Origin of the sequence: Blastococcus sp. HT6-4 (genome assembly GCF_039679125.1) — a bacterium.
Taxonomy (GTDB): domain Bacteria; phylum Actinomycetota; class Actinomycetes; order Mycobacteriales; family Geodermatophilaceae; genus Blastococcus; species Blastococcus montanus.
Genome location: NZ_CP155551.1, coordinates 2212669 through 2270339 on the forward strand (window position 1 = coordinate 2212669; position 57671 = coordinate 2270339).

Genomic DNA, 57671 nt, shown 5'->3' on the forward strand with positions numbered 1-57671 from the left:
GCATGACGGCGAACAACAGCCCCAGGACCACCTTCAGCGCGGACGTGAGGACGCCGTAGATCAGGCTGTTCTTGAGGCCGGTCACCAACGCCCGCTCGCGGAAGAACTGGACGAAGTTGTCGAAGCCGATGAACTCCTGGGAGAACAGGCCCCACCGGGTGAGGCTGAAGTAGAAGGCGATGACCGTCGGCACCAGGAACAGGACGCCGTAGACGACGCCGGCAGGGAGGTAGAACCAGTACGGGTACTGGCTCTTCGCCCGCCTGCGTGGTCGTTCCGGAGCCGGCGGTGCCGAGGCCTGCCCGGCCGGTGCGCTGTGGATCACTGTGGCCATGTCGGCTCCCCCGAGCACCCGACCGCGGCCCGGCCCACGGAAGCCGGGCCGGACCGCGATCGAGCGTTCATCGTCGGATTACCAGCCCTCGATACCGAGCTGCTGGGCCTGCTTCTTGGCGTCCTCGTCGTAGAGGGCCGCAGCGTCCTGCGCCGAGCGGATGCCCGACCCCACCTCGACGGTGATCTGCTCCAGGGAGGTGCCCTTCACCGGGGAGACGAACTCCAGGGCCGGCGTCGTGCGACCGTCCTCCTCGAAGTAGCTCTGCAGGTCCTGCACCGCCTGCGGGACGTCCTCGGGCAGGGTGCAGCCCTCGACCAGGTACGGGCCGGCCGGCGAGGCCACCTCCGTCATGGCGTCGCAGCCCTCGGGGCTGGCGATGAAGCCGAGGAAGTCCATGGCCAGCTCGCGCTTGTCCCCCTCGGTGGTCACCGGGACGTACACGCCGGCCGGCGCCCACACGGTCAGACCGTTGGTGGCCGCATCGTCGCCCGGCAGCGCGAAGAAGCCGACGTCCTGCGCCTGGTCGGGGAACTGCGCGACGATCTCCGGCACCGCGAAGGTCAGCATCGGGTAGTGGGCGCCCTCCCCGGAGGCCAGCATCTCGAGCCCGTCGCTGTACCCGGCCGAGGCGAAGTCCTCGTTCTGGTAGCCGGCCTCGTGGATCTCCTGCAGGTGCTCGAAGCCGGCCGCCGCCGCCGGGGTCGAGGCGAACTTGGCCTCACCCGCCGTCCACTGCTCGGCGAAGTCGGGCTCCTCGGCCGCCACGTTGTGGAAGTCGCCGAGGACCGGCAGCTGCGAGGTCCAGGTGGCGTCCGGGCCGTAGGTCTGGATGACCGGCGTGATCCCGGCCTCCTCGATCGCGGCGTTGTTGGCCATGAACTCGTCCCAGGTCTGCGGCACCTCCAGGCCGAGCTGCTCGTAGACCGCCCGGTTGTAGAGCACGCCGCCGCCCATCGCGGTGCCGAACGGCGCGCCGTAGACCTCGCCGTCGATGGTGACGGCCTGCCGGAAGACGTCCTCCAGGTTGTCCACGAACGGCTGGTCGGTCACCGGCACCAGCGTCTCCGCCGGGTTCAGCGCCTGCAGCAGCGACCCGGAGTTGTACTGGAACACGTCGGCCATGTCGCCGGTGGAGAGCCGTGTCTTGACCACGTTGTCGCCCTCCCCGCCCTGCGGACGGGTCTCGACCTGGACGTCGACGCCCTCGTTCTGCGCCTCGAATGCGCTGGCCAGCGCCTCCGCGAGGTCCACCGACAGCTCGGTGTTGTCGACCAGGAACGTCAGCGTGTTCGCGTCCTCGGCGGAGTCGCCACTGCTGCCGCACGCGGCCAGCACGAGCGTGCTCACCGCGACTCCGGCGACCACGGCCGCCGGCCGGCGCCTGTTTCGGATCATCCATCTCTCCTTCGGGAGGCCACCGCGGTGTCGCGGCGGCGTGATCGGGGTGCCGAGGACTCGGGGGCACCCGTTGCACCGGCCGGCCGCTCGCCGTCGCGGAGCGGGCGGCGACCGACCCGAGCACGCCGGGTGCGGGATCAGCCAGCGCCTTCGACGCAGGCTGTGCGTGAAACGTTCCAAGGAAACAGGGAGCACTGTATGTGGCGCAGACCACGGTCGGCAAGGGACAGTTATCGACTTGTGTTCTGACTACTCGAAGTCAGGATCTTCTTGCTGAGTGTCACCGGCAGGCGGCACGGCGGGGCCCGTGCGGGCAGCTCCCCACTGTCGGTGAGCATCACCCCGGAGGGAAGAGCAAGGTCCTGATGCACGCCATCAGTGGCGGTTATGGCGTTTCGGCGGCGAGGTTCCCACCGGCCGGGCCCCCTGGGACACCTCTCGAGGCCGGGGCGCCATCCGTCACCGTGCGCCGTCCGGGTTCTCCGGCTCAGGCCCCCCTCGGCGGCCTCAGCGCCTAGCCTCGGATCCGTGGGCTTCACCGTTCCCGACGCACACCTGCTCGCACTCGACGCCCACGACGGGCAGGTGGACGAGCACGGGCGCGACCACTACCTCGCCCACCTGCGGCCCGTCGCCGAGCTGCTGCGGCCGCACGGCCCGCTCGCCGAGATGGCCGGCCTGCTCCGCGACATCGTCGAGACCACCCGCGAGCACCCCGACCCCGCCCGCCGCTACGACCTCGACCGGCTGCGCGCCCTGGGGGTCCCGGAGGTCGTCGTGGAGGCGGTCGACGCGGTGACCCGACGGCCGGGTGAGCCGTACATGTCGGGCCTGATCAGCCGCGCGGCCGCGCACCCGCTCGGCCGCCTGGTCGAGCTCGCCGTCAACAGCCACCACCTCGCCGCCAGTGCCGCACTGGCCGAGACCGACCCCGAGAAGGCGCGCCGGCTGCGCGAGGGCCGCTACCGCCCGGCCCGCCGGATGCTGCTCGCCGCCGAGGCCGCCGACCGCCTCCACGGCTGCCGCGTCCTGGTCTGACCGGCGCCGGCGCCGGCGGCTGGGTCGGCCGTACGGCTACGGGCCACGGACGGTCCCGACGGTGGGCACGGCGGGGCTCCAGAGGTCGGTCTCAGCGGACGGTCTGCCAGTCGGTCTGCTCGCGCAGCGGGGGCTTGAGCACCTTGCCGCCGGGGTTGCGCGGCAGCGGGTCGGTGCGCACGGCGAGGAACTGCGGCACCTTGAAGTCGGCGAGGCGCTCCCGGGCGAAGGCCAGCAGCTCCCCGGCGTCCAGCCCGTGCCCGGGGAGGGGGACGACGACGGCGCCGACCTTCTCCCCCATCATCGGGTCGCAGCACACCGACGACCGCCACCTCGCCCATCGCCGGGTGCCCAGCCGCCACCATGCGCATATCGGCGAGCCGGGCGGGTGCGGTCAGCCCGGCAGCACGTCCAGGCGGATGGTCTCGGGCAGGCCGCGCAGCTGCTCCACCACGGCGTCCACGAGAGTCCCCCGGACGTCGGTCACCGCGTACCCGACGCTGCCCGCCGTGGTGAGCAGCTGCTGCTCGACGTTCAGCCCGCCGTCGGCGAGCACTCCGGCCAGGTGCGCCAGGGCACCCGGCTGGTTCCGGTGCAGGAGCAGCAGCCGGATGGCGCCGTCGAGCCGGGGCAGCTGCACCTCGGGCAGGTTCACCGACAGCCCGGTGACCCCGGCGCGCAGGTAGCCCACCAGCTTGGTGGCGACGAAGTCACCGATGTCCTGCTGCGCCTCCTCGGTGGAGCCGCCGACGTGCGGCGTGAGGATGACGTTGGGCAGCCCGCGCAGCTCCGACTCGAACGGATCACCAGGTCCGGCCGGCTCCTTCGGGAAGACGTCGACGGCCGCACCCGCCAGGTGACCGCTGACGATGCGCTCCCGCAGGGCGCCGTGGTCGACGAGGAACCCGCGCGAGAGGTTGAGGAAGATCGCGCCCCGGGGCATCCGCCCGAACTGCGCGTCGCCGAACATGCCGCTGTTGCCCGGGCGCCCGTCGACGTGCAGCGAGACGACGTCGGAGTCCTCCAGCAGCTCCTCGAGCGTGGCGCACCGGCGGGCGTTGCCCAGCGCCAGCCGGTCGGCGGTGTCGAAGAAGCGCACGTGCATCCCGAGCGCCTCGGCGAGCACGGACAGCTGGCTGCCGATCTTGCCGTAGCCGACGATCCCGAGCCGCCGGCCGCGCAGCTCGTGGCTGCCCTTCGCCGACTTCCGCCACTGCCCGGCATGCATGGCGTCGTCCTGGACGGTGAGCCGGCGGGTCAGCGCGATGATCTCGGCGATGGCCAGCTCGACCACGCTGCGGGTGTTCGAGAAGGGGGCGTTGAACACCGCGACGCCGCGCTCGGTGGCCGCGCGCAGGTCGATCTGGTTCGTGCCGATGCAGAAGGCGCCGATCACGCGCAGGTCGGGCAGCTGCTCGAGCACCTCGGCGGTCACGTGCGTGCCCGAGCGCAGGCCCAGGACCTGGACCCCCGCCAGCCGGTCGACCAGCTCCGCGCCGCCGAGAGCGCGGTCCTCCCGGGTGACGTCGATCCCCGAGGCGGTCAGCACCTCGGCCGCCACCGGGTGGATCCCCTCGACCAGGAGGGCCTTCAGGTCGTTCACGCGTTCTCCCCTGCAGTTGGCTGCACCGACGTGGCGGCGCGCGCCCCGCCAGGTGGCCGAGGCGCTCCACAAGCATGCCCTCTCGCCCGATCCGGCCGCCGGGGTGGCTCAGCCGAGGAGCGGACGGAGGTTCTCCACCCACACGTCCCAGCCCACCCGGCCGATCAGTGCCGTGACGACGACGAGGAACACGACGCGGATGAAGCTGCTCCCCCGGGCGGTCGCCGTCCGGGAGCCCAGGTAGCCGCCGAGCATGTTGGCCGCGCCCATCACCAGGCCCAGTGCCCAGAACACCGCGCCGTAGGGGGCGAAGAACAGCAGGGCCCCGACGTTGGTCGCGACGTTCACGATCTTGGCCTTGGCGCTGGAGTTCAGGAAGTCGTAGCCCAGCAGCGAGACCATGGCGAACACCAGGAACGACCCGGTCCCGGGCCCGAGGATCCCGTCGTAGAAGCCGATGGCCGCCCCGATCGCCGCCGCGACGCCGTGGTGCCGCCGGCCGGTGTGGCGCAGGGCGGTCACCTCCCCGAGCGAGGGGCGGAGCACGGTGAAGACGGCGATGGCGATCAGCGCGACGACGATGACCGGCTTGAACACGCTGGCCGGGAGCGCCGCCGCGACCGAGGCCCCCGCGAAGCTGCCGACCAGGGCCACGCCGGCCATCGGGAGGGCGGTCCGCAGGTCGGGACGGACGCGCCGGTAGTAGGTGACGGCGCTGGTCGTGGTCCCGAAGACCGAGGCCAGCTTGTTCGTCGCGAGGGCCTGCACCGGGGTGATGCCGGGGACCAGGAGCAGCGCGGGCAGCTGCAGGAGCCCACCGCCACCGACGACGGCGTCGATCCACCCCGCGGCGAGCGCGGCGAACACCAGGAGGAGCAGGACCTCGGTGGTGAGTCCGTCGGGGAGCAGGTCGCCCGGGAAGGCCTCCACCATCCCCGTTCCGGCCTCCTCGTCCCCGGGCCCACGCCGGGTCCGTCACGTGCACCGTAGGGGGCGCCGGGCACCGGACGGGCGGCCGGGTGTCGCCGGTCGTCCGCGCCGCCGCCACGGCCGGCCGTCCCCGCCGCGCCCGAGGCCGGTCGTCCTTGCCGCGCCCGCGGCCACCCGACAGGGTGGGGCCATGCGCAGACGGGCCTTCCTCGCCGCGACCGGGGCGGCCGTGCTCGCTGCCTGCTCGGTTCCCTCCGGCAACCGGTCGACCGCTCCGGCGACCACCAGCCCCCGTGCGACGGCGCCGGGAACGCCCACCTCGTCGGCCGCGCCGCCGTCCAGCAGCGCTCCACCCACCCCCGCCACGGCGGAGGAGATCCTGGCCCGCTCCACCGTGCCCGTGCTGTGCTTCCACCAGCTGCGCGAGTTCCGCGCCGACGACAGCGCGTACGCCCGAACGATCATCACCCCGCCGGCGGTGTTCCGGGCACAGCTGCAGGCGCTGCGCGACGGGGGTCGGACGCCGATCGGCGCAGGGACGCTCGTGGACCACCTGCAGTTCGGCCACCCGCTCCCCGACCGGCCGGTGCTGCTGACCTTCGACGACGGCTCGGTGACCCACCACTCGGTGGCCCTGCCGATCCTGACCGAGTTCGGTTTCCCGGCGGCGTTCTTCCCGATGACCGTGGTGCTCGGCAAGACCGACTGGCTGAGCCACGACCAGCTGCGCGACCTCGACCGCGCCGGCATGGACATCGGCGCGCACAGCTGGGACCACCAGCGGGTCGACCGGCTCAGCGGCGACCAGTGGGCCGTCCAGCTGGACGGGCCGCGGGCCGAGCTGGGCGAGATCCTGGGCCACCCGGTGGACCTGCTGGCCTATCCGCACGGCGTCTGGTCGCCCGAGGCGCTCCCCCGGGTCGAGGCGGCGGGCTACCGGGCGGCGTTCCAGCTCTCCGACCCCCAGGACCCGGCGTACCCGCTGCTGACCGTCCGGCGGATCATGCCGCCGCCGACCTGGGACGGCCCGACGCTGCTCGCCCAGCTGGACTCGTCCTTCTGACGGCGGTCGCCGCGCGGGGGCCCGGCTACCGGCAGAGGTCCTCGAGGGCGCCGAGCACCGCTGGCCAGGCCGTGCTGCGGGGGTCGATGACCGCGAAGTGCCCGGCGGGGACGACGGTGAGCCCGGCCCGCGGGTGGCGCCGCAGGTAGGCCTCGCTGACCTCGACGGGGACGATGCGGTCGTCGGTGCCGTGCACGATCCGGACCGGTCCGGCCGGCGCCGGCAGGCGCGCGGGGTCCAGGTCGGGGCGCCCGGCGGCGTCCTGCCCGAGGAAGGCCGGCACCGCGTCGGTGTCCAGGCCCAGCGCCTGACCGCGCCGGAGGTCGGCCACCGGCGCGAGGGCGAGGACGCCGTCGGGCGCGGACGGCAGTTCGAGGACCGCGGCCGCCTGCAGCGCCAGGTGCCCGCCGGCGGAGTGCCCGAGGAGCACCGTCCGCGGATCGCGCCGGCCGGCGAGGTCCCGCGTCCCGGCCGCGGCCCGCACCGCCGCGTGGACGTCCTCGACGGCGAGGTCGGGCCGACCGGGACTCCGGCGGTACCCCGGCGTCAGCGTCGGCCACCCGGCGGCGGCGAGGGCCTCGGTCATCGGCCGGACGTGCGCCCGGTCGTATCCGGGGCGCCAGAAGCCGCCGTGCACGACGACCACGAGCGGCCGGTCGGCCACGGAGTGCCGGGGGAAGCGGACGTCGGCCACCTGCTCCCCGCCCGGCCCGTACCGGAACAGCGCGTCGGGCGCCGACGCCGGCCGGGTCAGCACCGACCGGTCCTCGCATCGCCCGCCGCCGGTCACGTCCACCGCCCAGGGGCCGCCGGCGTGATCGCCGGCGGGAGGTGCGAGAGCATGTGCGCAGGATCGACCGCACCGGCTCCCCCGGTCCAGTCGACCCGGAGCGGAGGAACGGCGGCATGGCGGTCGAGGACGGCGTCCGCGCCATCGAGGACGGCGTGCGGACCGATTTCCGGGCGGAGATGGACTACGGGGGCTACCTGGCCCTGGACACGTTGCTGTCCGCCCAGCACCCGATCAGCGACCACCACGACGAGCCGCTGTTCATCATCCAGCACCAGACGACCGAGCTGTGGCTGAAGCTGGCCCTGCACGAGCTGCGCGCCGTCCGCTCCTGCCTCGACGCCGACGACGTCCAGCGGGCCCGCAAGGCGCTGGCGCGGGTCAAGCACGTGTTCCGCACCATCACCGAGCAGTGGTCGGTCCTCGCGACGCTGACACCCAGCGAGTTCGCCGAGTTCCGCGGCGTCCTCGGCCACTCGTCGGGCTTCCAGTCGTACCAGTACCGCGCCGTCGAGTTCGTCCTGGGCAACAAGGACGCGCGCCTGCTCACGGTCTTCCGTTCGCGGCCGGAGGCCCACGACCTGCTGGCCGGGTTGCTCGACTCCCCCACGGTGTACGACTCCTTCCTCCGATGGCTCGCGCGCAGGGGGCACCCCGTCCCGCAGCACCTCCTGGACCGCGACGTGCGGAAGGCCTGGGTGGAGCAGGAGTCGCTGCTGCCGGTGTACCGCGGGATCTACGCGGACACGACGGCCCACTGGTCCGAGTACGCCACCTGCGAGGACCTCGTCGACCTGGAGGACGCCGTCCAGCTGTGGCGGTTCCGCCACCTGCGGACGGTGCAGCGGACCATCGGCTTCGGTGCGGGCACGGGCGGGAGCTCGGGCGTGGACTTCCTCAAGCGGGCCCTGGACCTCACCTTCTTCCCGGAGCTCTACACGGTGCGGGGTGGGATCGGTGCCTGAGCGCGTCGTCGACGGGCTGCCGCGGGCGTTCGCCGAACTGGCGGCCGAGCTCGACGAGCGCGATCCGCTGGCGGGTCACCGGGCCGAGTTCGTCCTGCCCGACGGCGTCGTCGCCTACCTGGACGGCAACTCGCTCGGCCGGCCCCTGACGGTGACCCGCGATCGGCTGACCGCGTTCGTCGACGGCGAGTGGGGCGAGCGGCTGATCCGCGCGTGGGACGAGCGGTGGATGGACCGGCCCACGGTCGTGGGCGACCTCATCGGGCGGGCCGTGCTCGGAGCCGCCCCGGGGCAGACGGTCGTCGGCGACTCGACCACGGTCCTGCTCTACAAGCTGGTCCGGGCGGCGGTGGACGCCCGGCCCGGTCGCTCGGAGATCATCGCCGACACCGAGAACTTCCCCACCGACCGCTTCGTGCTGGCCCGAGTCGCCGCGGAGACCGGCCGGACCGTCCGGTGGATCGAGCCCGACCCGGGGACGGGGGTGCAGCCGGCCGAGGTGGCGGAGCTGCTGTCGGACCGGACGGCGCTCGTGCTCCTCAGCCACGTCGCCTACAAGTCGGCCTACATCGCCGACCTGCCGGCGATCACCGCCGCGGCGCGCGACGCCGGCGCCCTCGTGCTCTGGGACCTCTCCCACTCCGCCGGGGTGGTCGAGGTGGGGCTGGACGCCGCCGGCGTCGACCTCGCGGTCGGCTGCGGCTACAAGTTCCTCAACGGCGGGCCGGGCGCGCCGGCGTTCGGCTACGTCGCGGAGCGGCTGCACGCCGAGTTCGTCCAGCCGATCACCGGGTGGATGGGCTCGGCCGATCCGTTCGCGATGGGCCCGGACTACGTGCCGGCGCGGGGCATCCGCCGCTTCCTCAGCGGCACGCCGCCGATCCTGGGGATGATCCCGGTCGAGGACATGCTGGCGCTGATCGAGCGGGCCGGCCTGCCTGCGATCCGGGAGAAGTCGGTCCTCCTCACCGAGTACGCCGTCGCGGTCGCCGACGAGGTCCTCGCGCCGCTCGGCGTGGTGGTCGCCTCGCCGCGCGAGCCCCGGCGGCGGGGGGCACACGTCACCCTCGAGCACGAGGCGATGAGGTCGGCGGTCGAGGAGCTGTGGCGGCGCGGGATCATCCCGGACTTCCGCCCGGCCCGCGGCCTCCGGATCGGGCTGTCCCCGCTGAGCACGAGCTTCGCGGAGCTGGCGACGGCCCTGGCCCACCTCCGGCAGATCCTGGCCGCCCGGGTGCGCTGAGCGATCTCGGGCCGGGGCCGCGACGGTCTCCGGGAACGGCACCCCGTCGTGGGGTCGTCAGGCCGGTCGCGAGCTGGATCGGCGTGGCCGGTGCAGCGGGTGCTCGGCGTCGCCGGGGTGCGAACTCCGCAGCCCCGGACCAGGGGTGCGCCATGGGGACGGCTGCGGGCTCCTGCGCGATCGCGCGTCGAGCCACGCCTGCCACTCCGACCGGCCGCTCACCGCGGCGCCGGCCGCCAGCACCACGACGAAGGCCACGGCGACGGCCACCACGAGGAGCACCGCCGTCAGCAGGTCCTCCCAGCCGGCCAGCGGCGGCACGGTCAGATTGCCCGGGAGCGCCGGGGCCGGATCGGTCGCCATGGGGAACAGGGTGCGCGGCGGTGCGCATCCCGAAACTCCCGGTACCCCGCGGGTCACCCGCACGAGGGAGTCGCCGGCGGACGGCGTCCCGGGGGCCGGGCATGCCCTTCCCCGTCCGGGTGATGCCCGTCCGCCGAACGGGCGCCGGCCCGTCCGGGGAGCCGTAGCGTCCCCGGCCCGGAGACCTATTGCAGGGGAAGGCAGGGCGATGACCGCGGAACCGCATGCCGACGAGCGGGCTGCCCGCCCGCCGAGGGCGCTGCAGGTGGTGACGGACGAGCCGGACCGGACCCGGCCGAACGTCTCCGGTGACCTGCCGACCGTCTTCCAGGCGGCACCGATGTTCCGCCGGACCGTGGCCGGCTACGACCGGTTCCAGGTCGACACCTACGTGCAGTGGGCGGAGGAGCAGCTGGCCACCGCCGATCGCGAGCGGGAGCACCTGGAGACCCGGCACCTGCGCGCGCTCACCGAGCTGGACGAGGCCCGGGAGCTGCTCGCGCACTCCGCGGACGGCGGCGAGTTCCTCCACCAGTCGCGGCGGGTCGGAACGCTGCTCGCCACCGCGGCCGACGAGGCCGACAGCATGCGCGCCGAGGCCGCGGCGATCCGTTCGGCCGCCGCCACGGAGGCGGAGCGGATGGTCGAGCTCGCGCACCGGGTGCTGGCGGACGCCGAGAGCGAGGCGGAGCGCCTGGTCGCCGAGGCCGGCGTCCGGGCCGCGGAGCTGGCCGCCGAGGCCCGCGAGGTGGTCGACCGGGCGGAGCTGGCGGGCGAGGAGGTCCGGGTGGAGGCCGCGGCCCGGCTGGCCGAGGCCCGTGCGGTGGAGCAGCGGGCCGCCGCGGACGCGGAGCGGATCATGCAGCAGGCCCGGCAGGAGGCGGCCGCCGCCCGGCTGCACGCCCGCGCCGAGGCCGTCCGGACACTGGGCACCGGGCGGGATGAGCGGCGGCGGGCCGACGCCGAGGCCGCGGCCGACCGCGACCGCCTGGAACGCGAGTGCACCGCCCTCGCCGCGGAGGTCGAGGCCCTCGCACAGCGTCGCTCCGCGCTCCGCGCCGAGGTCGAGCTGCTGGCGGGCCAGGTCGGCCACACGAGCCACGACCGTCCGGCGGTCGACCAGCGCGGGCTCCTCGGGCGAGCCCGGTCGCTCCTCGCGCGCTGACCGGGCACCGCACGGCCGGGGCCGGACCGGCTCAGCCGGCGGACCGCCCCCCGTTGCCGGGACCGGCGGGCTCCTGACGAGCGGAGGTGGCGCGGGTACCCCGGTCCGCGTCGTCCCGGTCCGCGTCGTCCCGGGCTGAGTCGTCCCGGGCTGAGTCGTCCCGGGCCGAGTCGTCCCGGGCCACGTCGCCGGGGAAGCCGTCGGCACCGGCCGGTCCCGGCGCGGCGTCCTTGCGGAAGCTGGCCTCCACCCGCTGGAAGCCCTTGTACCGCTCGCTGCGGGCGTAACCGGTGTAGGCGCGGACGTCGGCGCTGGTGAGCTCGACGTCGTCGGTGAAGGGCGTCATCAGCGAGCGGGGGTAGAGCCGCCGGTGCCGGACGACGTTGATCTCCGCCGCCAGCACCACGACCAGCGCCTGCAGGTAGATCCAGATGATGAGACCGAGGATCACGCCGAAGACGCCGTAGACGTCGCTGGACCGCATCACGTAGGTGCCGATGACGTAGGTGCCGAGCAGGTGCAGCAGCTCCCACAGGACGGCGGCGATGGCGGCGCCCACCGCGACGTTGCGCCAGTCCAGCCGGCGGGCGGTCAGGACCTGGAAGACCACGAGGAAGATCCCGACGTTGATCAGCAGACCGGCCACCGTGGCCCCCGCCGTCACGACCGGCCCGGGGACCGGGACGAGCCCCGAGAACGTCGACACGAGCGCGCTCGACGCCGTCGACGCCACCGCGCCCAGGCCGAGCGCGACCACGAGCAGCAGGCTGCGCAGCCGCGACAGCAGGGGGTTCGGCTGGGCGAAGCGCGGCACCGCGTAGATGCGGTTCAGCGCCGCCTGGGCCGCCTGCATGACCCCGAGCCCGCCGTAGAGGCTGCCGAGGATGCCGACGACCAGCGCGACCCCGCTCCCCCGGAAGCTGCCGATGTTCTCCACGAGCGTCGGGCCCAGCAGCGGGAAGTCCGACAGCGCGGACTCGACGATCCGCTGCTGCAGGGCGGGGTCGTCCTCCAGGACGAAACCCAGCACCGAGGTCAGCATCAGCAGCAGGGGGAACAGGGAGACGAACCCGTAGTAGGAGATCAGCGCGGCCAGGTGCGGCCCGCGGTCGTCGACGAACTTGTAGATCACCGCGAGCGGCAGGGCCGCGGCCCGATGCCTGGCCTGGAATGCGTCGAGCCGGTCGACGACCCCCATGCGCCCCCTCCTCGTCGGCGTCCTGCGAGGCCTCAGGTCTACCCGTTGCCGGGCACGGCGGCCGCCCGGGGATCCAGCGACCGTCGCCGGGCTCGGCTAGCGTCGACGGCATGTGGGCTCAGCGGCTGAGCGGACCCTTCACCTTCCAGCAGGTCGAGGTCGAGGCGCCGCGGGCGGACCGGCTGGCGGCCGGCCAGGTCCTGCTCGCCACGCGGGCCGGCGGGATCTGCGGCAGCGACCTGCCCTTCTTCAAGGGCGCCCCGTTCCTGCACGCGGCCGACCCGGCAGGCCGGACGACTCCGGCACCGGGCTTCCCCCTGCACGAGGTCGTCGGCGAGGTCGTGGCCAGCCGGCACCCGGAGCACTCCCCCGGTGACCTGGTCGTCGGCTGGGCGTCCGCGTTCGACGGGATCGCCGAGCTGGTGGTCACCGACGGCGAGGGCCTGGCCGGCTACGACACCACGATGCCGCCCACCACCGCGGTCATGCTGCAGCCGCTCGCGTGCGTCCTGTACGCGGCGGAGCAGGTCGGCGACGTGCGGGGCAGGACCGTGGCGGTCATCGGCCAGGGGCCCATCGGCCTGCTGTTCAGCCACGTGCTCAAGCAGCGCGGCGCCGGCCGCGTGGTCGGGGTGGACCGGGTCGACCGCAGCGACGCGGCCGGCGTCTTCGGCGTGGACGAGACCGTGACCGCCAGCGCGAACCTGTGGTCGGCGACCGTCGCCGACGCCGACCGCCCCGAGCTCGTCGTCGAGGCGGTCGGGCACCAGGTGACGACGCTGCAGGACTGCGTGGACGGCGTCGCCTTCGGCGGGCAGGTGCTCTACTTCGGGATCCCCGACGACCTGGTCTACCCCGTCGACATGATGACGTTCGTGCGGAAGAACCTCACGCTGCGGGCCGGGGTCACGCTCGAGCGGCGGCGGGTGCTGCGGGACGCCGGCAGCTACCTCGCCGACCACCCCGCGCTGCGGGAGGTCTACGTCAGCGACGTCCACCCCGTGGGCCGCGCCCAGGAGGCGTTCGCGGCGGCCGTCCAGCCGGCGGTCGGCCAGTACAAGGTCGCTCTCGACGCGACCTGAACGGGGCCGGCCACCAGCAGGCCGCGCAGGTCGGAGGCGACGCGATCGCCGGGCCAGGCATGGGAGGAGGCCACTGACGGGTAGCGACCCGATCATGGACGCCACCACGCAGCTGGAGACCGCCGACCGGAAGGAGCTCCTGCGCCTCGCCAAGGAGCACGGGATCCCCGGCCGCAGCCGGATGTCCAAGCGGGAGCTGCTCGACGAGCTGCAGCGGCGGCAGGAGCAGGAGCCCGCGGCCGAGCAGTCCGGGCCGGGCCCGCGCGGGAACGGCCGGCGGGAGATCGGCTCCCGGGTCGACGCCTTCCGACAGCTCGCCGAGGCCCGGGCGGCCGGCGAGATGGTGCTGATCCCGCGCATGCTGACCGGCAACGACCGCCGGGTCCACGTGCGCGAGACGGTGCGCGAGGACCACGAGACCCGCATCGCCAGCCACGACGTCGAGGCGCAGGACAAGTTCGACAAGCTGGCCGGGTCGGTCTTCCACTTCTTCCGCGGCACCGCGCTGCTCTTCTACCGGGACCTGGTCGGCGAGGACGCCCGGCTGCCCACCGTGCTCGCCCTCGGCGACGTCCACCCGGGCAACTTCGGGGTGATGCCCAGCGGGGACAACGTCCCCATCTTCGGGGTCAACGACTTCGACGACGCGTACTACGCGCCGTTCACCTGGGACCTCAAGCGCGGCGCGGTCGGCTTCCTGCTCGCCACGGCGGAGGAGGGCGGCCTCGGGGCCAGGAAGCAGCGCGCCGTCACCCGCCGGTTCGTCGAGGGCTACGTCGCCGGGATCGCCTCCTACGCGGCCGAGGGCACCGAGGACTCCGAGCAGCTCCGGCTGGACAACTCCCCGAAACTGATCAAGAAGCTGATCGCCGCCGCGCTGGAGGGCACCCGCGCGGACTGGCTGGCCGGCCTGCTCGACGAGTCCCGCAGCGGCTTCCGCACCGACGAGGAGCTGGTCCCGGTGAGCAGCCGCCGGGACGAGTTCCAGGAGATCATCGACCGGTTCGTCGCCGACAACGAGGTGCCGGTGCCCGACCGGGCCCGCGGGATGCGCGTGAAGGACGTCGCCGAGCGCAAGGGTGCGGGGACGGCGTCCCTGGGGCTCACCCGGTTCTACGTGCTGATCGAGGGGCGGCGGGCCGACGGCACCGACGACCTGCTCCTGGAGTGCAAGCAGGCTCGTCGATCGGCCCTGGCGGAGCTCGTCCCGCCGTCGGACTACGTGGTGGACGGCCAGGCCGACCGGATCCAGCACGCCCAGCGCGTGCACCTGGTCAACGGCGACGTCTTCTACGGCAGCGTGGACATCGAGGGCCGCAGCTTCATGGTCCGCGAGCGCGCGCCGTACCGGGAGTCGATCGACCTGGACGAGCTCTCGGAGCGCCAGTGGAAGGACTACGCGGAGATCTGCGGCCGGGTGCTGGCGCACACCCACGCGATGTCCGACGAGACCGGGATCGTCGACTACGACGTCGAGCCGGCGATCCTGGACGCCATCGGTAGCCGGGACCTCTTCGTCGACGACATCCTGCGGTTCGCCGAGGAGGCGGCCGCGCGGGTGCGCCGGGACCACGAGTACTTCGTCGCCGACCACGCCATGGGGGCCTTCCGGCGTGTCGACGTCGTCTACCGCTGAGTCGCCGGCTCACGGCGTCATGAAGCCGCTCTCGTAGGCGGCGATGACGGCCTGGGTGCGGTCCCGGGCGCCCAGCTTCAGCAGCACGCCGCTGACGTGGGTCTTCACCGTCTCCCGGCTGAGGAACAGCTCGGTGGCGATCTCGGCGTTGGACAACCCACCGGCCACCAGCCGCAGCACGTCGGCCTCCCGGCCGGTGAGCTCGGGCAGTGCGGCGGCACCCCGGGCGCGGGACGGCGCGTGCGAGGCGATCAGCCGCCGCGTCAGGTCCGGCAGCACCAGCGACGTCCCCCGCGCGACGACGCGGATGGCGTCCACCAGCTCGTCGGGGTCCGACCGCTTGAGCGCGAACCCGCTCGCCCCGGCCTGCAGCGAGCGGAAGAGGTAGTCGTCGTCCTCGAAGGTGGTCAGCACCAGGACGCGGGGCCGCTGCGGGTCGCGGGCCACCAGCTCCGCCGTCGCGGCGATGCCGTCCATGTCCGGCATCCGGACGTCCATGAGGACCACGTCCGGATCGGTCTCGGCCGCGACGGCCAGCGCCTCGCGCCCGGTGCCGGCGTCACCCACCACGGTGAGGTCCGGCTCGCTCTCCAGGATGACCCGCAGCCCGGAGCGGACGAGCACGTCGTCGTCGACCAGCAGCAGCCGCAGAGCGGTCACGCGGCGCCCGACAGGGGCAGGGTGACGCACAGGTCGAAGCCGCCGGACGGCGTGGGCTCGGCGCTCAGCGTGCCGCCGGCGGCGGCCGCCCGCTCGCGGAGGCCGGCCAGCCCGCGGCCGCCGCCGGGGCCCGGGCGGCTGTCCAGCTGCGAGGCCTGCTCGTTGCACACGCGGACGACCAGGCTGTCCCCGCTCCGGACGACCTGGGCGACCGTCAACGGGGTGCCCGCGTGCCGCAGCACGTTCGTCGTCCCCTCCTGGACCACCCGGTAGGCCAGCTCCTGGACTCCCGCGGGCACGTCGTCCACCTCGCCGTCGACCACGAGGGCGACCGGCAGGCCGCCGTCGCGGAGTCCGGCGAGGAGATCCTCCAGGTCGTCGAGCGCCGGTGCGGCGAACGGGGCGGGGTTCCGGCCGCCGTCCTCCGCCCGGAGCACGGTGAGCACCCGGTCGAGCTCGGCCAGCGCGGTCCGGGTGTTGGTCTCGATGTGCCCGAGCGCCTGGCGGGCGAACTCCGGCTGCAGCGGCCGGTCGTCCGCGGGCGTCAGCGTGCGGCGCGCGGCGGTGGCCTGCAGCAGGCTGGCGGTCAGCGCGTGGCCGATGGTGTCGTGCAGGTCGCGGGCGAGCCTGTTCCGGTCGGCCAGCCGCCGGGTGCTCTGCTGCAGCGCCGCGATCTGCTGCTCGGGGGCGGCACCGAGCAGCCGGGGCGCCACCGCTGCGGCGAGACGGACCAGCACGTCGAGCACGGCCAGGGTCAGCCCGACGACGAGCGCCATGAGCGCCAGCAGCGGCAGCGCGGTCAGGGGGTTCCATTCGGTGGTCCAGCCGAGTGCGACGAATCCGGCGGTGCCGAAGAACAGGGTGGCGAGCGTGGCCAGCCCCATGAGCACGCGGATGCCCAGCCAACCGAGAGCGCGCCAGGTGTCGGCCGCGAACACCAGGCGCCGCAGGCTCTGCACGATGCCGCGCTGGTCGCTCACCCGCTGGGCATCCGGGACGTCCACCCCGAGCAGGGAGCGGGCCAGCCGGCGCTCCATGTCGGCGAACCCGCGGGTCAGCGCCAGCACCGCGAGGATGAACAGGACGCCGACGCCGTAGACGACCGCGACGACCGAGCCGAGCAGGCCGGCGAACAGCGCCAGGTACAGCAGGGAGAGGGGCAGGCTGGCCAGTGCGTACACGGCGCGGCCGGGCCAGCCGGGGCGGGCGGCGGCCAGCAGCGCACGCAGCCGGGCGGTGAGGCCGGCAGCACCGCCGGCGCCGGTCGTCGATGACATGCGCCGATCCTGGCCGACCGGCGGGCCTGGCGACTCCCCCCTCAGCGCGCTCCGCCCCTCCCCCACGCGGGGGATCGAGGTCGGTGCTGCCGGGTGATCCGCGGCGGCCTCCAGGCCGGACAGGCTCCGTTCATGACGCCTGCTCCCCTCCCCGCGCGGCTGCGCCGTCGCCGTCCCGACGGGCCGAGCGCATGATCCAGGTGCGCGAGCTCACCAAGCAGTACGGCGCCGTGTGCGCCGTCGACCACCTGACCTTCGACGTCCGGCCGGGCACGGTGACCGGCTTCCTCGGGCCCAACGGCGCGGGCAAGTCGACCACGATGCGCATGATCCTCGGTCTCGACCGGCCCACGTCGGGTTCCGCCCTCGTGGGCGGCCGGCCGTTCGCGCAACTGGCCGAGCCGCTCCGGGCAGCCGGTGCGCTGCTCGACGCCGGGGCCGTGCACCCCGGGCGCAGCGGCCGCGACCACCTGCGGGTGGCCGCCCGCACGCAGGGCATCCCCCTGCGGCGGGTGGACGAGGTCGTCGACCAGGTGGGGCTCGGCCCCGCGGCGCGGCGGCGGGTGAAGGGCTACTCGCTGGGCATGCGCCAGCGGCTCGGGATCGCGAGCGCCCTGCTCGGCGACCCCGCCGTCCTGCTCTTCGACGAGCCGATGAACGGCCTGGACCTCGACGGCGTCCGGTGGATCCGCCGCCTGGTGCGCGGGCTGGCCGACGAGGGCCGCACGGTGCTCCTGTCCAGCCACCTGATGAGCGAGATGGAGCAGACCGCCGACCACCTGGTGATCATCGGCCGCGGCCGGCTGATCGCCGACGCCTCGATGCAGGACGTGATGCGGGGCGAGGGCGCGCACCGGCGGGTGCGGGTGCGGACCCCGTCGCGGGACGACCTGGCGGGCGAGCTGCTCCGCCGGAAGCTGCGGGTCCACCCCACCGACGACGGCGACCTGCTGGTCGAGGGGGCGACGGCCGAGACCGTCGGTGACGTGGCCCTCGAGACCGGCGTCGCCGTGCACCGGCTGGCCGAGGAGCACAGCTCCCTGGAGCAGGTCTACCTCGACCTCACCGGGAACAGCGTCCAGTACCGCGTGTCGACCGAGCCGGAACCGGCCGGGCAGGTGCGGCCGTGAGCGCGGCAGGGCTCGCCGCCCGGACGGCGGGACCGGCGGGGACCGAACCGGGGACGGCGACCGTCCTCGCCCGCGCGGCTGCTGCCGAGTGGCTGCGGCTGCGCACGGTGCGGACGACGTGGTGGTGCCTGCTGGCCGCCGCGGGAACGATCGTGGGCATCGGCGCCGTCATGGCGTTCGACGTCCGGGACGTGACGGCGTCCGGCGAGTTGCCGCCGGCGACGGCGGCCGGAGAGTCCGGCCTGCTGCTCGGGCAGTTCGCCCTGCTGGTGCTCGCGCTGCTCGCGGTCACGCAGGAGTACGCGAGCGGGTCGATCGGCCCCACGCTGCAGTGGACGCCGCGCCGCGGGGTGCTGCTCGCCGCGCGGATCAGCGTGCCGGTCCTCGTCGCCACGGTGGCCGGGGTGCTGCTGGCGCTGATCGCCGACGTCACCGCCTGGCTCATCGCGCCGGACCTGGCGCTGTCGGTCGCCGACCTGGCCGACAGCCTCGGGCGGATCGCCGCGGTGCTGGTCGCCGGAGGCGTGCTCACCGTCGGCGTCGGCCTGCTTCTGCGCAGCACCGCCGGCGCGCTGGCGACGGTGTTCCTGCTGCAGCTCGTGCTGCCGTTCCTGCTGCCCGCGTTCGGGGTCGCCTGGATGAGCGACACCGGCAAGCTCTTCCCCGGGTCCGGGGCCGTCTGGACGCTGCTCGGAGAGCCGGACATGACGGCGGCGGCGGCGACGTCCCTCCTGGTGGGCTGGGCCGCGGTGGCGCTGGCAGCGGGTGGCTGGTCCCTGCTCCGCCGCGACGCGACCTAGCGGGCGGCGGACGCACCCCACCCCCGAGGGTGACGCCGCACGGACCCGGCCCGGCGTTCCTCAAGCTCCGCCGTCGGCGACCGATGGAGGTGGTACGGCCAGAGGAGGCACGGTGTCGAACATTGAGCGGAGCAGGACCACTGCGGGGCGGCGGAGCTGGGGGCCCCTCGTGATCTCCGGCGTGCTGGTCGCCGTCATGGGCGTGCTGGGGCTCGCCTCCACCCGGCACGCCGGCGAGCTGGCCGTCGACCAGCACCGGGAGGACCGGATCCAGCACGCGCGGGTCCTCGGCCAGCTCACGTCCCAGACCGTCCGCGACGGCTTCAACCAGTTGGCCTCGGTCCTGGCGGTGCAGGCGAGCGCGGGAGTGCCCGCGTTCAGCGCCACGCCGGCGACCGGCGCCGTCGCGGACCGGGACAGCGAGCGAATCCGGAAGTTCGTGGTCAGTTCCGGCGACGCGATGAACCGCGGTGCGGCCGTCATCAACCGGCTCGGCCAGGTCGTGACCGCCTACGCGCCGACCGGTGAGCAGGCCTCGGCCGACGACCCCGGCCTCCGTCCGCTCGTCGCGGCGCTCGGCGAGGGCGGTCCGGATCGCCTTCCGCTGTCCGGCATCCTGCAGATCGGGGACGAGCCCGCGGTCGCGCTCGGGGCGCCCGTGACGCTCTCCGACGGGAGCACCGGGTTGTTCATCTGCGCCTGGGCCGCCCGGGACACCTCGACCGAGTTCTTCACCGCCGGCGAGGGCGAGGGCTGGATCGTCGACGAGGCCGGGCTCGTGGTCGGCGCCGCCGACACCCGGGTGATCGGCTCGGCGTTCCCCTACCCGCAGGCGCTCGCGGCCGCGCGGTCCGGTGGTGACCACGGCATCGTGGACACGACCGAGGACGGGACCGACTACGTCACCAGCTGGCAGCAGGTCGCCGGGACGACGTGGCTGACCCTGAACGTCCAGACGAAGGAAGGCTTCCAGGGGCACCTGGACCGAGCCGCGCTGCGCACCGAGATCCTGGTGCTCGCCATGCTGCTGATCACCGGCACCGCGCTGGTCGTCATGAGCCGCCGCCGGGAACGGGCCATGGCCGTCATCGCCTCGACCGACGAGCTGACCCGGATCCACAACCGGCGGGGGTGGTTCGAGCTGGCCGAGCGGGAGCTCGCCCGCGCCGCCCGGAACGGCGAACGCCGGCTGGCGGTGTTCATCGACCTCGACGGCCTCAAGCAGGTCAACGACGTCCTCGGGCACGAGGAGGGCGACCGGGCCATCGCGTCGGCCGCGACGGTCCTCCGGGCGGCCTGCCGGTCGGGCGACGTGGTCGGCCGGCTCGGCGGTGACGAGTTCGTCGTCCTGCTCGGCGACGGCGCCGACGAGGCGGTGGTCCGGCAGCGGTTGGCCGCCGCCCTCGACGACTTCAACGCCGGATCCAGCGCCGCGTTCGAGCTCCGCTTCTCCATCGGCGCCGAGGCGTGGGACCCGCAGCACCCCTGCTCGGTGGAGGACCTGGTCCGCCGCGCGGACGAGCGGATGTACGCCGACAAGCAGTCCCGCACCGATCGCTACGTCAACCTGATCCGGGTGCCGGCGAAGGTCTGACGCCGTCCGGCTGCGCGGTCGCGGTGACGGCGGCGACCACGGCCGGGTACGCCCGCTCGGCGGCCGCCCGCAGCTCCGCGTCCGTGCGGTCCTGCACCGGGTGCGGGACGAGCACGCACGGCGCGGCGAAGCCCAGCGCCGCACCCTGCTGGCGGGCGGCCTCGGCGAACGCCTCGCTGGCGAGGAACACCCCCACCACGCCCCGACGCTCCAGATCGGCGATGTCGTGCACACTGCACGACGTGCACGAGCCCTAATCGGCCAGTGCCTCGATGACCACCTCGCACTGCTCGGCGATCTCGTGCCGCAGGTCGACCGGGGCGGTGCGGGCGAACGTGGGCTTGCGGTAGCGGCGGACGACGGCGCCGTCGGCGGCCAGCAGCTCCTCCAGACGGTCCAGGACCACGTCCCCCCGCGCCTTGCTGATGTCGAGCAGCCCGACGCTGCGGCCGCGCAGCGACGCCGGGCGGGGCAGCAGTTCCCGGGCGGAGGTCCGCCGTTCGCCGGTCGGGTCCAGGACGGTTCTCATGCGCGCACCTCTCTGGTCACCGGGACGCTCCCGGTCTCCCCCGCCACCCAGCCCCCGACGACGGCGCTGAACAGACCGGCGTCGCCCCCCGCGTGCAGGACGAGCAGGCCCCCGGGCCGGAACTTCGGCAGCTCGGCCGCCTCGATCCCCGCGGGCACGCCCTCGGCCATGCCACCGGCCCCGCGCACCAGCTCGCCGACGGGGAGGGTGAGCAGGCCCTCGAGCTCGGCCAGCAGCCGCGCACGGTCCCAGCCCGCCTCGCGGAAGACCCGGCCGTGCTCCGGCGAGACGACGAGCATCGCGTCGAACGCCATCGGCAGCTTGGGGTGGGCGTTGACCCGCAGGCAGGCGGCGAACGTGCGCGCGAGCGACTCCGGGTCCCGGCTGAGCTGGTCGACCACCGGCTGCACCCCGGAGCCGGCGAAGACGGTCACCGCGTCACCGGGCACCCCGCGGTCGGCCGCCAGCGGGGCGAACGGGCTGTCCTCCTCGCGCTCGGCGAAGCAGAAGGTGAGCTTGCCCGGGTTGCCCATGGTCGCGCGGTCCACCCCACCGGGCACTCCCCCGCCGACGTTGCGCACCACCAGCTGCAGTGCCCGGCCGATGGTGGCGTTGGCGCGGTTGCCCTGCCCGAGGGCGTTGACCCCGCTGTTCATCCCGATCCGTGCGGCCACCGGGCCGTTGACGACGACGACCGGCCCGGCGAAGTACGTCGTCGCCAGCAGCCCGTGCAGCGCGAACTCCGGGACGGCCGCCGCCTCGAGCGCCGCCAGCACGACCGGCAGGTGCTCGGGCAGGCAGCCGGCCATCACCGCGTTGACCGCGACCTTCTCGACCGTGCACTCCACGAGGTCCGGCGGCACGACCGCGACCACCTCGGCCGGGTCGCGGGTCGTGCCCCGCAGCATCCGCAGCACCCGCTCGGGCGTCGGCGGGACGACGGGCAGGCCGTCGGTCCAGCCGCGGTCGAACATCGCCTCGTGCTCGTCCTCGAGATCGGCGAGGTCGACCCGTCGGCTGCCCAGCCCGCTGCCGCCGTACCGGGCCTCCAGGGCGTCGACCCGGAAGGGGTCCACCGACAGCGAGCCGCAACCGGGCCGGTGCTCGGGCAGGTCCGGTCCGAGCCCCGGCACGCCGGTCAGCTCCTCCCACTGCTCCCGGCTCCACCCGACCACCCGGGCCGTCTCCGCCCCGGCCTCGACGCGCATCAGCGTCGGCACCGTCTCGATGCCCAGGCGGTAGGAGAGCTCGAGGTCGGTGTCGTCGCCGTCGAACCAGCCGGCGTCGTCCTGGCACCACACGGCGGCACCGAGCTGCCGCAGCACCGGCTCGACGAGGACGCACGTGGGGCAGTCGCGCTTCACCACGGCGACCAGACCGTCGGGGAGCCCCATGGACGGACGGTAGCCCAGGGGCCCGGTGCCCGCGCCCGGTCGGGAACCGTCGGGCCGCGTGGCCCGACGGCCCCGGCTCGACCCTTCCGACGCCGGCGGGCGTGCACCGGACTATCCGCCCGGTCCGATGGATGCGAGCCTCACATCCATCCGTCTCCATCACTCCCGGACCCAGGAGATCCCCGTGCCGGTAGACCCGCACATCGCCGCGCTGCTGACCATGCTGGACGACGCCGGCATGCCCCCCATGTACGAGGGCAGCCCCGAAGCCGGGCGGGCGCTGTACCTCCAGCTCACCCACGGCGCCCGCACGCCCGAGCAGCTGGCCCCGGTCGGGGCAGTCGAGGACCGCACCGTCCCCGGGGCCGCCGGCGACCTCCGGGCCCGGGTCTACCGCCCGGAGGGGGACGGCCCCGTCCCGACCGTCCTCTTCTTCCACGGCGGCGGCTGGGTGATCGGTGACCTGGACACCCACGACAACATGGCCCGGCACATCTGCCGGGGCAGCGGCGCGGTGGTGATCGCGGTCGACTACCGGCTGGCCCCCGAGCACCCGTTCCCCGCCGCGGCCGACGACGCGGTGGCCGCCGCCCGCTGGGTCGCCGGGCACCTCGGCGAGCTGGGCGGGAACGACCGGCTGGGGCTCGCGGGGGACAGCGCAGGCGGGAACCTGGCGGCGGTGGTGGCGCAGACCCTGCACGCCGACGGCACCCCGCTGGCCGGCCAGTTCCTCATCTACCCGGCCGTCGACGCCGAGGGCGAGTACCCCTCCCGCACGGAGAACGCGACGGGCTACTTCCTCGAGAAGGAGACGATGGACTGGTTCTACGGCCACTACGCCGGCGCCTGGGACGACGCCAAGGACCCGCGGCTGTCCCCGCTGCACGGCTCGGACCTCTCCGGCCTGCCGCCCGCGGTGGTCGTCACCGCCGAGTACGACCCGCTGCGCGACGAGGGCGAGGCCTACGGCGAGGCGCTGCGCGCCGCGGGCGTGGACGCCCACGTGCAGCGCTACGACGGGATGATCCACGGGTTCTTCGACATGGGCGCCGTCTCCCCCGCGGCCCAGCAGGCGATCGACGAGAGCTGCGCGCGCTTCGGCGAGCTGCTGCGCCGCTGACCCCACGCGCCCGTCCCCCCGCCGGCGGGGGGACGGGCCCGGTCGGTCAGTCCGCCCGCCGCGCCCACGCCGGCTCCGGCCCGAGCCGCAGCCGCCAGCGGGCCGCCTCCTCCGAGGGGCTGCGCGGCCCCAGCACCAGCTGCAGGGCTCGCAGCTGGACGCGGGTGGCCGGCAGCCGGACGACCCGGCGCCCGCGGCCCGGGGTACCGGTGTACGGGGCGAGCACCGGGGACACGAGCGTCGCGGCCGCGCTGGTCAGCCCTGGTAGAAGACCCGCTCGGCCGGGCTGAGCCCCGGAGGGGCGGTCAGGAAGTCGCGGAGGTCCTCGGGCACCGGCTCCAGGGACGGGCGGTAGGACGCCAGCGCCTCGGCGAGCTCGGCCTCGCTCTCGGGGAGGTCCCGGGCGCCGAGCGCCCGGGCACTGCGCGCCCACTCCGACACGTAGGCGTCGGCCCACCGCGGGCCGAACCGGCCGGCCGGTGGGCGCCCGGCGGCCTGCTGGGCGGCCAGGAGGGCGTCGGTGAAGGCCAGGTGCACCCAGCGCAGCAGCTCCGGGTCGCCGGCGGGGTAGGCCCGGCCGTCGTCGGTCGTCCCGCGCACGGTGGCGTGCATGCGGCGCACCCGGGAGGCCTCCCGCTCGGCCAGCTCCGCCGACCCGAAGGTGGTGACCACCAGCCAGCGCGCCGTGCCGGCCAGGCGCTGCCACGGGTCCTCGAGATAGGCGGAGTGCCGCCGGACGCCGGCCAGGGCGAGCGGGTGCGCGGCCTGGCCGAGCAGCGCGGCGACCCCGCCGACCAGCGTGGCGAGGTCCCCGTGGACCCACCACACCACGCCGTCCGGCTCGAACCAGCCCGGGCCGTCGCCGACCTCCGCGATGTCGCGGACCCAGTCCGGCGCGCCGGTCGGGTCACCCGAGACCCGGGCGCGGAAGCGGGCGCGCGCGGCGTCCCCGAGTGAGGTCGGCACGGCCACGCCCCCCACGGTGCCCGGAGCAGCTCGCGCCGCCCCGCGTGGTCGGCGGGGTGCACGGACCGGCGGCCGGACCCAGGATGGGACCGGCGACGACGGTCGCCGCCACCCGCACCCCCGGACGATCGGACGCCCGTGTCGCTACCCCCGCTGCCCACCATGGTCGTCGGCAGCCTCCCCCAGCCCGACTGGCTCATCGACCGCGAGCGGCTCGGCCACCAGTTCCCGCCCCGGGTGCGGGCCGCGGAGCTGTGGCGGATCCCGCCGGCGTTCCTCCGGGAGGCCCAGGACGACGCCACGCTGGCCGCCGTCCGGTCGCAGGAGGAGGCCGGGCTCGACGTCGTCACCGACGGGGAGATCCGCCGCGAGTCCTACTCCAACCACTTCGCCACCGCTCTCGACGGCGTGGATCTCGACCACCCCGGCACCGTGCGCAACCGCTCGGGCGTCGACATCCCGGTACCGCGCGTGACCGGTGAGCTCCGGCGGCCGGCGCCCGTCCAGGTCGACGACGTCCGGTTCCTCCGCGCCCACACCGACCGGACGGTCAAGATCACGGTCCCCGGCCCGTTCACCATGGCGCAGCAGGCGCAGAACGACCACTACCCCGACGACCGGGCGCTGGCCCTGGCCTACGCGGACGTGGTGCGGGAGGAGATCGCCGACCTGTTCGCCGCCGGCGCGGACATCGTGCAGGTGGACGAGCCGTGGCTGCAGGCCCGGCCCGACGTCGCGCGGCGGTACGGGGCCGAGGCGCTGACCCGGGCCGTGGCCGACGCCGCCGGCCCGGTGCACGTGCACCTGTGCTTCGGCTACGCCGCGATGGTCTCCGACCGCCCGGAGGGCTACTCGTTCCTGGCCGAGCTGGCCGACACACCGGTGGACACCGTGTCGGTGGAGACGGCGCAGTCGCACCTGGACCCGGCGACGCTGCGCCCGCTCCGGGGCAAGGGCGTCGCGCTCGGCGTCCTCGACCTCTCGACGCCGGAGGTCGAATCACCCGAGGTCGTGGCCGACCGGGTGCGGCGGGCCCTGGACCACGTCGACGTCGACCGGCTCGCGCTCTCCAGCGACTGCGGCCTGAAGTACCTCCCCCGGGCGTCGGCGGCCGGCAAGATGCGGGCGCTCGCCGAGGCGGCGGCGGCGCTCCGGGCCGAGCTCTGACCCGGTTGGGGCCCGGCCGCCGATCAGCGGCCGGGCCCCGGCGGGCAGCGACTCAGCCGGCGGCGGCGATCATCGTCGAGACGTCGAACTCCTCGTCGATGATGCCGTACTCGAGCATCAGGTCGGCCATCTCCTGCAGCTGCTCCTCGCCCACGTCGGCCTCCCACTCCGGCAGGGCCACCTGCTCGACGACCTCGGCCGGCACCTGGGTGTAGGTGGGCACGAGCTCGACCAGCCGCTCCCGGTCGCCCTGGAGCTCGTCGGCCGACGTCGCGAGCGCCGCGCGGAACGCCGCCACCGCCTCCGGGTTCTCCTGGACGAACTGCTCCGTGGTCAGCCAGCCTGCGACCGGCATCCCGTCGACCGGCCCGCTGAAGAGCGGGAAGCGGACGCGGTGCCCGTTCGCGAGGGCGGAGGCCTGGAACGGCTCCACCTGCCAGATCGCGTCGACGTCGCCCGCGTCCAGCGCCGACTGCATCTCCGGGTACGGGAGCTCGACGAAGGAGACCTGCGAGGCGTCGACGCCCTCGGCCTCCAGCACCGCCCGCACCGCGACGGTGCCGATGTTCTGCAGGTTGTTGACCGCGACCGTGGCACCGGCGAGGTCGGCCGGCTCCTGGAGGTCGGAGTCGCCCGCGACCATGATCGCGTGGTCCTCGGCGCCGACGTCGTTGCCGGCCAGGATGCGCACGGGCAGCCCCTGCTCGGCCGCGAGCAGCGCCGAGGTGTAGTTGCCGTAGACGATGTCCAGGTCCCCGGAGACCAGCAGCGGGATCGACTGCGCACCACCGCCGGTCTGCTCGAGGGTCACGTCCAGGCCCTCGTCGTCGAAGATGCCGGTCTCCTCGGCGTGCACCGCCGTCGCCGTGTGCACGAGGGGGAAGTACCCCACGTCCACCGCGACGGTGCCGTCCCCGCCCGGGGCGTCAGCCCCTCCGTCCCCGTCGCCGGAGGAGCCGCAGGCGGCCAGCGCGAGGACGGCCGCCATCCCCACGGCCCCTCGGAACGACCGGATCCTGCTGCCAGGTGCGTGCGTCGATGACGTCTCCCTCCGGAGCCCTGAGGCCCTCTCCCGTTGTGGCCGGGAGCATGAGGTCCGCGTCACATCGACGACCAACACCTTCTCATTGGATGAGAGGGTGACCGGCGATCAGCGCCGTCCCGCTCCGGGCGCGCAGAGGGTCCGGGTGACCCCGCGGGCCGCGGCCATGAGGGCCGGGACCTGCGCCGGCGCCCGGCCGTCGTTCGGCACCACGACGGAGATCGTGGCGACGACCTCGCCGAGGCCGTTGCGCACCGGGACCGCGATGCCGGTCGCGTCGTCGTGCACGTGCCCGGCGAGCAGCGCGAAGCCCTGCCGGTGGACCTGCTCGAGGGCGCCGCGCAGCTGCTGCGGCGTCGTGATCGTGCCGGCGGTGTAGCGGTCGAGGGGCTGCCCGAGCACGCGCTCCCGCAGCTCCGGCGGGCCGTAGGCCAGGAGCACGTGGCCGGACGAGGAGATGTGCAGGGGCAGCCGCCCCGCGATCCGCGAGTAGTTGACGACGGCGTCCCGGGCGGTCAGCCGCTCGACGAACAGCACGTCGTTCCCGTCCAGCACGCCGAGCTGGACGGAGTGGCCCACGACGGCGTGCAGGTCCTCGAGGTACGGCATCGCCGCCTCGCGCAGGGACAGCGTGGGCGACGCCCGCGACCCGAGCTCCCACATGCGGACACCGATCCGCACCTCGCGGTCCGCGCCCCGCTCGAGCAGGCCGTGCGAGACGAGCTCCGCGATCAGCCGGGACGCGGTGGCGACGTGCAGGTCCGCCCGGCGGGCGATCTCCGAGACCTGCAGCGCCGTCCGGTCCGGGCCGAACGCCTCGAGGATGCGGATCGCCCGGAGGATCACCGACTCCCCCGCTGTGCTCCGTGCCACACGGGGAGTGTGGCACGGGCCGCGGCCGCCCCCCGTGGCCCACCTCTCGTTGAATGAGAATCCGCTTCGGTCCGGTTCCGTCCGCTCGCATGCTCCGACGCACACCGATGAGGAGGCAGGCGTGCTGGACACCAGGACCGACGACGGGCCCGGGACCCCCCGCGCCGGAGGGACGGCGGGCGCCGCCGCGCAGGCGACGCCGGTCCCGCCGGACGTGGCGACCCTGCGGGTCACCGCCAAGACCCTCCTCGCCGAGGGGGTGCTCGCCCTGGACCTCGCGGCCCCGGGCGGCGGACGCCTGCGCGACTGGACCCCGGGCTCGCACATCGACCTGACCCTGCCGAACGGGATGACCCGCCAGTACTCCCTGTGCGGGGACCGGTGGGATCCCTCCACCTACCGCGTCGGCGTGCTCCGCGAGCAGGTCGGCCGCGGGGGCTCGGCGTACGTGCACGACGAGCTGGCCGTCGGTGACCTGGTGGGTGTCGGGGGCCCGCGCAACAACTTCCCGCTCGTGCCCGCCGAGCGCTACCTGTTCGTCGCCGGCGGCATCGGCATCACCCCGCTGCTGCCGATGATCGGACAGGCCGAGCTGCTGGGGGCCGACTGGCGACTGCTCTACGGCGGCCGGCAGCGCGCGTCGATGGCGTTCCTCGACGACCTCGCCGCCTACGGCGACCGGGTCGAGGTGCGCCCGCAGGAGGAGTTCGGGCTGCTGGACCTGGCGGGCTTCCTCGGCGAGCCGGACCCGGACGCCCGCGTCTACTGCTGCGGCCCCGCTCCCCTGCTGGCCGCGCTGGAGGCGGCGACCTCCGGGTGGCCACCGCACGCCGTCCGGACCGAGCGCTTCGTCGCGGCCGGGACCGGCGCGCCGGTGCGCACCACGCCGTTCGAGGTCGAGCTGGCCCGCACCGGCCTCACGGTGACCGTCGAGCCCGGGGTGTCGGTCCTGGACGCGGTGGCCACGGCCGGCGTCGAGGTGCTCTCGTCCTGCCGCCAGGGCATCTGCGGGACGTGCGAGTGCGGCGTCCTGGCCGGCGAGCCCGACCACCGCGACTCGCTGCTCGACGACGCCGAGCGTGCCGCCGGCGACACGATGTACATCTGCGTCTCCCGGTCCTGCAGCGACCGGCTCGTGCTCGACCTGTGACCGACTCCGGAGGTTCCCCCATGACCGCGACGCTGGACCCGGGCAGCACCCTCCCGACCGACGACGTCGACCCGTTCGCCCACGAGGTGCTCGAGGATCCGCTGCCGATGCAGGCGGCCCTCCGCGAGGCCGGCCCGATGGTCTACCTGAGCCGGTACGAGGTGTACGCGTTCGCCCGCTACGAGCAGGTGCACGCCGCACTCGTCGACTGGCAGGGCTTCCAGTCGGCGGCCGGGGTGGGGCTGTCCAACTTCCGGCACGAGAAGCCCTGGCGGCCGCCGAGCCTGCTGCTCGAGGCCGACCCACCCAGGCACGACGCCCCGCGGCGGGTGCTGACGAAGGTGCTCAGCCCGCGCGCGCTCCGGCGGCTGCGCGACGGGTGGGCCGCCGACGCCGAGGCGCTGGTGGACGAGGTGCTCTCCTCCGGCACCGAGTTCGACGCCGTCCCCGATCTGACGTCGGCGTTCCCGCTCCGGGTCTTCCCCGACGCCGTGGGCCTGCCGCCGCAGGGGCGGGAGAACCTCCTCCCCTACGGGGACCACGCGTTCAACGCCTTCGGCCCCGCCAACGACCTGGTCGCCAAGGGCGCCCCGCGGGTGGCCGAGCTCTCCGGCTGGGTGGCCGAGCAGTGCCGGCGGGAGTCGCTCGCGACCGAGGGCTTCGGTGCCGACATCTGGGCGGCCAGCGACCGCGGCGACATCACCCCGGAGATGGCACCGCTGGTCGTGCGGTCCCTGCTCACGGCCGGGGTGGACACCACGGTCCACGGGCTGTCCGCCGTCCTGTACGCCTTCGCCACCCACCCGGAGCAGTGGCAGCGCCTCCGCGAGCAGCCGTCCCTGGCGCGGATGGCCTTCGACGAGGCCGTGCGCTGGGAGTCGCCCGTGCAGACCTTCTTCCGCACCGCCACCACGGATGTGCGGGTGGGCGAGCACGTCGTCCCCGACGGCAGCAAGATCCTCATGTTCCTCGGCGCGGCCAACCGCGATCCGCGGCGCTGGGCGGACCCGGACGCGTTCGACCTGTCGCGCGACCCGTCCGGCCACGTGGGGTTCGGCATGGGTATCCACCAGTGCGCCGGCCAGCACGTCGCCCGGCTGGAGGTCGAGGCGATCCTGACCGCACTGGCCCGGCGGGTCCGGTCCATCGAGCTCGCCGGGCCGACCGTGCGGCACCACAACAACACGCTGCGCGCCTGGAAGAGCATCCCGGTCCGCGTCCAGCTGGCGTGATGCCGGCCGGCCCTACACCGGAACGCCCGGCGCTCAGCCGGTGAAGGCGCGGGTCTCGGCGAGCCGGGACGGGGTGACGGTCTTCAGCCGGGCGACGGCGCGGGCCAGCGGGACCAGCTCGATCTCCGTGCCGTGCAGGGCGACCATCTGACCGGTCTTCCCCTCGTGCGCGGCGATCGTGGCGTGCAGGCCGAAGCGGGTCGCCAGCACGCGGTCGAACGACGTCGGCGTCCCGCCGCGCTGCACGTGGCCGAGGACCGTCGCGCGCACCTCCTTGCCGGTGCGCCGCTCCAGCTCCTCGCCCAGCTGCTGGGCCACCCCGGTGAACCGGCGGTGGCCGAACTCGTCCACACCGCCCAGCCGGAAGTCCATCTGGCCGGGCAGCGGCATCGCGCCCTCGGCGACGACGCCGATGACGTGCGAGTCACCACGGGCGAAGCGCTCGGAGACCAGCCGGACGACGTCGTCGACGTCGAAGGGCTCCTCGGGCACGAGGGTGAGGTGCGCCCCGGCGGCGAGGCCCGCGTGCAGCGCGATCCACCCGGCGTGCCGGCCCATGACCTCCACCAGCAGCACCCGCTGGTGGGACTCCGCGGTGGTGTGCAGCCGGTCGATGAGCTCGGTGGCGATGCTCACCGCGGTGTCGAAGCCGAAGGTCAGGTCGGTGCCGTCGATGTCGTTGTCGATGGTCTTGGGGATGCCGACCACCGGTACCCCGGCCTCGGACAGCAGGTGCGCCGCGGTGAGCGTGCCCTCGCCGCCGATCGGGATGAGCACGTCGATGCCGTGGTCCTCGAGCGTGGCGGTCATCTCGTCGATGCCGGCGTGCAGCTTCTCGGGCGCCACCCGGGCCGAGCCCAGCGTCGTCCCACCGCGGGTCAGCAGCCCGTCGACGGCGGCGACGTCCAGCGGCGTCGACCGGTTCTCCAGCAGGCCGCGCCAGCCGTCGCGGAAGCCGATCACCTCGCTGCCGTAGTGCGAGTTGGCGCTGCGGACCACCGAGCGGATGACGGCGTTGAGGCCGGGGCAGTCCCCGCCTCCGGTCAGGATTCCGATGCGCACCGGCTGGCTCCTCGCACTCGTGGGCCGGGTCGGTGTCGACGGTACGTCATGACGTCTAGACGACATGCCGACATGCCCATGGCAATTGTCCGCGTGTCACGGGGAATCGGCGTGCTCCCGCCCCGTGAGACGGCACGCCGTGCAGTCGGTGCAAACTTGCATTGACTGCACAATTCAGGGAGCCTGGGCCCGTGACCGACGGACTGCGCGAGCGCAAGAAGCTCGCCACCCGCCTGACGTTGCACCGGGCCGCGCTGCAGCTCGTGGCCGAGCGCGGGCTGGACGGCGTCTCGGTGGAGGACATCGCCGACCGCGCCGAGGTCTCCCCGCGCACGTTCTTCAACTACTTCCCGTCCAAGGTCGACGCGGTCATCGGCCTCGATCCGGCCGAGCCCGTCCAGCTGTCCGAGGAGTTCGCCGCCCGCCCCGCCGCCGAGCCGCCGGTCGAGTCGCTGCGCGCCGTCCACCGCGAGCGCGCGATCGTCATGGCCGACGAGTCGGAGCTGTGGCCGCTGCGGATGACGGTCATCGACGCCCATCCCGCGCTGGTCCAGCGGCTCGTGGCGGTCTTCGGCGAGTCCGAGCGGGCGCTGGCCGACGCGATCGCCGAACGGACCGGCACGCGCGTCGGCGTCGACGTCTACCCGACGCTGCTGGCCTCGGTGCAGGCCTGCGCCATGCGCACCGCCCTGCACCGCTGGCTGGTCACCGATTTCACCGCCTCGCTGCCCGACCTGGTCGACGAGGCCTGGGACGCCCTGGCCGCCGGCCTGCCGGCACCCCGCACCGCCTGACCGTCGCGGACACCGCCGTCCGTCCCCCGTAGCGCCCCACCGTCCTCGAGGAGTGCAGTTGTCCGCCCCCGCTCCGGAGACCGCCGACGCCGGCGCCGCTCCGATCGTCCTCACCCGGCGCCGGATCAACACGATCTTCGGCGCCCTGCTGGCCGGCATGCTCATGGCCAGCCTCGACCAGACCATCGTGTCGACGGCGATGCCGACCATCGTCGGCGAGCTCGGCGGCGTCTCGCACATGGCCTGGATGACCACCGCCTACCTGCTGGCCACCACGCTGGTCATGCCGGTCTACGGCAAGTTCGGCGACCTGTGGGGACGGCGGACGCTCTTCCTCGTCGCGATCGGTCTGTTCACCGTCGCGAGCGCCGGTGCCGCGATGTCGCCGGACTTCGGCTGGCTGGTGTTCTGGCGCGGTGTCCAGGGCCTCGGCGGCGGCGGGCTGATGATCCTGGCGCAGGCGATCATCGCCGACATCGTCCCGGCCCGGGAGCGGGCGAAGTACATGGGCCCGATCGGCGCGCTGTTCGGCCTGTCGGCGGTCGCCGGCCCCCTCGTCGGCGGCTTCTTCACCGACCACGCGGCCTTCGGCTGGGAGTGGGCCTTCTGGATCAACCTGCCGGTCGGCCTGGCCGCGTTCGGGATCGGCTGGTTCGCCCTCACCCTGCCGCGCAAGCGCAGCAGCACCCCGGTCGACTACGCCGGCATCCTCGCGCTGTCGGCCACGACCACGGCGCTGGTGCTGTTCACCGACTTCGGCGGGCAGGACGGCTGGACCTCCTGGCAGGCGCTGTCGCTGCTCGCCGCCTTCGTCGTCTCCGCCGTGCTGTTCGTGGCGATCGAGCTGCGCGCGACCGAGCCGATCATCCCGATGACGCTGTTCCGCAACCGCACCTTCGTCGTCGCGACCGCCCTGGGCGCGGCCGTGGGGCTCGGCATGTTCTCGGCCATCGCCTTCATGCCCACGTTCCTGCAGATGGCCTCCGGCCTCTCCGCGGCGAACTCCGGCCTGCTGATGGTGCCGATGGTCGTCGGCATCATCCTGACCATCCAGAGCTCGGCGACCGTCATCATGCGGACCGGCCGGTACAAGGCCTTCACGGTTGCGGGCGTCGCCGTGATCATGGCCGCGATGATCTGGATGACGACGCTGTCGGGCGACACGTCGCTGTGGACGGTCGGCGGGATGGTGTTCGTCCTGGGCGCCGGGCTCGGCCTGATCATGCAGAACGTCGTCCTGGCCGCGCAGAACGCGGTCTCGGCCACCCAGCTCGGCACGGCCACCTCGACGAACAACTACTTCCGCGAGGTGGGCGCCACCCTCGGCGTCGCCGTCTTCGGCACGCTGTTCACCAGCCGGCTGGCCGAGAACCTCGCCGGGGCGCTGACCGCGAACGCCGAGCAGGCGGTGCAGGCCGGCATCACCTCGCCGGACACCCTCGTCCCCGCCCTGGTCGAGGCCGCCGGCCAGCCGCTGAAGGGGGCGATCGTCGACGCCTACGCGAACAGCCTCGCCCCGGTGTTCTGGTACCTCGTGCCGATCCTGGCCGTCGGGCTGCTGCTGGCGCTGGCGCTCAAGGAGATCCCGCTGTCGGAGTTCGCCGGCATGGTGGCCCGCGGCGAGGCGGTCGCGTCGGAGGACGACCTGCCGGTGGTGCGGGCCGACGCCGAGCCGGAGGCCGGCGCACTGCCCGGTGGCGCGCAGTCCGACGACGACGCGCGCGGGGCGTCGATCCACGCTTAGCGCCCGACCGTGTGCGCGGAGGCCCCGTTCCGAGCTCCGGAACGGGGCCTCCGCGCACCTCCTCCGGGCGGTGCTCAGCCGGCTCGCGCGGCTCTCGCCTCGGCCATGAGCCGGTCGAGCTCGGCGGGCGGGACCGCCGAGCCGAAGTCGGCGGCGAACCGGCCCATCGGCATCGAGCCGATCATCTGCAGCATGCCGTCGTGCATCTCGCCGGCGCCCTCGGGCATCGTCGCGAGGAAGCCCTCCAGCAGCTGCGCGCCGACCACGGGGTGGCTGAACCACTCCATGACCGACGAGCCGAGCGTGAGCTCCGGGACCACGACATCCCCGGCCAGCGTCACCGTCGCCTCGGCCACCACGTCGGTGGCGCTGCGTCCGATCTGCACGGTGTACTCCCCCGGCGCCACGAGCCAGCGGTCCTCCCGGACGTCCCAGTGGGCGAAGGCCCGCCGGTCCAGGTCGACGGAGACCGTCCGCGACTCCCCCGGCGCCAGCGAGACCTTCCGGAAGGCGCGCAGCTCCCGGGCCGGGCGGCGGACCGGGCCGGCCATCGTCGCCACGTAGACCTGGACGACGTGCCGGCCGGCCCGCGCGCCGGTGCTGGTGACCGTCACGGTCACCGTGGCGGTGTCGTCGCCGGTCGCGGTCACCTGCAGGCCACCCGTCTCGACCGTCGTGTAGCTCAGCCCGTGGCCGAACGGGTACCGCACCGGCCGGTCGACGGTCGTGTAGTGGCGGTAGCCGACCATCACGCCCTCGCCGTAGCGGACGGAGCCCTGCTCCCCGGGGAAGTTGAGGTGGCTCGGGTTGTCCTGCAGGCGCAGCGGGATCGTCTCGGCCAGCCGGCCGGAGGGGTCGACGGCGCCGGTGAGCAGATCGGCCAGCGCTCCGCCACCGGCCTGCCCGAGCAGGAAGCCGGCGAGGACGGCGTCGACGTCGTCGTGCCAGCCCTCCAGCGAGACGACCCCACCGGAGGAGAGCACGACCACCGTCCGCGGGCTCGCCGTCGCGACGGCCCGGATCAGCGCCACCTGGACGGCGGGCAGGTCGAGGGTCGTGCGGTCGAAGCCCTCCGACTCGTCGACGTCGGCCAGCCCGGCGAACACGACGGTCACGTCGGCCTCCCGGGCGACGGCGAGCGCCTCGTCGTGCAGGACCGCGGCATCCCCGGACCCGTCGAGGGACAACCCGGGCGCGAACGGCACGTGCTCCCCGAGGGCGGCGCGGAGCGCGCCGAGCGCGTCGTCGACCCGGGTGGCGTTGACGTTCGAGCTGCCGCCGCCCTGGTAGCGGGGGGTGCGGGCGAACTCCCCCACGACGGCGACCCTCGCGCCGGGCGCCAGCGGCAGCGCACCGCGGTCGTTCTTCAGCAGGACGGCACAGCCCGCCGCCAGCTCGCGAGCCAGGGCGTGGTGGGCGTCGACGTCGAATCCCTCGGCCGGCTCCGTCACCAGCTCCGCGAGGGCCGCCACCCGACGCACGCTGCGGTCGACGATCTCCTCGTCGAGCTCGCCGGCCCGCACCGCCTCGACCACGAGCCGGTTGCCGGTGCCGTGGTCGCCGGGCATCTGCAGGTCGAGGCCGGCCCCGAGGGCGGCGACCCGGTCCTGGACGGCGCCCCAGTCGGAGACGACGGCGCCCCCGAAGCCCCACTCGTCGCGGAGAACCTCGGTCAGCAGCCAGCGGTGCTGCGAGGCGTAGACGCCGTTGACCTTGTTGTAGGCGCACATGACCGTCGCGGGCTGCGCCTCGGTGACGACCCGCTCGAACGCCGGCAGGTAGATCTCCCGGAGGGTGCGCTCGTCGACCTCGGCGCTGACCTGCATGCGCTGGGTCTCCTGGTTGTTGGCCGCGAAGTGCTTCACCGAGGCGCCCACGCCCTCGCCCTGCTGGCCCCGGACGTGCGCGGCGCCGAGCACGCCGGCCAGCAGCGGGTCCTCCGAGTAGTACTCGAAGTTCCGCCCGCACAGCGGTGACCGCTTGATGTTCACGCCAGGGCCCAGGACGACGGGCACGCCCAGCGCCCGCGCCTCCCGGCCGATCGCCGCCCCGAGCCGCTCGGCGAGCTCCGGGTCCCAGCTCGACCCCACGGCGACCGCGGGCGGGAAGCAGGTGGCCGGCAGGCTCGCCAGCAGGCCGATCTGGCCGAAGTCCGCCGCCTGGCGTCGGACGCCGTGCGGCCCGTCGGTCAGCACGACCGAGGGCAGGCCGGCCTCCTCGATCGGTGCGGTCGACCAGAAGTCCTGGCCGGAGAGCAGGGCCGCCTTCCGCTCCAGCGGCAGCGCGGTCGGGTCGGACGGTGGAGTCGAGGTCACCCGGTGATCCTGCCGGGATGTGCTGCCGCGGCGGACCGGCACTGCCATCCAGCGGTAGACGGACCGATCAGTGCAGGGCTGGGTCGGCCGGGCCGGTGGCCCAGCGCCGGAACCGGACGACGAGGCCGGCCCGGGTGGGGGCGCAGCAGTACGGCCCGGCGGCGACCGGGAGGTCCGCGGGGAACGGGCACAGCCGGAGGAGCCGGAACGGCTCGTCGTCGACCCGGGCCCGCACCGTGACCGCGTCGCCGTCGCGGCTGGCCCGGACGGTCACCCGGCGCCCCGCCCAGTCCGGCACCGGGGCCACGGACCAGTCCGAGCGGCCCAGCGTGACGACGGCGCCGACCTGCGGCGTCCCGTCGGAGAACTCGACGCCGGCCTTGAGCCAGGTCTCCTCGTCGGCCCGCAGCATCAGCCCGGCCTGGTCGAACCGGCCGTCCCAGGCCAGGTCGAAGGCCACCTCGACCGCTCCCGGGCGGGGCAGGGGCGCCAGCAGCGCGTGCGCGTCGTCGTGGACGAAGCCGTACGAGGTGTGCCGCCAGGCGTCGCTCCCCTGCACGGCGGTGACCAGCAGGTCGGGCCCGTCCTCGACCACGGCGGCCGGCGGTGACGTCCACCTTCCGGCGCTCCACGGCTGCCCGCGCAGCCCGTCGTCCGTCATGCCGGCAACGTAGCCGGGGTCAGCGCCGGGCGACCTGCCGCCGGCCGGTCACCGCACGACCGGCGTGAGGGTGAACGCGCGTCCGGGCCGGTAGGGCTCGTCGTCGAGGGCTGCGCTGCGGATGCCCGGTTCCACCACCCGCATCGTGGCCAGCACGGCGGCGACGACGTCCGGGGTGACCCGCCCGCGGTCGGCCTCGCCGACCTCGATCCGCACGTCGTCGTCCCGCAGGCGGCAGCGCACGACCGCGATCCCGGTCCGGGCGGTGAGCACCGACTCGCCGACCTCGACGGCGTGCAGCCGGGACGGGGTCACCGCGGTGCCGGTGTACAGCCGGCTGGCCAGGCACGGGGCGGCCGGCAGCTCGGCGCAGTCCAGTTCCAGGTCGCGGGCGAGCGCCCGGACGTCGGCCTTGGCCGCCCCGACCTCGACGTAGGGGTGCCGGACGCCGTTCTCGGCGGCGGCGACCAGGCCGGGCCGGTACTCGCCGAGGTCGTCGACGTTGGCGCCGCTCAGCAGCGTGTGCGCGCCGCCGACGGTGGTGACGAGGTCGCCCATCGCGTCGTAGAGGTGCGACTTGCACGTGTAGCAGCGGTCGAGGGGGTTGGCGAGGTACCGCCCGTCCTCGAACTCGCGCGACCGCACCGTGCGGAGGTCCCAGCCCTCCGCCGCCGCGGTCTCGAGCACGCGGGCCGTCGCGGCCGCCGGGACGGCCGGCGTGACGCTGTGCACCACCAGGGTGGTTCCGGGAGCGGCCCGGTGCGCCGCCGTGGCCAGGGTCAGGCTGTCCACGCCGCCGCTGCAGGCGATCGCCCGGGAGGGCACCCCGCCGAGCCACTCCAGGAGCCGCTCCCTCATGGAGCCACCGGCCTCACAGCCCATGGGCGTCGCGGACGAAGGACATGGCCGCCTCGGGGACGCCGCGCCCGTCGGGCCGCGGCCAGTGCACGGCGACCTCGCTCATGCCGCAGTCGGCCAGCCGCCCCAGGGCGTCGCGGTAGCGCTCCCGGCTCTCGAAGGGCCAGGCCACCTCCAGCCCGAGGAGCACCGAGCGGCGCAGCTCGGCCGGCGCGCGCCCTTCGACCTCCAGCGCCTCGGTCAGCCGGCGGCTCTGCCCGGCGACGGCGGCGAACCACTCGTCCGGCCCGACGTCGGCGCCGAACGGGCCGTAGGTGACCCAGGCCGAGCCGTGGCGGGCCGCCAGCCGCAGCGCGCGGGGACCGGTCGCGGCCACGGTGAACGGCAGCCTCGGCTGCTGCAGGCAGCCCGGCAGCTGGTGGGCGTCCACGGCCCGGAACCACGTCCCGTCGATGGTCGCCACCGGCTCGCGGAGCAACCGGTCCAGCATCGCCAGCCACTCGGCGAACCGGTCCGCCCGCTCCGCCCGGCTCAGGGGCACACCGCCCAGCACCTGCGCGTCGTGCCCCTCGGTGCCCACCCCGACCCCCAGCTCGAGCCGGCCGCCGGTGAGCTGGTCGAGGGTCATCAGCTCCTTGGCGAACGGGACGGGGTGCCGGAAGTTCGGCGAGGCGACGAGCGTCCCGAGCCGGACCCGTTCCGTGCTGACCGCCGCCGCGGCCAGCAGCGGCACGGCGCCGTACCAGGGCCCGTCCGCCAGCCGCGGCCACGTCAGGTGGTCGTAGGTCCAGACGGTCCGCACGCCCGCGCGCTCCGCGGCCCGCACGTCATCGAGGAAGGCCGTGACCGGATGCCGGTCCGGGAGCACGACGGCCGACAGGTCCAGCGTGATCGTCACCTCCCCAGTCTCGCGCACGCACGGCACCGGCCGGCCGTTCGACGTCCGAGCTCAGCGGCTCACGTCTCCGGGCGCCACCGGCGGCGGAGGACGAAGGCCGCCGACTCGGGACGGCGATACCGGGTGGAGACGCCCATCGACGCCGCGACGGCGGCGCACCTGCTGCTCGGAGCCGGCGTACCGGAGCTCGGCGAACGCGACCGTGCCCTCGACGGCGTACAGACCCAGGACCCGGCCGGTGAAGGACACCGCCGCCTCGGCGCTCCGGTGCCGGCCGTCGAGCCCGGTCAGCTCGACCTCCTCGCCCTCGCTGACCGCGATGAGGCGGACCGGCTCCCCGCCGAGCGCCGTGAAGACCATGCAGCCACGGGGGTGCATCGCCATGGGGACGATGAGGAGGACGCCGACGCGATGGCGGCTCGTGGGCGCCCGCAGGCCACCGCCGGTGACCCCCTCGACGGCCACGTGCCGCGGGCGGTGGCGACGTCGCCGATGTGCGTCCACTCCACCAGGTGGGTGCTGCGGTGCACCGGGAGCCCCGGCACGTACTCGGAGCCGGAGCTCACCGGGCCTCCAGGATCACCGTCACCGGAGCGCAGCCCTCCGCGGTCGCCGTGACGGTGATCGCGCCCGCGCCCGTCGGCCGGACGACGGCGAGGGCCCGGCCGTCGAAGGTGGTGGCCACGTCGTCGAGGTAGGACTCCTCGGTCGCCGGCGTGGCGCTGCCGAAGCCGGCGAGCACCACCGGGCCCACGACCACCACGGACACCTGGCGGTCGACGCCCAGGGCGACCGTGCCGGCGGCGTCGGTCAGGGCGAGTTCGACATACGCGAGATCGCTGTCGTCGGCCCGGATCACCGCGCGGTCGACGCTCACGGCCAGGTGCACCGGCCCGTCAGCCGAGCGCAGCGAGCACCGGCCGGTCTCCCGCCCCCCGGTACGGGCCACGGCGGTCAGCTCTCCGGGGGCGTAGGGCACCTCGAACTCGGCGCGGAAGCGGTGGGCCTCTCCGGCCTCCGCCCTGCCCAGCGAGCGGCCGTCGAGCAGCAGCTCGACCTCGTCCGCGTCGCTGTAGACCTCGACGGTGAGCGGGACGCCGTCGAAGCTCCAGCTGCCGACCGAGTCGGTCCACGCCCACGGCGGGGACACCGTCTCCCGGCCGGACCGTTCCGGCCGCTGGACGGCGAGGTAGGGGTCGGTGCGGAGCCCGAAGACGATCTCCCGGTAGTACGACGCCGGCCTGCGATGCCCGGTCACGTCGATGTCCCCGCACCACGCGAGCAGCCAGGGAAAGGGCCCGGAGAGCCCGCGGGCCCCCGGCTCCTCGGCGTCGGCCGTGCGCCCGATGCCGACCTCACCGAGGTAGTCCCAGCCGGTCCACGTGAAGTCACCGATCACGTGCGGGTTGTCCTGCACGAGCCGCCACAGCCGGTCGATCTCGGTCGCGAACGTCTCGCTGCCCACGATCACCCGGTTCGGGAAGGTCGCGCGATCGCTGTCGTAGCGGGCGTCCATGTAGTTCATCCCGGCGACGTCGAGCACCCCGAAGGCCTCCGCCGTCCGCCGGCCGACCAGCTCCGAGCTGCTCAGCTCCCGCATGAAGCCGGCCATGTCGGTGAGCATCGTGTTGATGCCGCCCTCGGCGGCCTCCAGGTCGGTCGCCGCCTCGCCGATCACGGCCAGCATCCCGTTGACCCCGTTGGTCACCAGCCGGGTGCCGTCGAGCGCCCGCACCGCTTCGGCCAGCCGCCGGGACCACAGGGCACCGTGCGGGCCGGCCACCTCGGGGATCTCGTTGCCGATCGAGTACATGACCACGCTGGGGTGGTTGACGTCCTTGCGCACCATCGCGGCGACGTCGCGCTCCCACCACTCGGGAAAGTCCAGCGCGGCGTCGAACTCGGATTTGCTCTCCGTCCACATGTCGGTCAGCTCGTCCATCACCAGGACGCCGAGCCGGTCGCACGCATCGAGCATCGCCCGGCTCATCGGGTTGTGCGCGCTGCGCAGCGCGTTGAACCCGGCGGCCTGCAGCAGTTCCACCCGGCGCTCGTCCGCCCGGCCGACCGCAGCCGCACCCAGGACCCCGTTGTCGGAGTGGATGCAGGCCCCGCGCAGCAGCACCGGCTCTCCGTTGACCCGCAGGCCACGGACAGGGTCGACGGAGAGGGTTCGGATGCCGGTGGTCACCGTCTCCTCGTCCAGCACGGCCTCCCCGTCGGCCAGGGAGACCGTCGCCGTGTACAGCGCCGGGGAGCCGGGCCCCCACAGCGCCGGGTCACGGACGACGAGCCGCTGTCGCACCACAGCCGGCTCCCCCGGCCGCACGCTCACCGGCACCCGGTCGCCGGCGACGCCGGCGCCGTCGGCGTCGCGCAGCTCGGTGACCACCTCGACGGTGGCCAGCCGCGGCCGGTCGTTCTGCACGGTGGTGGTCACCTCGACGACCGCCAGGTCCCGGTTGCCGTCGACCGTCGTCACCCGGACGCCGTCCGGGGCGACGTGCAGCAGCGGCCCCGTGAGCAGGTGCACCGGCCGGTGGATGCCGGCGCCGGCGTACCAGCGGGAGTCGGCGTGCGTGCGGCAGACCACCCGCACCTCGTTCTCCTGGCCGTACCGGAGGTGGTCGTCCAGCGGCGCGGTGAAGCCGGTGTACCCCGACGCCCAGTGCCCGGCGAGGCTGCCGTTCACGTAAACCATGGCCCGGCGGTAGATGCCCTCGAACTCCAGCAGCATCCGCTGACCCGCAGCGTCCGCGGGGACGTCGAACGTCTTCCGGTACTCGTACACGCCGCCCGGGAAGTAGCCCGACCCGGCGCCGTGCGCGGCGTCCCGCGGCTGGGCGAGGGTCGCGTCGTGCGGCAGAGTGACCGGCTGCCAGGGCGCGGCGGCGCCCACCATCTCGGCGAATGCGTTGGCGTGCGGCCGGACGTGCCAGCCGGTGGTGAAGGGGGTGCGGCGCATGGCTGCCCTCTCGAGTGGTCTGACGAGGTCAGCACGCGACGGATGGCGTCCTGGCTGGAGCGCCCCATGCTCACGCGGAACCGCAGCCTCGCCGGCGATCGGCCGTCTGCTGGATCGCCACTGTGGCCCGCGCCTCGATCCTGCGGAACCCGGGCCACCGCCGACACCCCTGTGCCAATGACCGGCACGTCCCGCCGTGGTCAGGTGCCGTGTCCCGCCCGGCGCTCGTGGCGGCGCAGCTTGGCGTACAGGTCGGAGACGAGCAGCCGGACGTCGACGTCGGTGTACACGCGCCGGGACGCACCTCCGGGCGCGGACGCGGTCTCGGCCCACGCGCTGGAGGCATCGCTGAGCGCGGTCAGCAGCAATGGCGGGGTGTCCCCCAGCGGCCAGGTCTCGCCCTGCTCCACGAAGTAGGGGATCGGCAGCTCGACGTACCGCTGCCACAGCCACGCCCCCACCCGGCCGGCCCCGCCGAGGTCCTGCTCCAGTTCGGCGACGGAGTACTCGCACCGACGGTAGGTCTCCAGCGGGAACTGGGATACGGCGAGGTCGGTGCGGGCCAACACCTCCCCGGCAGCGTCGGGGTCGGTTTCCCGGTTGTACTCGAAGACGTCCGGCTCCAACGCCCCACCGATCCAGACCAGCGTCATCCGCGGCGCGATCTCCGGCGCCTGCCGCAGCGCCTGCGCGACGTTGGTGAGCGGGCCGGCGCAGACGAGCAGCAGCGGCAACGGGTCGTCCCGCCGGGCCTCGGCGACGATGAGGTCCGCCGCGGCCGAGCCGGTGTCACCGGCGTCCAGGAGCACGTCGCAGCCGGCGGCGACCTCCGGCTGGAGGCCGTCGACGAGGTCGATGAGCTCCTGTGCGAACCGAGCGCCCTTCTCCGCGGTGCCCTCGGGTGGCCCGAACACCGGGTTCAGGTGCGAACTGGTCACCGCGTCCACCCGGTTGGCGGGGCTGAGCAGGTGGTGGGCCAGGGCCACCAGCCCGTCCGGGTCGCCGGCCCAGTCGTTGTCGACGACGACGCGGCAGCGTTGGGTGATGCGCAGGGACACGTGTTCGTCCAGTGATCAGGCGGTGGGGACGGCGGCCGGGTCGTCGGCGCCGGCGTAACTGAACGACCGGACGACGACCGATCCGGACGAGCACCAGATGCCGACCATCCGGCCGGTCATCCCGCCGGCCACCTCCGTCGAGACGTACCGGCCGTCGATCCGGCCGAGCTCCACGAACCCGCCCCCGGCGTCCACGACCCCGGCCACCAGCTGGTCCGGGCCCAGCGCCGTCGAGGAGAAGTGGCCCTCCGCAGGGACGGCCCGGATCTCCAGCACGACGTCCCCGGCCGGGACGGCGGCCTCGCCCAGCAGCTGCCGGAGCGGGCCGACCTGGACCACCGCCCGCACCACGTCACCGGCGACCTGGAGGTCGAGGTGGTGGCGGGCGTCCATCCGCACCGACAGCCCGCCGACCCCGTTCCCGTCCGCCGCCACGACCGCGCGGACCCGGTAGTGCAGGTGCTCCTGCCGCCGCCCCACGAACGCGAGGTCCTCGGAGGCGAGGTCGCCGTCCCGAGCGCACAACCGCCAGCCGCCCTCGCCACGGGTGATCACCTCGCCCGGGAACCGGCGGGGCGAGACCCAGGAGACCGGCAGCTCGGCCCCGGCCAGCTCCTCGACCGCGACCGGGCCGGCGGCCGGCGTCAGCCACTCCCCCAGCCGGGGCCAGCCGGCCTCCCACACCACCTCGGCGGCGAAGGTCTCCCGGCCCAGCACGTGGAACTGCGGGCTGGCGCCGCGTGGCCGCACGCCGTGGAAGAGGATCGCCCAGGTGCCGTCCGGGCGCTGCACCAGGTCGCCGTGCCCGGTGCTCTGCACCGGCGACTCGATGCCGCGGTGGGTGAGCACCGGGTTCCACGGGCAGGGCTCGAACGGCCCGGACGGCGACGGGCCGCGGGCGATGGTGACCGCGTGTCCGCGCTCGGTGCCGCCCTCGGCGATGAGCAGGTACCAGTGGTCGCCGATCCGGTGGAGGTGCGGGCCTTCCGGGAACCGGCCGCCGGTCCCCTGCCACACGTGCCGCCGTTCCGTCAGAGCCGCGCCCGTGACCGGGTCGACGGCCTGCTGCACCAGCCCGGCCGGGCCACCGGCGCCGAAGCCGGCGTACGTGATCAGCAGCGTGCCCTCGTCGTCCCAGGCCAGGTCCGGGTCGATGCCGCGGACCTCGGCCAGCCGCACCGGCTCCGACCACTCCCCCAGCGGGTCGTCGGTGTGCACGAGGGTCTGCCACCCGCCGTCGGCGAGGTTGGTGGTGATCATCCAGAACCGGCCGTCGTGGAACCGGATGGTCGGGGCGGTGATGCCACCCGAGCCCGGCGCCCGGGATACGTCGAGCTGGGACGGTCGAACGAGCACGTGCCCGGCCTGCTCCCAGGTGACCAGGTCGGTCGAGCGGAACAGCGGCACACCGGGCGCGTACTCGAAGCTGGAGACGACCATCCAGTAGGTATCCCCCACCCGGCAGATGCTCGGGTCCGGGTGGAAGCCGGGGACGACGGGCCGCGGGTCACCGGAGCCGGAGGGCGGCATCAGTCGTGGTCCTCGATCCGCCACTCGTCGTGCCAGTCGAGCACCGGCATCCCGCCGTCGAACCGGACGGGCAGCCACACGTAGTCGGCCACCGACGTATCCGCCGTGGCGAACTCGGCCGACAGCTCCGGATCCGGCTCTCCCCCGCCGCCGAACACGCGCGCCATGTCGTCGTGCACCGCCCGGGACACCTCCGGCGGCGTCGAGGGCAGCCACCGGTCCGCGAGGGCGATGTAGAGGTCGCGCTTGCCCGGGTGCCGGAACACCGAGGTGACCTGGGAGCCGAACGACGTGCCGGTCGGGTCGCCGGGGTGCGGATCGCCGAACACGGTCCACGGGCCGTGGTAGGTCTCGGCGGTGGCCACCTGGGAGCGGTTGGGGAAGTACCACGACGTCCCCGAGGTGAACAGGTAGTGCCTGGCACCCCGGCGGAAGTAGGCGGGCGCCTCGCGCACCGCCGGCGGGTGCGGGCGCGGGAAGCGCGTCGAGTAGTGGCCGGTGACGTCGGTGTAGTCGTCGGTCAGGTCGGCGCAGATGAGCTCGCCGTGCACCCGCTCGAAGTAGTAGTACGCCTTGCCGTCGTCGGGGTGGACGACGAGGTCGAAGTCACCGGCGTTCATCCCCAGCGGGCGCATGCCGGTGCGGACGATCTCGTACGGGCCGAGGATCGAGTCGGCGACGAGCACCGTGCTCTCCTGCGTGTGCCCCTCCCCCATGATCTTCAGCCAGCACACGTACTTCCGGGTGCACTCGTTGTAGAGGATGTGCGGCCGGTCGACGTTCTCGGCCGGGTGCAACGGGGAGTCGGGGTCGTCCGGCGCGGGCGGGATGATCAGCCCCCGGTCCTCCCAGTCGTAGAGGTCCGTCGAGGAGTAGCACCGGATGCCCCAGTGCCAGATGCCGCTGCCGGGCGTGGAGCGTTCCTTGTTCTCCCCGTACCAGTAGAACGTCCCGTCCACGTGCAGGATCGAGCCGCCGTGGGCCTGGATGCGATTGCCGTTCGTGTCCAGCCAGACCTGTCCCGGCCGGATCGACGAGTGCGTCGGCCCGGTCACTGGTGGTCGTCGGGGTTGAAGAACAGCGCCGGCTTCTCGACCGGACGGGGCTCGGCGATCGTGGCGGTGAACGAGTGCCGCCCGGCGCCGACCTCCACCGGTGCGCCCCCGTCGGGGAGCACCACCTCGCCGGTCGTGTTCGGCGGCACGGTCACCTCCAGCGCGAACTGCGTCCCGGCGGTCAGCGTCCAGGAGACCTGCGCCGTCCCGTACGGCGTCTCGTGCGTCGCGGCCGCCGACGTGAGTCCGGGCCCCGGGCGCGGGGCCACCCGCAGCCGCCGGTACCCGGGCGCCGCCGGGGCGAGCCCGGCCACCGTGCGGTGCAGCCAGTCGGCCACCGCCCCGAACGCGTAGTGGTTGAACGAGGTCATGTCCCCGGGGTTGATCGTCCCGTCGGGGAGCATGGAGTCCCAGCGCTCCCAGATGGTCGTCGCCCCCATCGTGACCGGGTACAGCCACGACGGGTTCTCCCGCTGGAGCAGCAGCTCGTAGGCGGTGGCGAGCTCGCCGGCGTTCGTGAGCGCGTCGGTGACCAAGGGCGTCCCGAGGAAACCGCTGGCGATGTGGAACCCGTCCTTCAGCACCTGGTCGGCCAGCAGCCGGCCGGCGTGCTCCCGCTGCTCCGGCGTCAGCAGGTCGAACTCCAGGGCCAGTGCGTACGCCGTCTGGGAGGGGAAGGCCACCCGGCCGTTCGGGCTCACGTACTCGGCCCGGAAGCGGGCGGCGGCGCGCTCGGCCAGCTCGGCGTACCGGCTGCCGTCACGGCCGAGGACCTCCGCCGCCTGCGCCACGGTCCGCGCCGAGCGGGCCAGGTAGGCGGTCGCGACGCACTGCCACGGGGTGCGGGCGCCGGCCGGGTTGTCCGGCGGGGCGGCGGTGTCCAGCCAGTCGCCGAAGGAGAACCCGCCCCCCGGGAAGTCCAGGTGCTCGCCGGCCCGCCCGGCGAAGGCGTCGATCCAGGCGACCATGGACTCCCACTGGTCGGCGAGCAGGCCCGCGTCACCGGAGCGCTGGTAGAGCACCCAGGGGACGACGACGGCGGCGTCGCCCCAGCCGGTCTCCGGTTGCTGCGGGAACGGCAGCAGCTCGACGAACGGGACGTACATCGGCACCACGCCGCCGTGGTCCTCCAGCTGCTCGACGGCGAGGTCGGCGAGCCAGGAGCGCAGCATGCCCGCGGTGTCGTAGAGGAACGACGCGGTCGGGGCGAAGACCTGCAGGTCGCCGGTCCAGCCGAGCCGCTCGTCACGCTGCGGGCAGTCGGTGGGGATGTCGAGGAAGTTGCCGCGCATCCCCCAGACCACGTTCTCGTGCAGCCGGGTGACGTCCGGGTCGGAGCAGGTGAACGTGCCCGTGCGGCGCAGATCGGTGTGCAGCACCACGGCCTCGAGCGCGTCGGCCGTCAGCTCCCCGGGCCAGCCGGACACCTCGGCGTACCGGAAGCCGTGGAAGGTGAACCGCGGTTCCCACACACGGCCGGCACCACCGTCGAGCGTGATCACGTCGGTCGCGTCGGCCGCACGCAGCGGGCGGGTGCCCAGCTCGCCGTGCTCGAGCACCTCGGCGTGCCGGACGGTGATCTCCGTGCCGGCCGGGCCGTCCGGGAGCGTGAACCGGATCCGGCCGACCAGGTTCTGCCCGAAGTCGACCAGCGTCCTCCCCGACGGCGAGGTCGTGATCGCCTGGACCGGCAGGGTCTGGGTGCGGCGCACCGGCGGGCCGGTCGGGGCGACCAGCGTGGCGACGTCGAGCTCGCCCACGTCGACCGGGCCCCACCCGGCGTCGTCGTACGAGACCTCCGACCAGCCCGGCAGCTCGCGCCGGAAGTCGACGGTCTCGCCGTTGTAGAGCCCCGCCCGGGTCAGCGGGCCCGACGTCGTGGCCCGCCAGGCGTCGTCGCTGACCACGACCGTCCGGCTGCCGTCGGGGTGCTCGACCTCGAGCTGCACCAGGACCCCGGTGCGGTCGCCGTAGATGCTCCGCTTCCCGGTGAAGCCGAGGTAGCCGCGGTACCAGCCGTCGGCGAGCTGCACGCCGATCGCGTTGGCGCCCTCGCGCACCAGCGCGGTCACGTCGTAGGACTGGTACCGCAGCCGGTGGGAGTAGCTCGTCCAGCCGGGCGCGAGCACCTGGTCATCGACGACCGAGCCGTTCAGCTCGGCCTCGTAGACGCCGTGCGCGGTGGCGTACAACCGGGCGCGGGCGACCGGCTTGCCGAGGACGAACTCGTGCCGCAGGAGGGCGACCGGCTCGTCGACGTCGGCCGGGAGGACCGGCCGGACCAGTTCGGCGGTCCAGTCCGCCGGCTCGAGCAGACCGGCCTCGACGACGACGTCCTCGCTCCACGCCGACGGCTCGGCGGCGCCCTCCGTCCAGACCCGCACGCGCACGGACCGGTGCTCCCGGCTGACGAGCGGTGGAGCCCCCCACGGGACGAGGACCGACTCGGCCGACTCGATGCGGCCCGACGACCACGCCTCGCCGGCCTCCGGCTCGATCTCCACCTCGTAGCCGGACTGGCGCCAGCCGGGCAGGTCGGTGCGGGGAGCCCAGGACAGCCGCGGCGTCGTCTCCCCGATGCCGAACGGCTCCCGGTGGTGCTCGACGGTGACGGGCAGGACCGTCAGGTCGCTCGATGCCTCGGGTTCACTCCCGCGGTCCGCTCCGCTCCTCGCTCGTTCCTCGCTGCGCTGCTCACGCACCTGTCCGCTCATCGGGGCTCTCCTCGCAGGGCGTCGGCCAGGTACTCGACGGTCAGGCTCACCAGGGCGTCCACGTCGCCGTGCCCGCCGAAGATGTGCTCGGCGCCCTCGACCGGCACCAGCCGGACCGGGACGTCCACCGCCTGCAGCGCCGCCTGCAGCTGCTCGCTCTGGCTGAACGGCACCAGCCAGTCGGCGGTGCCGTGGACCAGCAGGAACGGCGGAGCCCCCGCGGTCACGTGGGTCACCGGGCTGGCGTCGGCCCTCGTGGCCTCGTCGAGGCCGGCGAGGAGGTGCTGGTCCGCCGGCACCCGCATCACCTCGGGCAGCTTCGCCGCGATGTGCGGGGGCGGGGTCGCCCCCGGCATGGTGGCCATGTCGGAGACGCCGTACCAGTCGACGGCGACGTCGACGCCGCTGGACGGGCCGACGACGCCGAGGTCGCCCTCCAGGTCGGCGCGCTGCCCGGTCAGGGCGACGAGTGCGGCGAGGTGACCGCCGGCCGACTCGCCGGCGACCCCGACCCGGGTGACGTCGACGCCGAGCTGCTCGGCGTGCGCGCGCAGGTACCGGACGGCGGCCTTCGCGTCGTGCAGCTGGGCCGGGAAGGGCGCCTCGAGGGAGAACCGGTAGTCGATCGTGGCGACCGCCAGCCCCGCGGCGACGAACGCCTCGAACAGCGAGTCCGGCCGCAGCGTCTCCGGCAGGTCGCGGCGGTCGCCCATCATCCAGGCGCCGCCGTGGATCCAGACGACGAGCGGAGCCGGCTTCTCACCAGGGGGGACCCGGACGTCCAGCTGCAGCGGCCGGTAGCCGGCCGGGCAGGCGTAGGTGACGCCGGAGAAGACCCGGACACCGTCGTCCCGCTGCATCGCCGGGGGCGGTGGCAGGAAACGGGCGGGCCCCGCCCACTCGAAGGCCTCGATCTCGATCGTCATCGTGCGGAGTCCTCTCCGTCCAGGGAACTGGTGAACCGGTGCTCGCCGGGGCCGGCGGTCGCGGTGGTGCCGTCGGGCAGGACCACCTCGGCCTCGGTCCCGGCGGGGACGACGACCCGGAGCTCGAACGCGTCGCCGTCGATCCGCCAGGCCGACCCGATCCGGCCGTACGGCGACTCGTGCGCCGCCTCGGCACTGGTCAGCCCGCCGCCGGGACGCGGCCGGACGCGGAACCGGCGGTAGGCGGGATCGATCAGCTGCAGGCCCGCGGTGTACCGGTGGAGGAACGAGATCACCGCACCCTTGGAGTAGTGGTTGAGCGAGTCGTGCGGCACGCCGTCGTCGTCCACGCCGCCCCAGCTCTCCCAGACCGTGGTGGCCCCGCGGTCGATCATCGCCAGCCACGACGGCTCGGTGTCCTGGAGCAGCAGCTCGTAGGCGACGTCGAGGTGGCCCGCGTCGGCCAGCACCGGCAGCAGGTGCGGCGTCGCCAGGAAGCCGGTGCCCAGATGGGTGTCGGCCTTGCGGATCAGCTCGACCAGCCGCTCGGCGACCGCGGGCCGCAGCTCGGCCGGGACGAGGTCGAAGGCCAGCGCGCGCACGTGGGTCGCCTGCGTGTCGGGGGTGAGCCGGCCTTCCGCGTCGACGTACTCCGCCTGCCACGCCTGCCGGGCCAGCTCGCTGAGCTCCGCGTAGCGGGCTGCGTCGTCGTGCCGGCCGAGGACCTCGGCGATGCGGGCCGCGAGCCGCGCGCTGTAGGCGAAGTATGCGGTGGCGACGTGCCCCTTGTCGGCGGTCCGGAACTCGTCGTCGCCCGTTCCGAGGTTCTCGCCGGGCTCGAGCCACTCGCCCCAGTGGAAGCCGGTGTCCCAGAGGTACTGCTCGTGCGGCGCGGGATCGGGACTGCGCTCGACGCGGGACGGGTGACGCCCCTCGCGGGCCAGGCGCTCGCTGCGGTCCAGCCAGCGCACCATCGTCGGCCACAGCTCGGCCAGGACCTGCTCGTCGCCGTAGGCCCGGTAGATCTCCCACGGGACGATCACCGCGGCATCGCCCCAGCCGGACGAGCCGTTCAGCTGCGCGATCGGCCCCTCCCTGCCCTCGTGCCGCGGGCTCGGGCTGACGTTCGCGACCGTGCCGTCGGGCCACTGGTCGGCGGCGACGTCACGGAGCCACTTGGTCGAGAAGCCGGCCACGTCGTACAGGAAGGCGGCCGTCGGCACGAACAGCTGCCAGTCCCCGGTCCAGCCGTGCCGCTCGCGGTGCGGGCAGTCGGTCGGGATGTCGCAGGCGTTGCCACGGAAGCTCCACAGCGCCGCCTCGTGCAGGCGGTCCACCCGCTCGTCGCTGCAGGAGAACCAGCCGGTGCGGCGCAGATCGGTGTGCACCACCACCCCGCGGACGTCGTCCACGGTCAGCTCACCGGGATGGCCCTCGATGCGCACGTACTGGAACCCGTGCGTCGTCCGGCGTGGCTCGAAGACGTCGCCCGGGACGCCCGCGGACACCACCGAGTCGACCTGGCCGGCGGAGAGCCGGTGCGGGAGGAAGGGCATGTCCGGCTCGAGGTTCTCGACGGTGACGTCGCCGTCGGGCGCCAGCCACTCCCCGTGGGTGAGCGTGATGGTGGTGCCGGCGGGGCCCAGATCGGTGAGCCGGACCCACCCGTTGATGTTCCGGCCGAGGTCGACCACGTGGGCACCGCCCGGCAGCCTCGTCACCGAGCGCGGGACGAGCTCCTCGACCCGCCGCACCGGCGGGGCCGGCGAGTCGACCAGGCCGGCGTAGCCGTGCTCGACGACGGCGACGTCGTCCCAGCCGGAGTCGTCGAAGCCGGCGGTGTCCCAGCCGCGCGGCAGCCGGGTCAGGTCCCAGCGCTCCCCCTCGATCAGGTCCGCGGCGACGACGTGGCCCAGCGCGCTGCGCCACCCGGGACCCGAGCCCACCACCGCGGTCGAGCCGTCGTCGTACGTCAGGTGCAGCTCCACCAGCAACGCGAGCCCGCTCCCCCACTGGTCGGCCGCCCGGGTCAGCCCGACCTGCCCGCGGAACCACCCGTCGGCGAGGACGACCGCCAGCGCGTTGCGACCGACCGTGACCGGGGAGGTGACGTCGTAGGTCTGCACCTGCAGCCGCGCGTCGTACTGCGTGTAGCCCGGGGTCAGCTCGGCGTCGCCCACGCGCCGCCCGTTCAGGAAGGCCTCGTAGACGCCCTGTGCGGTGGCGTGCAGCCGGGCGGTGGTCACCGGCCGGTCGGCGTCGAACCCGAACCGGAGCAGCGCGGCCGGGCGCGCCCCCTTCGGACCGTCCGGCATCCGGCCGGGCTCCACCCAGGACGCCTGCCAGTCCTCCGCCCAGAGCAGGCCGGTCTCGAAGGACGCCGGCTCGGACCACGGGCTCTCACCGAGGTCGGTGCCCACCCGCACGCGCCACTCCACCCGCTGGCCGGAGGACAGCGGCGGCCCGGCGTAGGGCACCAGGAGGCTCCGGTCGCCCGCCACCCATCCGGTGTCCCACCCGCTGTCGGTGGTGATCCGGTAGGCGCGCTGCCCGCGGGCGCCCTCGGGCAGCCGCCAGGACAGCCGGGGGGCGGTGCTCCGCAGGCCGAGGGCCTCGTCCAGGTGCTCGACGCGCAGGCCGTGCGGCGCGGACATGGATCTCCTGTCGTGGGTGGTCACGGCACCGGGGTCCTCGTTCAGAGCGCGGGCACCCGCTCGGCGTGGTGGCAGGCCGTCAGGCTGCCCTCCACCAGCCGCAGCGGCGGGCGCTCCGCGACGCAGACGTCGGTGGCCAGCGGGCAGCGCGGGACGAACGGGCACCCGGTGGCCGCCGGCTGCGCCGAGCCGGCGCTGCCGACGCCCAGCGCCTCCCGCGCCGCCCGGCGGGCCGCCTGCTCGGCCGGCCGCGGGACGGGTGCGGCCGCGGTGAGCGCGACGGTGTAAGGGTGCCGGGGCCGCTGGGTCACCGACTCGACCGGACCGGACTCCATGATCTGGCCGCGGTAGAGCACGACCACCCGCTGGGCGAGGAAGCGGACCACACCGAGGTCGTGCGCGATGAAGAGGAACGCCAGGTCGTGCTGGTCGCGCAGGTCGGCGAGCAGGTTGAGCACCTGGGCCTGGGTGGAGAGGTCGAGCGCGCTCACGGGCTCGTCGAGGACGAGCACCTTCGGGTCGCAGACCAGGGCCCGGGCGATCGCGATGCGCTGCCGCTGCCCGCCGGAGAACTGCGCGGGGTAGCGATCCACGGCGTCACCCGGGAGACCGACCGACTCCAGGCCACGCCGGGCTTTCTGCAGCGCCTCGGCGGCGCCGACCCCCATCAGGCGCAGCGGCTCGACCAGCGTCTGGCCGATGGTCCGGGCCGGGTTGAGCGACGAGTACGGGTCCTGGAAGACGACCCGCAGGTCCGCGGCGAGGGAGCGCCGCTGCTTGAGCGGCAGCTGCGTGATGTCCTGCCCGTGCAGCCGCACGGTCCCCGACGTCGGCGGCTGGAGGCCGAGCACGGCCTTGCCGATGGTCGACTTGCCCGAACCCGACTCGCCGACCAGACCGACGGTCTCCCCGGGGGCGATGTCGAAGCTGACCCGGTCGATGGCCGGTGGCGTCCGCTTCGCCTTCCGGCCGGAGCCGTACCGGACGACCAGGTCGCGGACCTCGAGCGCGGGGGCGACGACCGTCGCGGGCACGGGGGCGGTGGGGGCGGTCATCGGGACGCTCCAGCGGTCGGGGCGGGCTCGGTGGTCGAAGCGGGCTCGGTGGTCGAGGCGGGCTCGGAGGTCGGGGGCGCGACCTCGTCGCCGGCGCGCTCGGCGCCCCACGTGAGACCCGCGTCGTGGATCTCGTCGACGCGGATGCACAGCACGGCGCCGTCCTCGTGCGCGGGAAGAGCGGGGAACGGCGTCGTGCACTTCTCCTCGGCGAACATGCACCGGGTGGCGAACCGGCACCCGGTCGGCCAGGAGCCCGGCGCGGGCACGGTGCCGGGGATGGAGGCGAGCCGGGCAGGTACCGGCTCTCCGTCGGGGACGTGCGGATTGGCGCCGAGCAGCGCCATCGTGTACGGGTGCGCGGGCGCGTCGAGCACCCTCTCGGTGCTGCCCGACTCGACGATCTGACCGGCGTACATCACCGCGACGTCGTCGCAGATGTCGGCGACGACGCCCAGGTCGTGGCTGACGACGACGACCGACAGGCCGGTGTCCCGGACGAGCGTGCGGAGCAGGGTCAGGATCTCCGCCTGGACGGTGACGTCCAGCGCCGTGGTCGGCTCGTCGGCGACCAGCAGCTTCGGCTCCCCGGTGAGCGCCAGCGCGATGCACACCCGCTGGGCCATGCCGCCCGACAGCTGGTGCGGATAGCTCTTCAGCACGCGGGCGGGGTCCACGATGCCGACCTGCTGCAGCAGCTCGGCGGCGATCCGCCGCGACTCGCCCCGGCCGACGCCGCGGATGCGGCGCAACGGCTGGGTGAGCTGGTGGGCGACCGAGAACATCGGGTCCAGGGCCACCATCGGCTCCTGGGAGATGAGCGCGACCTCCCGGCCGCGCACCGCCGCGAGCTGCTTCTCCGACAGGCCGACGAGCTCACGGCCCTCGAAGCGGATCGAGCCGCCGGTCACCGAGATGCCGTCGGGCAGCAGGCCCAGCAGCGAGCGCGCGGTCATCGTCTTGCCGCAGCCGGACTCCCCGACCAGGCCGAGCACGCGCCCGGGCCGCACCGCGAACGAGACCCCGGTGACCAGGTCGGGGCCGTCGTCGACGGACACGGTCAGGTCGCGCACCTGCAGCAGGGCGGCATCGTCGGCCGGCACGTCGGTCGGTTGGGCGACCGGCGCGGAGGGCCGTCGCGTCGAGCGCCGCGACCGACCGGTCAGGTGCTCGCCGGCGGCCGCGCCGGCGATGGCGTCGGCCAGCTCGTTGGCGGCGACCACCGTCAGCGCGAGCACCAGGCCGGTCGGCACCATCAGCCACGGCGAGGTGAACACGTACGACGACGCGTCCTGGATCATGAAGCCCCAGCTCGGCGCCGGCTCGGCCGGGCCGAAGCCGAGGAACGCCAGGCCGGCGACGATCAGCAGGCCGATGCCGTACAGCTGCGCGGCCTGCACCGCGATGACCGTCGCCATCGCCGGCAGCACGTGCCGGACGTTCACCCACAGCGACCCCAGGCCGTTGACCCGCGCGGCGTCGACGTAGAGCCGCGTCCGCACGGACTGGGCCACACCGAGCATCACCCGGTAGACGGCGGCGGAGATGAGCACGCCGAGGATGGCCATGATCAGGTAGGTGCGGACCCCGATCACGCCGATCACGGCGAGCAGCAGGATCGTCGAGGGCAGCGCGAGGAAGACCTCGGTGACCCGGCTGATGACCCGCTCGACGCGGGGCCCGCGCTCGGCGGCGATCAGGGCCAGCGGCAGGCCGATCCCGAAGGCCACCAGGACGGTGACCATCGAGGCCAGCAGCGGCTCGGTGCCGGCGGTGAAGATCCGGCTGAGCAGGTCGCGGCCGAGCGGATCGGTACCCAGCCAGTGCTCCGCCGAAGGGAGTGCCAGCCGGTTGCCCAGGTCCTGCTCGGCGACCCCGTAGGGCCGCCACAGCGGCGCGGTCAGCGACGCGACCACCATGAACAGCAGCCAGGCGGCCCCGAAGAGGCCGCCCGGGCGGCGCAGGAACGACGGCAGCCCGCGACGACGCTGCGGGGCGGGCGGGGTGGGCTCGGGTGGGATCTCGCCGGCCGCGTCCAGGGGCAGCGCGCTCGCCACCTCTTCTCGCCGGACGCTCGTCGGCCGCGTGCGCGGGCTCGTGCTGTCCAGTGGTGTGTTCGCACGCTCGCTCACGAGGCACGCACCTTCGGGTCGAGTGCCGCGACGACGAGGTCGAGCAGCAGGTTGATGATGACGACGACGACCGTGGCCACGACCACGACGCCGACCAGGGCCGGGAAGTCGCTCGACGCCGCGGCCGCCTGGCCGGCCTGACCGAGGCCGGGCAGGGCGAACAGGTTCTCGATGATCACCGAGCCGCCGAACAGGGCGATGAACTGGATGCCGAGCACCGAGACCACCGGGAGGCTGGCGAACCGGAGCGCGTGGACGTAGCGGATCCGCCACTCCGGGGTGCCCATGGCTCGCAGCGTGCGGACGTGCTCCTGCACGAGCGCCTCGCGCATGCCGGCGTTCGCCGTGCGGGCGATGATCGCCGCGCCGCCGATGCTGAGGGTGAGCACCGGCAGGACGAGGCTGGTGAACCACCCGGCGGGATCGCGCGCGAACGGCACGTACCCGGTGGCCGGGAGCCAGCCGACCTGGAGAGCCAGTGCGTAGACGAGCAGGATCCCGACCCAGAAGGCCGGCAGGGACAGCGCGATCCCCGCACCGGTCGTGATCAACCGCCCGAGGCGTCCGCCACGGACGGCCGCCGTGACTCCGAGGAGCACGCCGACGATGCCGGAGAGGATCGTGGCGAACAGGGCGATGAAGGCGGTCACGGGCACCCGGTCGGCCAGGTCGGCGGCGATCGACCGGCCGTCGATCAGGGACGTGCCGAGGTCGCCCTGGACGAAGCTGCCGAGGTAGTCGAGGAACTGGACGTGCAGCGGGTCGTTCCAGCCGAGCGCCTCGTTCTCCGCGGCGATCCGTTCCGGGGTGCCCCCGGTGCCGAGGCGGATCGCCCCCGGGGAGCTGTCCGTGGCGTGCACCAGCAGGAAGCTGATCACCATCGCGGCGAGCACCGTGCCGACCGCCATGGCCAGCCGCCGTGCGACGTAGCCGAGCATCTCGAAGTCCTTTGCCGTGCGGGTCCGACGGACGGGGGCGGAGCCGGGGGCCGCGGGATCTCCCGCGGCCCCCAGCCGGTCGAGCAGGTCAGACGGCCGGCTCGATCTCGGGCAGGACGTGGTAGTTGTTCGTGCCGGCGAAGGGCGGCTCGGCCACCGCGTCGGCGTCGTAGCCGGTGTACGTGAAGTCCTCGTAGACCGGGATGTACCAGCCGTTCTCGGTGATCGCGCGGTTCAGGTCGGCCAGCGCCTGCTCCTTGGCCTCCCCGCTCGCACCGAGAGCGGTGCCCAGCGCGCTCTCGATCTCCGGCTCCGTGGCGCCCTGCATGTTCATGAAGCCGCCGTAGAGGACACCGGCCACGAAGCCGGCCGGGTTGCCGCCGACGCCCATCGGCCCGTAGATCAGCGGGTCGGTGCGGACGGCGGCGAACGCCTGGTCGGTCGAGGTCGCCGTCAGGAAGTTCATCGTGATCCCGACCTCGGCCAGCTGCTGCTGGATGGCCACCTGGGCCTCGGTCGGCTGGCCCAGCACGGTGATCTCGAACTCGAAGCCATCGGCGAGGCCGGCCTCGGCGAGCAGCTCGCGCGCCCGATCCGGGTCGTAGCCGAACTCCTCGTCCAGCGCCGGGTCGAAGCCCTCGGCGGCCTCGGGGAAGAGCTGGGCCGTCGGCCGGGCCCCCGGAGCGAGCTGCTCCACGATCGCCTCGCGGTCGATGGCGTGGCTGATGGCCAGGCGCACCCGCTCGTCGGCGAACGCCGGGTTGGTCACGCCGGTCTTGTCGGTGACCGGGAAGCCGACGATGGTGCCACCGGAGCTGGTCAGGGCGGCGCGCTGCTCGACCATGTCGATGGTGGTCGGGTCGAGGATCGTGGCGACGTCCGCCTGCCCGGAGACGACCGCGTTGGCCAGCGCCTGGCGGTCGGTGATCACGTCGAAGACGATCGTGTCGTACTCCCACGCGTCGGCGTTCCAGGAGGCGTCCTTCTTCTCCAGCGTGTACGTGCTGGCCCGCGTCGTCTCGCCCGCGTTCAGCGCGTACGCCCCGGAGCCGTCCGGCGTGGTCTCGAGCGAGGCCGGGTCGGCGATGCCCTGCGGCCCGACGATGATCCCGGCGGTGTCGACGAGGTTGTTCTCCGGGTTGGCCTGCGGCTGCGCCCAGGTGATGACGACGGTCCGCTCGTCCGGGGCCGTCACGGCGACGATCTCGCTCGCCCCGCCGGCGGCGAGGGCGCCGTACGCCTCCAGATCGGCGTTGCTGCGGCGGTCCAGGTTGGCCTTGACCAGCTCGGCGGTCAGCTCGGACCCGTCCGCGAAGGTGACGCCCTCGCGCAGGGTCAGCGTCGTCTGGGTGTTCTCGGCGTTGTTCTCGAACCCGGTGACCAGGCTCGGCTCGACGGTGCCGTCCGGCGCGGTGACGAACAGCGCGTCGTACAGCGCGCTGAAGAAGGTGAACTGCCCCTGCGAGTAGGCCAGCGGGTCGTAGCCGGTCGGCGCAGCGTCGGCGTCGTAGGCGAAGGTCAGCGTGTCGCTGGGGCCCCCGCCGGTCCCGCCGGGGGCTCCGCCGCCACCACCGCAGGCGGCGAGGGTCATCGCGGCCGCCACGGCCAGCGCCGCGGTGCGGCTGCGTCGCGTGAATCGATTCATGGTGGGGTGGCTCCTTTGCCGGACGAGGGGAGAGCGCGTGGGGGGGCCGGTCGCGGCCGGGCCGGCTCAGGGGCCCGGCTTGGCGGCAACGATGCGGGGGCCCGCGCTGAGACGTCAGGCACAATGCCGCTCAATGAAACACAACTGTGGTCCGCACCTCACCGATGAACAGGAGGTGACCGTGCTGTGACCGAAGCGCCCCCCGAACCGTCGCACGCGCGCGGCCGGCGCCCCCCGCAGGGCGATCCGGTCGTCGATCGCGCACTGTCCCTACTGGCCGCCTTCGACGCCGGCCACCGCTCCCTGACGCTGGGGGAACTGAGCCGGCGCAGCGGCATCCCGACCAGTTCCACCCTTCGGCTGGCCGGCCGGCTCCAGGCCTGGGGGGCGCTCGAGCGGGGCCCCGACGGCCGCTTCACCATCGGCCTCCGGCTGTGGGAGGTGGCCTCGCTCGCCCCACGCGCACAGGGCCTGCAGCAGGTGGCACTGCCGTTCATGGGTGACCTGGAGGAGGTCACCCGGCAGCACGTGCTGCTGGCGGTGCGCGAGGGCGGCGACGCACTCCTGCTGGAACGCCTCTCCGCCCACCAGGCGGTGCCGGTGCTCTACCGCGTCGGGGGCCGGCTACCCCTGCACTCGACCGGGGTGGGCCTGGTCCTCCTCGCCTTCTCCGACGCCGGCTTCCAGGAGTCGATGCTCGCCCAGCCGCTGATGCACCAGCCGGAGAACGTCGCCGTCTCTCCCGCGGCGCTGCGCCGAACCCTCGCCGAGGTGCGGCGGGACGGGATGGCGACGCTGCGCCGCCGGACCCCGCAGCCCCTGGTCAGCGTGGCGGCTCCGATCTTCGACGCCGACGACCGCATCGCCGCGGCGCTGTCGGTGGTGGTTCCCCAGGAGAACGCCGAGCCGCGCCTGCTGGGGC

At 74.3% G+C, this 57671-nt stretch carries 49 protein-coding genes and 1 pseudogene (2 of these 50 only partly in view); 17 read left to right on the plus strand and 33 right to left on the minus strand.

What is annotated here, in order from left to right; translation table 11 throughout:
- Positions 1-334 carry the beginning of a sugar ABC transporter permease gene (locus ABDB74_RS10690; RefSeq protein ID WP_346618426.1) on the minus strand. 596 nt of this gene lie to the left of the window's left edge, so the window shows 334 of its 930 coding nt (coding positions 1-334); the start codon lies at positions 332-334; the stop codon falls past the left edge of the window.
- 78 nt (positions 335-412) lie between these two features.
- Complete coding sequence (locus tag ABDB74_RS10695) at positions 413-1732, minus strand: ABC transporter substrate-binding protein (RefSeq protein WP_346618427.1); 1320 nt, start codon at positions 1730-1732, stop codon at positions 413-415.
- A gap of 531 nt (positions 1733-2263) precedes the next feature.
- Here ABDB74_RS10695 and ABDB74_RS10700 point away from each other — a divergent pair.
- Entirely contained in the window at positions 2264-2773 is a 510-nt protein-coding gene (locus ABDB74_RS10700) for a phosphohydrolase (RefSeq protein ID WP_346618428.1), read from the plus strand.
- A 91-nt stretch (positions 2774-2864) separates the two neighbouring features.
- Here the strand turns inward: ABDB74_RS10700 and ABDB74_RS10705 are convergent, their stop codons facing one another.
- From ABDB74_RS10705 to ABDB74_RS10715, 3 genes are all read right to left on the minus strand, one after another.
- On the minus strand, positions 2865-3092 hold the full coding sequence (locus ABDB74_RS10705) for a hypothetical protein (protein ID WP_346618429.1): 228 nt from the start codon (positions 3090-3092) through the stop codon (positions 2865-2867).
- Positions 3093-3167: 75 nt separating this feature from the next.
- The gene (gene serA, locus ABDB74_RS10710; protein ID WP_346618430.1) at positions 3168-4376 is read right to left on the minus strand and encodes a phosphoglycerate dehydrogenase; all 1209 of its coding nucleotides are present in this window, start codon (positions 4374-4376) and stop codon (positions 3168-3170) included.
- Positions 4377-4484: 108 nt separating this feature from the next.
- Positions 4485-5309 carry a TSUP family transporter gene (locus tag ABDB74_RS10715; protein WP_346618431.1) on the minus strand — a complete coding sequence of 275 codons (825 nt, stop codon included), beginning with the start codon at positions 5307-5309 and terminating at the stop codon, positions 4485-4487.
- A gap of 187 nt (positions 5310-5496) precedes the next feature.
- On the opposite strand from ABDB74_RS10715, the gene ABDB74_RS10720 reads away from it, so the two are divergent.
- The gene (locus ABDB74_RS10720; protein ID WP_346618432.1) at positions 5497-6369 is read left to right on the plus strand and encodes a polysaccharide deacetylase family protein; all 873 of its coding nucleotides are present in this window, start codon (positions 5497-5499) and stop codon (positions 6367-6369) included.
- A gap of 25 nt (positions 6370-6394) precedes the next feature.
- Here ABDB74_RS10720 and ABDB74_RS10725 read toward each other — a convergent pair whose 3' ends face one another.
- The gene (locus ABDB74_RS10725) at positions 6395-7126 is read right to left on the minus strand and encodes an alpha/beta fold hydrolase (protein WP_346618433.1); all 732 of its coding nucleotides are present in this window, start codon (positions 7124-7126) and stop codon (positions 6395-6397) included.
- Positions 7127-7275: 149 nt separating this feature from the next.
- Here ABDB74_RS10725 and ABDB74_RS10730 point away from each other — a divergent pair, with 149 nt between their 5' ends.
- Positions 7276-8124 (plus strand): tryptophan 2,3-dioxygenase family protein, encoded by an 849-nt coding sequence (locus ABDB74_RS10730; RefSeq protein WP_346618434.1) that lies wholly within the window; start codon positions 7276-7278, stop codon positions 8122-8124.
- Positions 8117-9367, plus strand: coding sequence for an aminotransferase class V-fold PLP-dependent enzyme (locus ABDB74_RS10735; protein WP_346618436.1), 1251 nt, complete (start codon positions 8117-8119; stop codon positions 9365-9367). The genes ABDB74_RS10730 and ABDB74_RS10735 overlap by 8 nt, the downstream gene beginning before the upstream one ends.
- Positions 9368-9424: 57 nt before the next feature.
- On the opposite strand, the gene ABDB74_RS10740 is transcribed toward ABDB74_RS10735, so the two are convergent.
- Positions 9425-9730 (minus strand): hypothetical protein, encoded by a 306-nt coding sequence (locus tag ABDB74_RS10740; protein WP_346618437.1) that lies wholly within the window; start codon positions 9728-9730, stop codon positions 9425-9427.
- A 208-nt stretch (positions 9731-9938) separates the two neighbouring features.
- On the opposite strand from ABDB74_RS10740, the gene ABDB74_RS10745 reads away from it, so the two are divergent.
- On the plus strand, positions 9939-10895 hold the full coding sequence (locus ABDB74_RS10745; protein WP_346618438.1) for a hypothetical protein: 957 nt from the start codon (positions 9939-9941) through the stop codon (positions 10893-10895).
- A 31-nt stretch (positions 10896-10926) separates the two neighbouring features.
- On the opposite strand, the gene ABDB74_RS10750 is transcribed toward ABDB74_RS10745, so the two are convergent.
- The gene (locus ABDB74_RS10750) at positions 10927-12093 is read right to left on the minus strand and encodes a YihY/virulence factor BrkB family protein (protein WP_346618439.1); all 1167 of its coding nucleotides are present in this window, start codon (positions 12091-12093) and stop codon (positions 10927-10929) included.
- A 110-nt stretch (positions 12094-12203) separates the two neighbouring features.
- On the opposite strand from ABDB74_RS10750, the gene ABDB74_RS10755 reads away from it, so the two are divergent.
- Positions 12204-13175 carry a zinc-binding dehydrogenase gene (locus ABDB74_RS10755; protein WP_346618440.1) on the plus strand — a complete coding sequence of 324 codons (972 nt, stop codon included), beginning with the start codon at positions 12204-12206 and terminating at the stop codon, positions 13173-13175.
- A 94-nt stretch (positions 13176-13269) separates the two neighbouring features.
- Positions 13270-14811 carry a DUF2252 family protein gene (locus ABDB74_RS10760; protein ID WP_346618442.1) on the plus strand — a complete coding sequence of 514 codons (1542 nt, stop codon included), beginning with the start codon at positions 13270-13272 and terminating at the stop codon, positions 14809-14811.
- A gap of 9 nt (positions 14812-14820) precedes the next feature.
- On the opposite strand, the gene ABDB74_RS10765 is transcribed toward ABDB74_RS10760, so the two are convergent.
- Both ABDB74_RS10765 and ABDB74_RS10770 read right to left on the minus strand, forming a co-directional pair.
- Positions 14821-15471, minus strand: a complete 651-nt coding sequence (locus ABDB74_RS10765; protein WP_346618443.1) for a response regulator transcription factor — start codon at positions 15469-15471, stop codon at positions 14821-14823.
- On the minus strand, positions 15468-16748 hold the full coding sequence (locus ABDB74_RS10770) for a sensor domain-containing protein (RefSeq protein ID WP_346618445.1): 1281 nt from the start codon (positions 16746-16748) through the stop codon (positions 15468-15470). Before ABDB74_RS10770 ends, ABDB74_RS10765 begins: the two co-directional genes overlap by 4 nt.
- A 191-nt stretch (positions 16749-16939) precedes the next feature.
- Between ABDB74_RS10770 and ABDB74_RS10775 the strand changes: the two genes are divergently transcribed.
- The 3 genes from ABDB74_RS10775 to ABDB74_RS10785 all read left to right on the plus strand — a co-directional run bounded on the left by ABDB74_RS10775 (position 16940) and on the right by ABDB74_RS10785 (position 20272).
- Positions 16940-17878: an ATP-binding cassette domain-containing protein gene (locus ABDB74_RS10775; protein WP_346618446.1), complete on the plus strand. Its 939-nt coding sequence runs from the start codon at positions 16940-16942 to the stop codon at positions 17876-17878.
- Complete coding sequence (locus ABDB74_RS10780) at positions 17875-18678, plus strand: hypothetical protein (protein ID WP_346618448.1); 804 nt, start codon at positions 17875-17877, stop codon at positions 18676-18678. Before ABDB74_RS10775 ends, ABDB74_RS10780 begins: the two co-directional genes overlap by 4 nt.
- Before the next feature lie 169 nt (positions 18679-18847).
- Positions 18848-20272 (plus strand): sensor domain-containing diguanylate cyclase, encoded by a 1425-nt coding sequence (locus ABDB74_RS10785; RefSeq protein ID WP_346618450.1) that lies wholly within the window; start codon positions 18848-18850, stop codon positions 20270-20272.
- Here the strand turns inward: ABDB74_RS10785 and ABDB74_RS10790 are convergent.
- Both ABDB74_RS10790 and ABDB74_RS10795 read right to left on the minus strand, forming a co-directional pair.
- Positions 20241-20801 (minus strand): annotated as a pseudogene (locus ABDB74_RS10790) (UGSC family (seleno)protein). The gene ABDB74_RS10785 and the pseudogene ABDB74_RS10790 sit on opposite strands and share 32 nt — an antisense overlap.
- Positions 20798-22195: a thioredoxin family protein gene (locus ABDB74_RS10795; protein ID WP_346618452.1), complete on the minus strand. Its 1398-nt coding sequence runs from the start codon at positions 22193-22195 to the stop codon at positions 20798-20800. Before ABDB74_RS10795 ends, ABDB74_RS10790 begins: the two are co-directional and overlap by 4 nt.
- A gap of 184 nt (positions 22196-22379) precedes the next feature.
- On the opposite strand from ABDB74_RS10795, the gene ABDB74_RS10800 reads away from it, so the two are divergent.
- Positions 22380-23315: an alpha/beta hydrolase gene (locus ABDB74_RS10800; protein WP_346618453.1), complete on the plus strand. Its 936-nt coding sequence runs from the start codon at positions 22380-22382 to the stop codon at positions 23313-23315.
- Between the two features lie 46 nt (positions 23316-23361).
- On the opposite strand, the gene ABDB74_RS10805 is transcribed toward ABDB74_RS10800, so the two are convergent.
- Positions 23362-23541 carry a hypothetical protein gene (locus tag ABDB74_RS10805; protein ID WP_346618455.1) on the minus strand — a complete coding sequence of 60 codons (180 nt, stop codon included), beginning with the start codon at positions 23539-23541 and terminating at the stop codon, positions 23362-23364.
- A gap of 29 nt (positions 23542-23570) precedes the next feature.
- Positions 23571-24287, minus strand: coding sequence for an oxygenase MpaB family protein (locus ABDB74_RS10810; RefSeq protein WP_346618456.1), 717 nt, complete (start codon positions 24285-24287; stop codon positions 23571-23573).
- Positions 24288-24419: 132 nt separating this feature from the next.
- Here ABDB74_RS10810 and ABDB74_RS10815 point away from each other — a divergent pair, with 132 nt between their 5' ends.
- Positions 24420-25448, plus strand: a complete 1029-nt coding sequence (locus ABDB74_RS10815; RefSeq protein WP_346618458.1) for a cobalamin-independent methionine synthase II family protein — start codon at positions 24420-24422, stop codon at positions 25446-25448.
- A gap of 52 nt (positions 25449-25500) precedes the next feature.
- On the opposite strand, the gene ABDB74_RS10820 is transcribed toward ABDB74_RS10815, so the two are convergent.
- Together ABDB74_RS10820 and ABDB74_RS10825 are read right to left on the minus strand one after the other, a co-directional pair.
- Positions 25501-26436 (minus strand): ABC transporter substrate-binding protein, encoded by a 936-nt coding sequence (locus ABDB74_RS10820; RefSeq protein ID WP_346618460.1) that lies wholly within the window; start codon positions 26434-26436, stop codon positions 25501-25503.
- Positions 26437-26598: 162 nt separating this feature from the next.
- Positions 26599-27363, minus strand: a complete 765-nt coding sequence (locus ABDB74_RS10825) for an IclR family transcriptional regulator (RefSeq protein ID WP_346618461.1) — start codon at positions 27361-27363, stop codon at positions 26599-26601.
- Positions 27364-27484: 121 nt separating this feature from the next.
- Here ABDB74_RS10825 and ABDB74_RS10830 point away from each other — a divergent pair, with 121 nt between their 5' ends.
- Positions 27485-28513, plus strand: coding sequence for a PDR/VanB family oxidoreductase (locus ABDB74_RS10830; protein ID WP_346618462.1), 1029 nt, complete (start codon positions 27485-27487; stop codon positions 28511-28513).
- Positions 28514-28533: 20 nt separating this feature from the next.
- On the plus strand, positions 28534-29745 hold the full coding sequence (locus ABDB74_RS10835) for a cytochrome P450 (RefSeq protein WP_346618464.1): 1212 nt from the start codon (positions 28534-28536) through the stop codon (positions 29743-29745).
- 33 nt (positions 29746-29778) lie between these two features.
- Here ABDB74_RS10835 and ABDB74_RS10840 read toward each other — a convergent pair whose 3' ends face one another.
- Positions 29779-30807, minus strand: coding sequence for an ATP-dependent 6-phosphofructokinase (locus ABDB74_RS10840; protein WP_346618465.1), 1029 nt, complete (start codon positions 30805-30807; stop codon positions 29779-29781).
- A gap of 191 nt (positions 30808-30998) precedes the next feature.
- On the opposite strand from ABDB74_RS10840, the gene ABDB74_RS10845 reads away from it, so the two are divergent.
- Together ABDB74_RS10845 and ABDB74_RS10850 are read left to right on the plus strand one after the other, a co-directional pair.
- A complete protein-coding gene (locus tag ABDB74_RS10845; RefSeq protein WP_346618466.1) occupies positions 30999-31601 on the plus strand; it encodes a TetR family transcriptional regulator in 603 nt (200 codons plus the stop codon).
- Between the two features lie 58 nt (positions 31602-31659).
- The gene (locus tag ABDB74_RS10850) at positions 31660-33345 is read left to right on the plus strand and encodes an MDR family MFS transporter (RefSeq protein WP_346618468.1); all 1686 of its coding nucleotides are present in this window, start codon (positions 31660-31662) and stop codon (positions 33343-33345) included.
- Between the two features lie 74 nt (positions 33346-33419).
- Here the strand turns inward: ABDB74_RS10850 and ABDB74_RS10855 are convergent, their stop codons facing one another.
- From ABDB74_RS10855 to ABDB74_RS10930, 16 genes are all read right to left on the minus strand, one after another.
- Positions 33420-35660 carry a glycoside hydrolase family 3 C-terminal domain-containing protein gene (locus ABDB74_RS10855; RefSeq protein WP_346618469.1) on the minus strand — a complete coding sequence of 747 codons (2241 nt, stop codon included), beginning with the start codon at positions 35658-35660 and terminating at the stop codon, positions 33420-33422.
- A 67-nt stretch (positions 35661-35727) separates the two neighbouring features.
- Positions 35728-36321, minus strand: coding sequence for a DUF1349 domain-containing protein (locus ABDB74_RS10860; protein ID WP_346618471.1), 594 nt, complete (start codon positions 36319-36321; stop codon positions 35728-35730).
- A 48-nt stretch (positions 36322-36369) separates the two neighbouring features.
- Positions 36370-37179, minus strand: a complete 810-nt coding sequence (locus ABDB74_RS10865) for an ATPase (protein ID WP_346618473.1) — start codon at positions 37177-37179, stop codon at positions 36370-36372.
- 13 nt (positions 37180-37192) lie between these two features.
- Positions 37193-38077, minus strand: coding sequence for an LLM class flavin-dependent oxidoreductase (locus tag ABDB74_RS10870; RefSeq protein ID WP_346618474.1), 885 nt, complete (start codon positions 38075-38077; stop codon positions 37193-37195).
- A 51-nt stretch (positions 38078-38128) separates the two neighbouring features.
- On the minus strand, positions 38129-38542 hold the full coding sequence (locus ABDB74_RS10875; protein WP_346618475.1) for a hypothetical protein: 414 nt from the start codon (positions 38540-38542) through the stop codon (positions 38129-38131).
- A 97-nt stretch (positions 38543-38639) separates the two neighbouring features.
- Positions 38640-41042, minus strand: coding sequence for a glycoside hydrolase family 2 TIM barrel-domain containing protein (locus tag ABDB74_RS10880; protein WP_346618476.1), 2403 nt, complete (start codon positions 41040-41042; stop codon positions 38640-38642).
- A gap of 200 nt (positions 41043-41242) precedes the next feature.
- A complete protein-coding gene (locus ABDB74_RS10885) occupies positions 41243-42100 on the minus strand; it encodes a nucleoside hydrolase (protein ID WP_346618477.1) in 858 nt (285 codons plus the stop codon).
- 15 nt (positions 42101-42115) lie between these two features.
- The gene (locus ABDB74_RS10890) at positions 42116-43630 is read right to left on the minus strand and encodes a family 43 glycosylhydrolase (RefSeq protein ID WP_346618479.1); all 1515 of its coding nucleotides are present in this window, start codon (positions 43628-43630) and stop codon (positions 42116-42118) included.
- On the minus strand, positions 43630-44685 hold the full coding sequence (locus tag ABDB74_RS10895; RefSeq protein WP_346618480.1) for a family 43 glycosylhydrolase: 1056 nt from the start codon (positions 44683-44685) through the stop codon (positions 43630-43632). The genes ABDB74_RS10890 and ABDB74_RS10895 overlap by 1 nt, the downstream gene beginning before the upstream one ends.
- Complete coding sequence (locus ABDB74_RS10900) at positions 44682-47399, minus strand: glycoside hydrolase family 78 protein (protein ID WP_346618482.1); 2718 nt, start codon at positions 47397-47399, stop codon at positions 44682-44684. The genes ABDB74_RS10895 and ABDB74_RS10900 overlap by 4 nt, the downstream gene beginning before the upstream one ends.
- A complete protein-coding gene (locus ABDB74_RS10905) occupies positions 47396-48325 on the minus strand; it encodes an alpha/beta hydrolase (RefSeq protein ID WP_346618483.1) in 930 nt (309 codons plus the stop codon). The genes ABDB74_RS10900 and ABDB74_RS10905 overlap by 4 nt, the downstream gene beginning before the upstream one ends.
- Positions 48322-50979 carry a family 78 glycoside hydrolase catalytic domain gene (locus ABDB74_RS10910; RefSeq protein ID WP_346618485.1) on the minus strand — a complete coding sequence of 886 codons (2658 nt, stop codon included), beginning with the start codon at positions 50977-50979 and terminating at the stop codon, positions 48322-48324. The genes ABDB74_RS10905 and ABDB74_RS10910 overlap by 4 nt, the downstream gene beginning before the upstream one ends.
- A 41-nt stretch (positions 50980-51020) precedes the next feature.
- Positions 51021-52034, minus strand: coding sequence for an ABC transporter ATP-binding protein (locus ABDB74_RS10915; protein ID WP_346618487.1), 1014 nt, complete (start codon positions 52032-52034; stop codon positions 51021-51023).
- Positions 52031-54166 carry a dipeptide/oligopeptide/nickel ABC transporter permease/ATP-binding protein gene (locus tag ABDB74_RS10920; protein ID WP_346618489.1) on the minus strand — a complete coding sequence of 712 codons (2136 nt, stop codon included), beginning with the start codon at positions 54164-54166 and terminating at the stop codon, positions 52031-52033. Before ABDB74_RS10920 ends, ABDB74_RS10915 begins: the two co-directional genes overlap by 4 nt.
- Positions 54163-55104 (minus strand): ABC transporter permease, encoded by a 942-nt coding sequence (locus ABDB74_RS10925; RefSeq protein WP_346618491.1) that lies wholly within the window; start codon positions 55102-55104, stop codon positions 54163-54165. Before ABDB74_RS10925 ends, ABDB74_RS10920 begins: the two co-directional genes overlap by 4 nt.
- An 88-nt stretch (positions 55105-55192) precedes the next feature.
- Complete coding sequence (locus tag ABDB74_RS10930; RefSeq protein WP_346618493.1) at positions 55193-56749, minus strand: ABC transporter substrate-binding protein; 1557 nt, start codon at positions 56747-56749, stop codon at positions 55193-55195.
- Between the two features lie 186 nt (positions 56750-56935).
- Between ABDB74_RS10930 and ABDB74_RS10935 the strand changes: the two genes are divergently transcribed.
- On the plus strand, positions 56936-57671 hold the 5' portion of the coding sequence (locus ABDB74_RS10935; protein ID WP_346618495.1) for an IclR family transcriptional regulator. Its footprint extends 92 nt past the window's final position; the window shows 736 of its 828 coding nt (coding positions 1-736); the start codon lies at positions 56936-56938; its stop codon lies off the right edge, out of view.

What these genes read in the sequence shown, in the direction of transcription:
- ABDB74_RS10695 (WP_346618427.1), bottom strand. Translation starts at nt 1,732, where the DNA reads ATGATCCGAAACAGGCGCCGGCCGGCGGCCGTGGTCGCCGGAGTCGCG.
- ABDB74_RS10715 (WP_346618431.1), bottom strand. Translation starts at nt 5,309, where the DNA reads ATGGTGGAGGCCTTCCCGGGCGACCTGCTCCCCGACGGACTCACCACC.
- ABDB74_RS10720 (WP_346618432.1), top strand. Translation starts at nt 5,497, where the DNA reads ATGCGCAGACGGGCCTTCCTCGCCGCGACCGGGGCGGCCGTGCTCGCT.
- ABDB74_RS10730 (WP_346618434.1), top strand. Translation starts at nt 7,276, where the DNA reads ATGGCGGTCGAGGACGGCGTCCGCGCCATCGAGGACGGCGTGCGGACC.
- ABDB74_RS10740 (WP_346618437.1), bottom strand. Translation starts at nt 9,730, where the DNA reads ATGGCGACCGATCCGGCCCCGGCGCTCCCGGGCAATCTGACCGTGCCG.
- ABDB74_RS10745 (WP_346618438.1), top strand. Translation starts at nt 9,939, where the DNA reads ATGACCGCGGAACCGCATGCCGACGAGCGGGCTGCCCGCCCGCCGAGG.
- ABDB74_RS10750 (WP_346618439.1), bottom strand. Translation starts at nt 12,093, where the DNA reads ATGGGGGTCGTCGACCGGCTCGACGCATTCCAGGCCAGGCATCGGGCC.
- ABDB74_RS10755 (WP_346618440.1), top strand. Translation starts at nt 12,204, where the DNA reads ATGTGGGCTCAGCGGCTGAGCGGACCCTTCACCTTCCAGCAGGTCGAG.
- ABDB74_RS10760 (WP_346618442.1), top strand. Translation starts at nt 13,270, where the DNA reads ATGGACGCCACCACGCAGCTGGAGACCGCCGACCGGAAGGAGCTCCTG.
- ABDB74_RS10770 (WP_346618445.1), bottom strand. Translation starts at nt 16,748, where the DNA reads ATGTCATCGACGACCGGCGCCGGCGGTGCTGCCGGCCTCACCGCCCGG.
- ABDB74_RS10775 (WP_346618446.1), top strand. Translation starts at nt 16,940, where the DNA reads ATGATCCAGGTGCGCGAGCTCACCAAGCAGTACGGCGCCGTGTGCGCC.
- ABDB74_RS10795 (WP_346618452.1), bottom strand. Translation starts at nt 22,195, where the DNA reads ATGGGGCTCCCCGACGGTCTGGTCGCCGTGGTGAAGCGCGACTGCCCC.
- ABDB74_RS10820 (WP_346618460.1), bottom strand. Translation starts at nt 26,436, where the DNA reads ATGGCGGCCGTCCTCGCGCTGGCCGCCTGCGGCTCCTCCGGCGACGGG.
- ABDB74_RS10835 (WP_346618464.1), top strand. Translation starts at nt 28,534, where the DNA reads ATGACCGCGACGCTGGACCCGGGCAGCACCCTCCCGACCGACGACGTC.
- ABDB74_RS10860 (WP_346618471.1), bottom strand. Translation starts at nt 36,321, where the DNA reads ATGACGGACGACGGGCTGCGCGGGCAGCCGTGGAGCGCCGGAAGGTGG.
- ABDB74_RS10865 (WP_346618473.1), bottom strand. Translation starts at nt 37,179, where the DNA reads ATGAGGGAGCGGCTCCTGGAGTGGCTCGGCGGGGTGCCCTCCCGGGCG.
- ABDB74_RS10880 (WP_346618476.1), bottom strand. Translation starts at nt 41,042, where the DNA reads ATGCGCCGCACCCCCTTCACCACCGGCTGGCACGTCCGGCCGCACGCC.
- ABDB74_RS10890 (WP_346618479.1), bottom strand. Translation starts at nt 43,630, where the DNA reads ATGCCGCCCTCCGGCTCCGGTGACCCGCGGCCCGTCGTCCCCGGCTTC.
- ABDB74_RS10900 (WP_346618482.1), bottom strand. Translation starts at nt 47,399, where the DNA reads ATGAGCGGACAGGTGCGTGAGCAGCGCAGCGAGGAACGAGCGAGGAGC.
- ABDB74_RS10905 (WP_346618483.1), bottom strand. Translation starts at nt 48,325, where the DNA reads ATGACGATCGAGATCGAGGCCTTCGAGTGGGCGGGGCCCGCCCGTTTC.
- ABDB74_RS10910 (WP_346618485.1), bottom strand. Translation starts at nt 50,979, where the DNA reads ATGTCCGCGCCGCACGGCCTGCGCGTCGAGCACCTGGACGAGGCCCTC.
- ABDB74_RS10915 (WP_346618487.1), bottom strand. Translation starts at nt 52,034, where the DNA reads ATGACCGCCCCCACCGCCCCCGTGCCCGCGACGGTCGTCGCCCCCGCG.
- ABDB74_RS10925 (WP_346618491.1), bottom strand. Translation starts at nt 55,104, where the DNA reads ATGCTCGGCTACGTCGCACGGCGGCTGGCCATGGCGGTCGGCACGGTG.
- ABDB74_RS10930 (WP_346618493.1), bottom strand. Translation starts at nt 56,749, where the DNA reads ATGAATCGATTCACGCGACGCAGCCGCACCGCGGCGCTGGCCGTGGCG.